We start from the raw sequence: 56,778 nt of genomic DNA, 5'->3' as shown, positions 1-56,778 counted from the left end.
GTTTCCCGGGTTGGGGGACATCCCGGTACTGGGGGCCTTTTTCCGCGACTCGACGATCAATCGCGAAGAGCGCGAGCTGCTGATGGTGGTCACTCCGCATTTGGTCCAGCCCCTGGCCGCCGATGCCAAGCTGCCGGCCTTGCCCGGTGAACGCCTGCGCAGCTACGACCCGAACTTCTATCGCATGTTCTTCCTCGAGAACGGCAACTTCGACAAGCGCAGCGGGCTATCGCAATGAGCCAGAACATGAGCCAGACGTTCCTGGCCATCACCCGCAACAGCACCGATCTTGAGTGGCTGCAAGGCGCCCTGGCGCCCCTGGGCCAGGTGGTAGGGGCCGATGGCAGCCTCGACGAGTTGCTGGCGCTGGTGGACGTGACTTTCGCCAACCTGGTATTCGTCGGCCTCGACCGCGAGCATGTGGTGGCCCAGGCCGCACTGATCGAAGGGGCCCTGGAAGCCAAGCCGATGCTGGCGATCGTCGCCCTCGGCGATGGCATGGACAACCAGTTGGTCCTCAACGCCATGCGTGCCGGCGCCCGGGACTTCGTCGCGTACGGCTCGCGTTCCAGCGAAGTTGCTGGTCTGGTCAGACGTTTGAGCAAACGCCTGCCGGCAGTGACGCCCAACACCCAGATGGGCGGCCTGACCGTGCTCTACGGCGTGCAAGCCGATAGCGACGGCGCACTCCTGTCCGGGCACCTGGCCCTGGTGGTGCAAAAGAGTGGCCAGCAAACCCTGCTGCTGGACCTCGGCCTGCCCCGTGGCGACAGCCTGGCACTATTGGGGCTGGAAAGTTCGTTCCACTTCGGCGATGCCCTGCGCCACCTGCGGCGCCTGGATACCACCCTGATCGACAGCGCCTTCACCAGCACTGAAGCCGGCTTGCGCATCCTCGCCTACGCCAGTCACGACGAGCCCCTGGAACACACCAGCGCAGCCGAGCTGTACATGTTGCTCAGCGCCTTGCGCCAGCACTTCCAGCACATCGTGGTGAACCTCGTTGGCCAGCCCGACAGCGAGGCTCTGCGGACCTTCGTCAGTCATTGCGACAAGCTGATCTGGTGCACCGACCAGAATGTCCTCGACTGCCGGCGCAACCTGGCGGTCCTCAATCACTGGCGCGAAAAGGGCATGAAACTGGAGCACGCCCGCTTGCTGGTGGACCGCTACCTGCGCGCCGTCACTCCGGATTCCGAAACCCTGGGCAAGACTTTCGGCCTGGACGTGATCGCGGTGCTGGCCTACAGCCCGGAGGTGCGCCTGAACGCCAAGAACCAGGGAGTCACCCTGTTTGAAATGGCCCCCCGGGAGAGCCTGACCCAAAGCATTCGCACCTTGGGCGAACGCCTGGCCAAGCGCTCCGAAGGCCTGCCCAAGCCCAAGGCCGGCTGGCTCAACAGAATCATGGGGGGCAGATGAGCGGCGAAAAACTCTTTGGCGCCCCGGCTCGTCCGGCACCGGGCAATAGCGATCACGAAGGCCTGAAGCTGGTACTGCATCGCTACATCATCGATGCCATCGAAGACTCGGGGAAAAACCTGCTGGAAAGCTCACGGCAGAACCTCTCGCAGTTCGTCACCGACAAAGTGGCGGAGTACATCGCGCGCATGCACCTGGCGATTTCCCGCTATGAAATGGAACGGCTGGCGGAGGAAATCGTCGATGAGCTGACCGGCTTCGGCCCCCTGGAAGTGCTGCTGCGCGATCCGGCGGTGACCGAGATCCTGGTCAACGGCCCGCACCGGGTATTCGTCGAGCGCGACGGCGTGCTGCACCAGAGCGACCTGCGTTTTATCGACGCCCACCACGTTGAGCGGGTCATGCAACGGATCCTTGCCCCCTTGGGTCGACGCCTCGACGAGTCCTCGCCGATGGTCGATGCTCGCCTGCCGGACGGCAGCCGGGTCAACGCCATCATTCCTCCCATCGCCCTGGACGGCCCCTGCCTGTCGATTCGTAAATTTCGCAAGGACATGCTCAAGAGCAGCGACCTGATCGCCATGCAGACCATCGACCTGGCGATCTTCGAGTTTCTCCAGGAGGCCGTGGGCAAACGCTGCAACATCCTCATCAGCGGCGGCACCGGTACCGGCAAGACCACCCTGCTGAACATCCTCAGCCAGTTGATCAATCCCCACGAACGGCTGGTGACCATCGAAGACGTGGCCGAACTGCAACTGGGGCACCCCCATGTGGTGCGCCTGGAAACCCGCCCGCCCAATGCCGAGGGCCATGGCGAGGTCAAGGCCAGCGACCTGATCCGCAACGCCCTGCGGATGCGCCCGGATCGGATCATCCTCGGTGAGATCCGCGGCGTGGAAGTACTGGATGTACTGACCGCGATGAACACCGGCCACGATGGTTCCATGAGTACGGTACACGCCAACAACGCTCAGGATGCCCTGTTGCGCCTGGAGACCCTGGTGGGCCTGACCGGTCGCCAGATCGCCGAACGCACCTTGCGGCAGATGATCTGCGCGGCCCTGGATGTGGTGATCCAGTTGACCCGCCTGCCCGATGGCCGGCGCTGCGTCAGCGAAGTGGTGGAGGTGGTGGGCATTCGCGATGACATCTATGTCACCAACACCCTGTTCCGCCTGGATCGCCGCAGCGGCTTTGGCTTCGGTTTCCTGCGCGAGGCGCTGCACCCGGCGGGTGACAAACTGCGCCGCGAGAGCGGGCTGAGCGTCAATTGAACCGGCGAGGTAGCCCATGATCGGCCTGCTGCTTACCTTGATCTGCCTGATTCTGCTGGGGCTTTCCGGCTGGCTGTTCTACCACGGTGTGCGCAAGACCGAGCGTGAGCGAGTGCTCAACCGGCTGGCCGAAGGGCAACCCGAGCTGAGCCCGCAACGCAGTCCATGGATCGGCCTGGAGCGCGCCTTTGCCCGCGCCGGCCTGGGCCAGCCCAGTGAGCGCCTGGGCCTGTGGCTGGTGGTGTGGGCAGTGCTGATGTTGTTGGGCTACCTGCTGGGGGACTGGCTCGGACTGCTGGGCTGCCTCTTCGGCCCACCGCTGCTGTTGCGGCTGTATATCGCCTGGCTGTACCAGCGCCGGCTCAAACGCATGATCGAACAACTGCCGCCCTTGCTGGATCACAGCGTGCGCAGCCTGAAGTCCGGACGCACCCTGGCAGACGCCGTGCTGGGAGCCATCGAGGCCAGTAACGATCCGCTGAAACAAGCCATGGGGCGTATCCAGCGCAACGTGCAACTGGGGGTCAATCTGCCGGACGCGGTCAACGATTTCGCCGAGTTCTACGAGCAGGACGAGTTACGCATGTTCGCCCTGGGCCTTAAGGTCAATCACCGATATGGCGGCAACGCCAGCGAGCTGCTGGAGAACCTGATCAAGCTGATTCGCGAGCGGGAACAAGGGGCCCGACAACTGAGCGCGATGACCGGCGAAACCCGCATGACCGCCTGGGTCCTGGGAACCCTGCCGCTGCTGCTGGTGGGCTACTTCATGCTCACCAACCCGGGCTACATGCTGGGCATGTGGCACGACCCTTCCGGACAGAAAATGCTGATCACTGCCGTGTGCTTGCAGATCTTCGGCTGCCTGGCCCTGTGGCGCATGTTGAGGAGTATCTGAAATGCTTCTGCTGGCCGCTGCGATGCTGTTTTTAGGTGCCTTGCTGCTGCTTGGCAACGGCGTGCTGGAGCAACGCCGGCGCGAGCGCCAGGTTGCCCAGCGCCTGCAAGGCAACCTGACCCGTGACAACCGCCTGGGCAGTTGGCTGCGACAGTTGGGCGACAGCCGCTTCGGCCAGCGCGCCGTCAGCATGGACAGCGAGACCCAGACCCTGCTCAACCGTCTGGGCTGGCGTCGCGCCAGCCAGCGCTCGCTGTTCGCCGCCAGCCAGATCGCGACCCCGGTGCTGGCGGTGTGCCTGGTGATCTTTGTCCAGGAAGTGGCATTCCCCAACGCACAAAGCAAATGGCTGGTACCGATGCTGGCGGCCGGGGCCGGTTATCTGCTGCCCAAGCGCGCCCTGGCCTACGCCGCTCACCGCCGGCAGAAGCAGATCGCCCTGGAGATTTCGACCTTCATTCCCTTGCTGCGCATTCTGTTCGAGTCGGGCATGGCCGTGGAACAGGCCCTGCGGGTCCTGAGCAACGAAGCCGGGAAGCTGCTGCCGGAACTGACCCACGAGTTGCGCCTGATCCTGGCACGGGTCGATTCGGGCCTGGAGCTGGGCCAGGAGCTCAGCCAGACCGCGACCCTGCTGGCGGTGGACGAATTCACCGACACCTGTGTGATTCTCCAGCAACTGGTACTGCAAGGCGGCGGGGCGATGAAATCCCTGCAGGCCCTCAAGCAGTTGCTCGACGACCGGCGCCTGACTCGCCTGCAGGAATACATATCGAAAATGTCGGCCAAAATGTCGGTGGTGATGATGCTGTTTCTCTTCCCCGCCTTGTTGATCGTGCTGGCCGGGCCGGGCTTCACCGCCATCGCCCGGGCCTTTGCTGCCTAGAGGGAATCGGATGAAAGCCATGATTGTCGCCACCAGTTTGTTGCTGCTCGGCGGATGCGCCAGCAACGGCCAGGTGCCGTGGGCAGCCCTGACCCACTCCGCCAGTTGCGCCAAGCTCAGCTCCGAGCAGGAACTGGCGGTGAACCTCGCCGATGAGATGGCCAACGACGGCAAGCTGCACGCCAGCCTGGCCAACCTGCAGAACCTGCCGGACAACCTCGCCGAAGTGCGGGTGCGCAAGGCCCGGGTCTACCGCCTGCTGGGCCGTAATGAGGCCGAGCCACTGTACCGCAGCCTGCTGGGCTCCTGCCTGGCCGCCGAGGGCGAGCATGGCCTGGGCCAATTGGCGGCGGCCCGGGGGGACAACGGCCAGGCTCAGGCTCACCTGCAAAGGGCGGCGCGACTGGCACCGACCAATGAAAAAATCCGCAACGACCTGGGGGTCGTCTACCTCAACCAGTTGCGCATCGAAGATGCACGCTTCGAATTCCTCACCGCCATCGAGCTCAAGCAGTCCGAGCCGCTGGCGGCCATCAACCTGGTGACCCTGTTGCTTTATCAGGACAACTGGAAGCAGGCCGCCGAAGTGGTCAGCCAGGCCAACCTGAATCCCCAGCAATTTTCCCAGGCCCAGGCCCGCGCCGAGGCGCTGGGGAAACCCGCGACAACCACGGCCTCCGTGCCCCAGGTGGCGAAGGGTTCCACGACCCTGCAGCCCGAGGCCACGCCGTCCAAGGAGCGCTGAAATGAAACTGCCCATGCTCTGCTGCACCGCCCTGCTGACCATGCCTCTGGCTGTCCAAGCCATCGATGCAGGCCCCGCCTCGCCCCAGCAGCAAGAGACCGAAGGCTGGCTGCTGTTGCAAAGCCGCAACCTGGCCGCCTCGCCGCAGCCACAGTCGGCGACCCCCACGGAACGTGAGCTGGCGTTGCAACGCTGGTTGAAAAAATACCACTACGAAATTCCGGACCTGTACGACCCGGATGCCGGTGGCAAGGTGGAAACCAAGTAGCCAGGAGGCAATCAAGCGGCGGCAAGCTCATCACCGCCGCCATGCACTGCTCGTTATCAGTGGGCGGTGACCCGCTGGCGCAGCCCCGAATTGCTCGGTGACAAGGCCAGGGCCAGTTGCGTGCGGTTGTGCATGTGGGTCAGCCGCAGGACCTGGGAAACGTAGAGTTTTACGGTGTTTTCGGTGATCCCCAGTTCACAGGCGATCTGGTAGTTGGTCTGCCCCTTGCCCACCAGTCGCGCCACGTCCAGTTGTCGTGGCGACAGCTGGTTGAAGATGGCCGGAATCTCGATGGCATCCCCGTCTGCGCTGTCGCCCTGAGACTCCTCGCTGCGACTGGCGGCGGGGGTACGCCGTACCTTGTCCAGGTCCTGGTAGAGATCGTCTATGGACTCCGAAAGAAACTGCAGCTTCTGGTTCAGGTGCCCCAGGTGCAGGTTCTTCTGCCGCTCCTGCAAGGCGACTTCCTGACGCTGCAGGCCTTCGAGGAGTTCGTCCAGGTCGATGGGTTTCTGGTAGTAATCGGCAATGCCGGCGCGCAGGGCCTTGATCACGTCCTGTTTGTCCGCCTGCCCGGTGAGCATGATGGCTTCGAACACCCGATGCTTGCCGGCCAGGCGCTGCAGTTCCTGCACCAGCTGGATACCGTCCATATCGGGCATGTGCAGATCGCAGAGCACCAGGGAGATTTCCGGGTCCTTGTTGAAGCACTCCATCGCCTGGAGGCTGGACTCGCAAGGAACACAACGGTAACCACTGCTTTCAAGAAACTCGCAAAGTTCTTCGACAATCAGTGGCTGATCATCGACCACGAGCACTTTCATCTGTGAGGTGAGCTTGTTCACGTGCTACTCCGTGCGGGCCATTCGTCGACTGGCCACTCCTGTCCTGCCTCGCATGATCCAGGCAGCTACACATAAAAACCTAGACCCACTTTCCGACTATGTACATCGCATTAATCAGTCCGGCGACTAATGGATCACGCTCACAGTTAAGACCATTCCAGCCAGTACAAAGGGAGCAAATGGGTATTTTTTTGACAAGCGCCTGCCGGTCCCTCCCTCTTGGGGCTCAAGCCCTTGTTTCTGCTGAAACCAGAGCCTGGGCGCGATCAGCAACCACACCAGGCTGCACAGCCCAGCGCCGATAAAGGCCCCCAGTAAGTGCTCCGGATCGCAGAGCAGCCCCAGGGCCGCCATCAACTTGACGTCCCCCGCCCCCATCCGCCCCATGGCATACCCGGGCAAAGTGAACAGCAGGGCCAGCAACAATGCCCAACCACCCTGTGCGGCACTGGCCCCCAGCCAGGTACTGCCGGTCCACAACAGGTATAGGCCGGCCAGCAGCGCGACGCCCAGAGTCAAGCTGTTGGCGATCTGCCGCTGACGCAGATCCTGCAGCGCACAGATTGCCAACCAGATCCACAAAACCCAGAAATGCATCGCCTAAGAGGGTTCCTTTTGCCGGATTGATCCTATGCTCAATGGACATAGTGGTTGTCAGGGTAGACGCACTCATGAAACCGGGCCTCCCTAGAAAGCAGAAAGGTGCTGTGGCGATCGAGTTCGCCGCCGTGTTCGTGATCTTCTTCGCAGTGTTTTACGGCCTGGTCAGCTACAGCCTGCCGCTGCTGATGATGCAATCCTTCAACCAGGCGACCGCTGAAGCGGTGCGCCGGGCCGTGGCGGTCGACCCCAATACTGACGACTACGCCACCACAGTGCAGGACCTGGCCAACACGGTGGTGCAGAACCAGACCAACTGGATTCCGCCGGCCTTCAACTTCGCCGCCACCGACCACAGCGCGGTGTACGCCAACGGCGTACTCACAGTACGGATCGACTACCCCACCCAGAAACTCACCCAGGTACTGCCGCGCCTGGTATTACCGGTGGTCGGCCCGGTGCCCAACCTGCCCACCAACCTGAGCGCCATCTCGAGTGTGCAATTTTGACCTCTGGTGACAAGCTGCTTGGACGCTTGCTGGGGCGTCAGCCACTCCCCGCCGACGAGTCCCGGGTCCCGCCCCAGGCTGTTGGCCTGCAACTGGTACTCGACCCCCAGGGCCGGGTCCTCACCAGCAGCGGGCCATTGCGTCATGGGCTGGCCCAGTTGCCCCCCAGCGCCGAACCATCGCACCTGCTGGACTACATCCTGCCCGGCAGCACCCTGGCCCTCGAAGGCCGTCCCGCCGACTGGAGCGGACAAGTGCTGGACCTGGACCTGCGCGGGCTGGGTGGCAAGACCTTGCACCTGCGCGGCTGGCTCCAGCCCTGGGGCTCGCAATGGTTGCTGCATCTGCTGGACATCGGCGACCTGATCCAGCAACGCCAACAGGCCCTGAGCCGTGAGCAATGCCAGATCTTCGCCGCGCAGATCAGCGAACAGATCCGCCTGTGCAACCTGACCCGCCTGCCGGACGTGCTGCACGACCAACTCGCCGACCTGGCCCGCTACTGGCACATCCCCTGCCTGGGCCTGGCCTTGCTCGACGAACAGGAACAAAGCTGGGTCATCCACAGTTGCTACAGTGCCCATGACTCGCCCCGGTTGTGGCATGACGACCAGGACCTGGGGACTGGCCTGGATAGCCTGAGCGGCAATACACCGCTGCATCTGAATCAAATCCAGGGCCTGAATGAACACCCGCGATTGCAGGGCATCTTCGGTCATCGCGAAGGTTTTCTGGTGCCCTACCGGGACGACCATGGCGTCGCGGCCTGGCTGCTGTGCGGCTGTTACGCCGTACAGCAACACGCGCCCAACCTGCTGGACCGCGACTGGCTGATGCTCACTGCGGCCCTGGCCGGACCACTGCTCAGCCGCCTGCGGGAACAGCGTCATCACCTGCACCTGGAGCGCCTGGAAGCCCTGCAAGGGCTGCTGGGCACCGGTTGGTGGGAACTGCGCGCCGACACGGCCGAAGTGTTGCTGGCCAAGCCTCTGGCCGCCAGCCTGCAACTGCCCGCCGACAGCAACAGACTCAGCGTCCAGGAGTGGCTGGAACTGATTCATCCCGCCGACCGCGCCGAACTCAACAGCCGCCTGCAGGCCCTGAAGCTGGGCAAGCCGCTGCTGCTGTGCGTACGCCTGCACGAAGCTGACCCGAGCGCGGCGACGCGCTGGTACCGTTTGCAGGGCCAGGCCCTGGGACGAGGGGAACAGCAACGACTGGTGGGGTTCATGCTGGATATCAGCGATATCAAGAACCAACAGCAACAAGCCGCTGCCGCCCATGCCCGCCTGGACAACCTGATCGCCAGCTCGCCGGCGGTGATCTATGTCCAGCGCTACCTGGAAGGCGCTCTGCAACCGAGTTTTTTCAGCGCCAGCCTGCAACCGCTGCTGGGCTGGAGCCTGGAAGACTGCAACGAAGGCGCCGTGGCGGACTGGGTCCATCCCGAGGACCGCGACCTGTACTTCCAGCGCTGTCGCCAACTGCTGCGTGAGGGCAACGTCCATGCCCGCTACCGACTCCGGGATCGCCAGGGGAACTTTCACTGGGTACTGGACGAAGCCCGGCTGCTGCGCGATGACCTGGGCCTGCCGGTGGAAGCTGTTGGCCTGTGGCTGGACGTCACCGAAGCCACCCTGGCTGCCGAGCACGTGCGCCAGAGCGAAGAGCGCTACCGGATTCTGGTGGAAGACTCACCGGCGATGATCTGCCGCTACCGCCCGGACCTGACCCTGACCTTCGGCAACCGGCCGCTGGCGGCCTACCTGGAGTGCGCCGCCGAAGACCTGCCGGGGAGCAATCTCGGACAGTGGCTGTCCGCCGAACAGCGCGAGGGTTTTGAACGGCGGCTCACGTTGCTGAGCCCGGAGTTTCCGGTCAGCACCGCCGAGATCAACCTGCAACTGCCAGGGCGTGAACACGCCTGGTGGGTCTGGTCGGATCGTGGGGTATTCGATGAACAGGGGCAGTTGCTGGAAATCCAGGCCGTGGGCCGCGACAACACCGAAGTGCGGCGTTCCCAACAGCAACTGACGCAAAGCGCGAAAATGGCCACCCTGGGGGAAATGGCCACCGGCCTGGCCCATGAAATCAACCAGCCGCTCAACGTGATGCGCATGGCCATCGTCAATGTGCTCAAGCGCCTGAACAGTGGCGATATCCAGGTCGACTACCTGACCGAAAAACTCCATCGCATCGACGCTCAGGTCCAGCGGGCCGCTCGAGTGGTGGATCACATGCGGGTATTCGGCCGGCGCTCGGAGGTGGAGCAACAGCCCTTCAATCCGGCCCAGGCCATCGAGGGGACCCTGTCGCTGCTGGCCGAGGGCATGCGTGGCAAGGGGCTGGAACTGCGTATCAGCGAGCTGGGTTTCGAGGTTCAGGTGCTGGGCTTTGTCGACCAGTTGGAACAGGTGCTGATCAACCTTTTGGTGAATGCCCGAGACGCCCTGCTGGGCAAGCAGGGGCAGCAGAAGGATTTCAAACCCTGGATTGCCGTACACGGCCAGCGCGACGAACAGTGGGTGCGCCTGTGGGTCGAGGACAACGCCGGCGGCATCGACCCGCGGCTGCTGGAACGGATTTTCGAACCCTTCTTCACCACCAAGCCGGTGGGCGTCGGCACCGGGCTCGGTCTGTCGGTGAGCTACGGCATAGTCCAGAACATGGGCGGTCGCCTGAGTGTCAGCAACGGTCAGGACGGCGCACGCTTTTGCATCGAACTGCCAATTGTCCAGGCGGATCAGATCACCAGATAGGCCCTGCCCGTCTGCCCGCAGGTGAGGTTGGCACCGACCTCGACGTCCATCAGGCTGACCCCCAATGCCGCCAGCAGGTTGTTCAACAGCGGATCGAGCAAGGGGCTCAGCAGATTGCTGATCAACGGCATGATCAGGCTGGTGACACCATTGATCAGCCCTCCCGCGCCCGCCACCACCGAACCCAGGAGGTTGGCGCTGACCGGCTGGTAAACCTGCAGGCTGATCCCGGAGATAGTGCCCGACAGGCTGTTGACGAGGTTGTTGGTCGGGGCAGCGTTCTGGTAGCTCGGCGCCTGGTTGACGTTCGGGGGGACGGAAAAATCCGGCGCACCGCTTGAGTAAGTCAGGTCCCGCCCCAGGTTCGGCCCGGTCTGGCTGCGCCCCAGCGAAGCGTCGACCTTGATGCCGATGCCCCCGGCGGCGAAGGCTGTGCGTGCTGGCCCGCAACTGCCGATCCCGAGAATCTTGCGACAGGTCCAGATGCCCAGGTCGATGATCGGCAGCGGCGTCACCACAGGTTGCGTCGAGGAAGAGAACGTCGTGTTGGGATCAATCTGCCCGACCTTGATGTCGGCCAGGGACGATTCGCTGTGCGCCGTGAGGCTTTTGCTTCCGGTGTTGCCCGTCGGACAGCTGTAGTTGGTGACGTAGGCCTTGGCGCCCCCCAACTCCAGGTTGATGTCGATTCGCGGAGAAGGCAGCACTTGCGGGTCGACTTGCTGGCAGCCGGCGCCCAGCAGGCAGCCCACGGAGTTGATGGTGGCCGCCAGGTTCAGGCTCAGGACACTGTTGAGGGTCGGTGTCAGCGAACCCACCAGCCCCAGCACGGCATTGGCCAGGCCGGTCACCCCGGACAGGCCCGTGAGGTTGACCGAAACCAGCGTCCGTACCTGGGCTGTGCTCACATAGATGCGATTGGCTCCCAACGGATCGAGGATGGCCAGCCGAGGGTCACCGACCGCCGAGAACTGCGGTGGCTCGATGACCTTGACCCTGACCGTCACACTGGCCAGGCCCAGCAGGTTGGCCGGTATTACCGCCGCCACCGCGCTCTTGCTGTTGGCCAGTTGAACCATCGCTTGCAGCAGTTGGAACAGCTGCACGTTGGCATCCAGCGCGGTGGACACGGCACCGGTCTGCAGTTTCAGGATGTCCGCCAGTTCCAGCTCCGGTATCTGAGCACTCACCGCCGCCTGCAGGCTCCCCAGGGCCGCCAGTATGTCGGCGGTCGCGCCATTGGCCTGGACCACGGTGGCAGCAGTCTGGATCAGTTGAGTCAGGCTCGCCTGGGTGTTGAGCAACTGGGTGTAGTTGCCGGCGGCGACGCCCAGGTCGATGGCCAATTGGTCGAGGTAGCTCAGCAAATTGATATCGCTGTTGAGCAGGCCATTCCAGCCCACGGCACTGATGTTTAGACTGCCGCCGAGCATGTTGCCCACCAGGGCATTGAGCAACGCTGAGTTGGCGCTGTTGACGGTGGCGATGGTGCTGCGAATGCTCAGTTGCGCCAGCGGTGGCGTGGGTGCAGCCGCAACGGCTGTGGCCGTGAGCTGCGTGGTGAGGTTGATCGGACCTGGCGAGAACAGCGCAGCAACACCCGAGGCCACACTGATGGGGACGGTGTTAGTGGCGATTACCTGCACAGCCGCCGACTGCGCCGGGTTGGCATTGAAGGTACGCAAACCGTCGGCTCCGGTGCTCAGGAAGCCGCAGTTGGTGGTCAGGGTATTGCCGGCGGCGACGACGAAGCCATTGCGCACTGCACTCTGCCCGACATAGGTGGCCGCCGTCAGGCCGGCCAGGCAATTGCCGCCACGGCTGACGGCTTCCAGCGCCGCGTTGTCCGCTACCCGCTGCAACTTGCGCTGCTCCATGTAGAGCCGGCCGCTGTCCACCACCAGCAGCATCAGCAACAGCGCCAGGCCCAGGGTCGTTGCCGCCATCAGGCCAATGGCGCCACGTTGACGGGCCGGGCCGGTAAACCGCTTCAGAGGAGACATCGGGGCACTCCTTTACCGGCTCGCAGCCGAGCGCACTCTCCATCGATGCACAGCAGTGTAGTCAAAGGCCCGGGCCTGCGCTGGCAGGCTGCCAGCTCGCCTGACTGTCGGCGCAAAGGCGCGCCACAGGCTGTCTGCGGCGCTTGCCAAAGCCGGTGCTCCTGCCTGGTAAAGGCCTCAGTGCGGCGGGTAGTTCTGCAGGATTCGCATCACCGTAGTACGCACCGCAGTCGTGCGGTCGGCGGGATTGGGCGAGCTGCTGAGCATTTGTTCATCACTGCCACGCCACACCAGCCTGCCGTCCTTACCGTCCAGCAAGTCGATCTGAAGGGTCGCCACCTTGTAGGTGATGTTACGGGTCTCGTTGTACATCGGGCCGCCCCAGTAGCCATTCCATGGGCCACCCCAGCCTCCACCATAGTGGGTGGTGACCTGTTGCTGACGGTCCTCGACGATCAGATACGCCTGGACATTCAGGTCCGCCCGGCTCCCGCCCTGGGCCGGGCGCAGACCCCGCTGGTCCAATTGCTCGGCCACCGCCTGACGGATGCGCTGCTCGGTCAGGTCACTCTTGATGCGCGGATCGTCGGGGCGATATTGCAGGGCGGGTTCTTTCCAGCTCCAGCTGCGGTAGGCGCCAAAGTCCCGGCTGGCGTCAAAGTCATGATTGATCTGGTCAGCAGCGCAAGCACTGAGCAAGGCGGCACACACCAGTAACGCGATTCGATGGAACATGCTGTTTCTCCGCGTGAAGAGCAAAAACGGGCATCGTTCAACTAACTGGGAGGATAGGCGGCCATGGCCTTTTGCACTGCCTCACGCAGCGAATCGGCACGTTCACTCAGGCTGCCCCTGCTGCTGGTCTCGGCACTGGCGCTCCACACCGGCTGGCCGCTGGCGCCGTCAAACAGATTGACCCGGACCACCACGACCTCCACCTCGTAGGTGCGCACCACCGGCACGCTGCCGTACATGCCGTAACCCGGCCCGTAGCGGTTGTACCCCCCGTACCCACCATAACCATAATCGTCCCGGACCTGGCGCAGGCGCTTCTCCAGGTGCAGGTCGGCGCTGACCCACAGGTCCGCCGGACGCAGGTCTTGCACCGGTCGCAAACCCTGCTGATCCAGGGCATTGCTGACCGCCTCGGCGATCTGCGCCGAGTCGGCCCAGGCCGAGCCGTTGGGCAGGCGCCCATTGAGCCAGGCCCAGTTGCGGTAGCGCCCATAGTCCCGTTGCGGAGCCGGATAGGCGCTGCGGTCGAAGGTGTTGGCCGCTTGCGGCGGCGCCGGTGGCAGAGGCTTGCTACTGGCGACGTAGGGATTGCTGCCCTGACAGGCGGCAAGCCCGGAACACAGGAAGATCAGACCCAGGCGGCGTTTCATTGCGCACTCCGTTAGACCGGCCGGCACAGCCAATGCAGATAACGCCCAAGCCCGGCAAAACCTGGGTGTCGGCGGTGAGCCAATTCCATCTCCAGCAGATCCGTCAGCTCGGCGCGAGCCTGGAATTCCACCGGCATGTAATCGTGGAAAACCCGCACTCCGCTCTGGGTTTCGACTCGCCACAAGCCCTCAAGTTGCGCCGCCAGCTCGCGCGGATCAAGCGGTTGTTGTGGGGTCAGGCTCTGCTTCTCGCCGGCCATGTCGTTCTTGCGCAGCTTGCGGAAGTGGCCCTTGAGCAGATTGCGATAAACCAGGGCATCGCGGTTATAGAAGGCCAGGGACAGCCAGCCGTCGGCGCTGGTCAGTTGGTGCAGCACCGGCAGGATCGCGTGGGGTTCAGCCAGCCATTCCAACACCGCATGGCAGAGCACCAGGTCGTAGGGCTCGGTGAGCTGCCCCAACAACTCCTGCCAGGGCGCCTGGATGAAGGTCGCCTGCTGCCCGGCCTCGGCAAAACGCTGGCGGGCGCCTTCGAGCATCGGCGCGGCGGGCTCGGCCAGCGTCACCTGGTGCCCGTGCTGGGCCAGCCACAGTGACATGTGCCCAAGGCCGGCACCGATATCCAGCACTCGCAGCGGCCGCTCGGGCAGGCTTTCCTTGAGGTCGGCCTGGAGCACCGCAAGGCGGATCGCGCCTTTGGCGCCGCCATAGATCTTCTCGGCGAAACGAGTGGCCAGTTGGTCGAAATGCCGATCGCTCATGAGCAGAACCGCCGTTCGCTGTCCGCCAGCTTGCTGCGCACCACCTGGTCCATGTCCAGTCCCAGTTCACTGCATAGCAACAGCAGGTAGAGGACGATATCGCCTACCTCCTGTCCGGCGTGAGCCAGCTTGTCCGCGGGCAGTTGTCGCGACTGCTCCTCGGTCAGCCACTGGAAGATTTCCACCAGCTCCGCCATCTCGACACTGGCGGCCATGGCCAGGTTCTTCGGGCTGTGAAATTGCCGCCAATCGTTGTGGTCACGAATGGCGTGCAGGCGTTGGGTCAGTTGCTCTAGATTCATCGGGGTCTCCTGAAGGCGTATAGCTTCCGGGGGATAGCCGTGGGACGCAAGAGTGCTTTCGCCGGCCGGTCGGCTCCTACAGAATGAGCGGCCCCGGCAGCTTCTATGCTTAACAGGGAACTCGCTGCGGGCATTCATGGCCCAAGGTTGAGCTCGGGCACCCGCCCCCTCTTTCATCAGGACGCACACATGCAGGTAGAAAGTTTCTTCGAGTGGCTTGGCCAGGCCATAGGTTCGGTCATCCGGTTTATCGTCGACCTGCTCAGCGGGTTGTTCAATACCCTGACCCACGCCGGTGGCAACTTCGTCGACGGACTGTCCCGGGCCCTGGGAATGGACACCTCCATTGTCAGCATCATTGGCCTGATCATCGGCCTGATGTTCCTCTACTCGGCGATCCGCGCCTTCATGCGCGCCTCGATCATCCTCGGCATCATCTGGCTGGTGCTCGGTCTCTGGCTGCTGAGCTGGATCATCCACTGATTCCCTTCTGAAACCTCGGCGCCTCTCGTCGCCGAGGCTACAATGCCGGCTCTCGCAAGGAGCCCGCATGTCCCCCCTGATCACCGATTGGCATCATCGCCCCACCCATCGCCGCGTCTGGGCCCTGGCCGCGCCGATGATCCTGTCGAATATTTCCGTGCCCCTGGTGGCCCTGGTGGACAGCACCGTGATCGGTCACCTGCCACACGCCCATCAGTTGGGGGCCGTGGCAGTAGGCGCCAGCCTCTATACCTTCCTGGCCTGGGCCATGGGTTTTCTGCGCATGGGGGCCACCGGCTTTGCCGCCCAGGCCGCCGGCCGCGGCGACGGGGCTGCCCTGCGCCAGATCCTCCTCCAGGGCCTGTTGCTGGCCCTGGGCCTGGCACTGCTGCTGGGGGCCATCGGCGTGCCGCTGAGCGGCGCGGCCTTGCACCTGATGCAACCCTCGGCGGGCCTGGACCAGATGACCCGGGCATTTTTCCACACCCGATTGCTGGGCCTGCCAGCGGCCCTGGCCAGCTTCGCCCTGGTGGGCTGGTTCCTCGGCACCCAGAATGCCCGGGCACCGCTGGCCATACTGCTCAGTACCAACCTGGTGAACATCGCACTCAACCTGTGGTTCGTCCTGGGCCTGGACTGGGGCGTGGTGGGCTCGGCCCGGGCCTCGGTGATCGCCGAATGGACCGGGGCATTGATCGGCCTGGCCATGACCCGGCCGGCCCTGCGCGCCTATCCGGGACGGATCGTCTGGGCCGCGCTGCGCCGCTGGCAAAGCTGGCGCCCGCTGCTGGCAGTGAACCGCGACATCTTCATCCGCAGCCTGGCCCTGCAATCGGTGTTTTTCCTGATCACCGTACAAGGCGCCCGCCTCGGGGATGCCACGGTGGCAGCCAACGCTCTGCTGCTCAACGGCCTGTTGCTCACCGCCCATGCCCTGGACGGACTGGCCCACGCGGTGGAAGCCCTGTGCGGCCACGCCATCGGCGCCCACGATCGCCAGGCCCTGCGCCGTTCGCTGGTGGTGGCCGGTGGCTGGTCATTGCTGGCCAGCCTGGGATTCGCACTGATGTTCTTGCTAGGCGGCCACCTGTTCATCGAGATGCAGACCAACATTCCCGAGGTCCGCCAGACCGCCTTCACCTATTTGCCCTACCTTGCCGTACTGCCCCTGATCGCCGTCTGGAGCTACCTGCTGGACGGCCTGTTCATCGGTGCCACCCGAGCCCGGGAAATGCGCAACGGCATGCTCCTCACCGTGCTCCTGCTACTGCCCTTCGCCTGGGGCCTGCAAGGCTTCGGCAACCACGGCCTGTGGCTGACCTTTCTGCTGTTCATGCTCCTGCGCAGCCTGACCCTGGCAGCCTTCGCCTGGCACCTGGAACGACGCGATGGCTGGTTTGCCGGGGCTCACTGAGTCGGCGTCGACTCGACAAAGCCACTGACCCGATCCAGTACCGGCGCCAGCCCACGCAAGGGGCGAGACAGGGCGGCCACCAGCGTGGCGTGGCCAGTGCGGGAGAAATAGAACTCCTGCACCGGTACTCCAGCCGCTCGCAGCTTGCTGGCCAGGCCACCGGTATTACGCTGTGGGTTGACCAGCGAATCATCATCGGACGCTATCAGCAGCGCCGGCGGTGCGCCGCGGCTGACGTGGTTGATCGGCTGCGAGTCCGGCGGCGAATCAGGGTAGAAAAACACCGGGCGCACCTCAGGGTTGCGGATCGGCAGAAAGTCATAGGGCCCGGCCAGGCCGATCCAGCCCTTGATGATCTGCGGCGTAAGCCCGACTTGCCCCAGCAAGCGCGAGTCCAGGGCGAGCATGGCCGCGTTGTAGGCACCAGAACTGTGCCCCATCAGATACAACCGCCGCGGGTCGGCGCCAAACTCGCCGATATGTTCATGGGTCCAGGCCACGGCGCGGGCCGCGTCTTCAAGAAAGGCCGGATAGCGCACCTGTGGATACAGCCGGTAGTCCGCCAGGACCGCCACCATGCCCCGCGAGGCCAGGGCCTCGCCGACAAAGTCGTAGTCGTTGCGCGAGCCGCTGTTCCAACTGCCACCGTAAAAGAACACCACCACCGGTGCACCGGGAACCACCTGCCGGGGCTGATAGACATCCAGCTTCTGCCGTGGATCGCTGCCATAGGCAATGTCCCGGGTCTTGATAAAGGTGCTGTCGGGGGTCAGGGAATTAAGCGCCTTGAGCGGTGAACAGGCCGCCAGCAGGCTAAGCACCAGGGTGCCGAACAGCAGACGCCAGGCGCCTTTCGATGTATTGAGCATCAGCAAGCCTCGTTGCGCCCACCATGGACGCCTCTTTGCAGGCTAGCTGAAATGAAACGGTGCCCCCTCTTCCGTGGCGAACCTGGAAACCGTTCAAAAAAAAGCCGCGCCCTCCATCGCAGGGCGCGGCTTTGTGCCGGGACGGAACAGGCATCACTGGGGATGCCCGGGCCTTCAGGACGACAGGTAGGACGAGCGGGTCAGGCCCAAGCGCAAGGCGTCGAGGAACTGGGTGCGTTCGGCGGCGCTGATCTTGGCGCTGGCCACTTTATCGCGGTAATGAGTCATCAACTCCTCCGGCGACAAGTGCACGTAACGCAGCATGTCTTCGATGGTGTCGTGGGTCTCGATCCCGGCGTGGTACACGCTGCCATTGGGCCGCTGGTAGATGTTCACCGAGTCGGTGTCACCGAACAGGTTGTGCATGTCGCCGAGGATTTCCTGGTAGGCGCCCACCAGGAAGATCCCCAGCAGGTAGTCCTCGCCCTCGTTGAGACCATGAACCGGCAGGCTGGTCTCGATGCTCTGCTCATCGACGTACTGCTTGATCTTGCCGTCGGAGTCGCAGGTCAGGTCTTGCAGCACCGCGCGACGCAGCGGCTCTTCGTCCAGACGGTGCAACGGCAGGATCGGCAGCACCTGGCCGATGGCCCAGGTGTCCGGCAGGCTCTGGAACACCGAGAAGTTGCAGATGTACTTGTCCGCCAGCTTGTCATTGAGTTCGTCCAGCACCTGGCGGTGGGAACGCTGACGTGCCTTCAGCGAGTTGTGCAGGCGACGGCACACGGCGAAGTAACACTGCTCGGCCAGGGCTTTTTCGGCCAGGGTCAGCTTGCCGTCGGCATACTGGGCCGCCACGTCGCTCATGTAATGCGTGGCGCGCCAGTAGGTTTCGGTGACCATCTCGATGTCGGTCGGCCCCAGCAGGTCCACCAGCCATTGCACGGTTTCCGGCAGCTCTTCCTTGTTTTCGATCTTCGGCACGTCGTCGTTGTGTTTCTCGACGTCGGTCACCTGCACCACCAGCATGGCGTGGTGGGCGGTCAGGGAACGGCCGCTCTCGGAGAAGATGTGCGGGTGCGGCAGGTTCTGCGCATCGCAGAACTCCTTGAGCATGCCCACCACCACGCCGGCGTAGTCGTCCATGTCGTAGTTGATCGAGCTGGCGTTGCGCGAGTGGGTGCCGTCGTAGTCCACGCCCAGGCCACCGCCGACGTCGATGTGATCCACCGGCAAGCCGAGGTTGCGCAGCTCGCCGTAGTAGCGGATGGCTTCCTTGAAACCGTGCTGGTAGTCCGCCAGGTTGGCGATCTGCGAGCCCATGTGGAAGTGCAGCAGGCGGATGCCCTGGTCCAGGCCGGCGGCGCGGAAGCGCTCCACCACCGACAGCAGCTGCGCCGCCGACAGGCCAAACTTGGATTTCTCGCCGCCGGTGTCGGCCCACTTGCTCGACGCCAGGGACGACAGACGCACCCGCAGGCCCACCTGTGGCTTGACCTTGAGGGAGGCCGCTTCCTCGATCACCAGGCCCACTTCGGACTCTTTCTCGATGACGATGAACACGTTGTGGCCAAGCTTCTGGCCCATCAGCGCCAGGCGAATGAACTCACGATCCTTGTACCCGTTGCAGACGATGGTGCCGCCCTTGGGCGCCAGGGCCAGGACCGCCAGCAGTTCCGGCTTGGAGCCGGCTTCCAGGCCGATGGAGACGTTCTGGGTGGCGATGATGTTCTCGATCACCGCTTCTTGCTGGTTGACCTTGATCGGGTACAGGGCGGTGTACTTGCTCTGGTATTCCAGGCGCGCGATGTTGGCGTCGAAAGCGCCGGTCAGCTGGCGTACACGGTCCTGGAGGATGTCCGGGAAGCGCACCAGCAACGGCAGGGACAAGCCGCTCTTGCGCAGCTCCTCGACCTGCTCGAACAGATCGATGGGCAAACTGCTCGGGCCATTCGGGCGAACTTCGACGCGACCGGCGTCATTGATCGCGAAATACCCGGCCCCCCAATGGCGAATCCCGTAGACACTGCGGCTGTCCGCAACGGTCCATTGGCTGCCATCGTCTTTACGTGTGCGTCGTACGGACATCGAAGTCCCCTATAAAGAAGTCATAGAGCGCCGCCCCAATTCGGGGTCGGCGCAGTCTAAAGAATGAAAATGACGATTAGCCTGCAAGCGCAATAGACCGCGCCTGCCGTGCTGAGTTTAGAAACCGTTCATGAACAGGCTCTGTGAAAACCATGGAGACGACACCTGCGTCCTGAGCCAATCAAGACAGCGTCCAGTCAGAGGTGGTTTTCACAGAGGCTGCTAGCCGCCGGACTTCTTCGCCTTGAAACCGTGCTTGACCAGTTCCGCCAAGAGTAGCTCGACATGGTCACCCTGGATTTCAATGACGCCGTCCTTCAAGGCGCCACCGGTGCCACAGCGTTTCTTCAACGTGGTAGCAAGCTCCTTGAGGGCGTCTTCGGCCAGAGGCACGCCGGTGATGGTGGTCACCGTCTTGCCGCCACGGCCCTTGCTCTCGCGACGCACGCGGGCAATGCCGTCGCCGGCCGGAATCACGGTTTGTTTGCAGATACAGGCGGCCACCGGCTGGCTACAGTCCGGGCAATGTCGACCTGCGTCGGTGGAAAACACCAGGCCACCAAGGGCGGCGAAGGATGCGGCTTTTTTGGCCACCGGCAATCCTCTTGGGAGGACAAAGACTGGTCGAAGCACATGGCGGTGCCATCGACCGCGAAGCCCCACTCAGGCAGGGGCAGCGCTACTGAGCCGGGCGCCCTTGTTTAAGAAGCAGCATCGGTTCAGCTTGAAAAGTCGCGCAGTGTAACGGCAAAAAGCCCGGTTGCTAAGAGCCAATCAGCGTCAATTTATGCAACTTTAACGACGTCGGGCCAGATAACGTTGCAAGGCGGCCAGGGAGTCCGGGCAATAGGGCTTTTCGTGGATTTCCCGCAGCACCTGATCCAGGGGAATGAAGTGCGCTTCCAGGACTTCTTCCGGCTGCAAACGCAGCGGACCGTCCCACACGGCAGAGAACGCCGAACACCAGAGACGGTTGCCGGTGTCCTCGAAAAAGAAGTGATCATGGGCAGTCAGTTCGACGCCGCTCACCCCCAGTTCCTCTTCCAGTTCCCGGGCGGCGGATTCGGCATAGCTTTCAGTCGCCAGGACCATGCCACCGGCGGCAACATCCCAATAGCCCGGGTAGATGGCCTTGCTCAGGGTGCGCCGGTGCACGCACAGCTCACCGGCAGAATTGAACAGCATGATGTAGGTGCCACGCCCGATCAGGCCGCGCTCGCGCAGCTCCGAGCGGACCATGGCCCCCAGCAGTTGGTCTTCGCCATCGACCCAGGCTATTTCTTCAGCGTCGGAGGCGGCGCGATGGGCCGCCTCATTGGTGGTCGCAACCATGGATCAGCCTTGATTGAGCAGTTGGCGCAAGTCGATGACCGCTGCGTTGGCTCGGGAAATATAGTTGGCCATGACCAGCGAGTGGTTGGCCAGGACGCCGAAGCCGCTGCCATTGAGAATCATCGGGCTCCAGACCGGCTCCTGGGAGGCCTCCAGTTCGCGGATGATCTGACGCACGCTGACCGTAGCGTTCTTTTTCGCCAGCACGTCGGCGAAGTCCACTTCAATCGCACGCAGCAGGTGCGACAGCGCCCAGGCCTGGCCACGGGCTTCGTAGAAGACGTTATCGATCTGCATCCATGGGGTTTCCACCACTTCTTCATCCACCTGCGGGCCCTGGCCCGGGGCCGGCACTTCGGTTTTCAGTGCGGTGTTGAGCTTGACCCGGCCCACACTGGCCGACAGCCGTTGCGACAGCGAGCCCAGGCGCGTCCCTACATCACCCAGCCAGTTGTTGAGGTTGTCGGCACGGGCATAGAACTGCGCGGTCTTCTGGTTTGGATCGGAGAGGCGAGCCTGGTAGCGGCTAAGGGAATTGATGCCGTCCTGGTACTCGGACTCGCTGGACGGCAGCACCCAGCTCTTGTTGTCGAAGTTGAAGCGCGGTTCGGCCTTGGCCAGGTCGGAGTCTTCAGCGGACTGCGACTGGGAGCGGGCGAAGTCCTTGCGCAAGGCGCGGGTCAGGTCGCGGACCTGGACCAGCACGCCATATTCCCAGCTTGGCATGTTGTCCATCCACAGGCCCGGTGGAAAACGGTCGTTGGAGATATAGCCACCCGGCTTGTCCAGCAAGGTACCGACCACGGTCTTCAGGGTTTCCACGGTGGTGTAGCCCACCACCATCTGCCGGCCTTCCTTCTCGGCAGCGATCTGGGCGTTCTGCTGGACCGGGAACAGCGCAGGTTCCTGACTCCAGTACCAGCCCAGGCCGCCCGTGACCAACAGGTACAGGCCCAGCAAGGTGGCCAGGGCACGACTGAACAGCAGGCCACCGAAATAGCTGCGTGTCGCCGACTTGGGTTCGGCAGCACGATCCGGCGCGCTACCTGCGCGATTCTTCCAATCCAGCATGGCTATGTCCTTTCAATCACTTGGGTTCATCGGTTCGACCACAACCCTACTCCATCGTGCCTTGCCTTGACGGGATATATCTTCCGGCAAATGCGCGCCGCGCAATGATTGCGAATCAGGCGGTCACTATAAATGAAGCACACTCCAGAGCCTATGCGACCAGTGGGTCAGGAACTGAATAACCCCGCCTTGCACATTATTGACGTACGACACTCATGGGACACAAAAGTGGTGCTAGCATAGAGCCACCAGTCGACCTCAGCATGCACCCTACCTAGTAGTCAGGATATGACCGAGCCAGAAGACCCCAGCCGTGAGCGCCTCAAGCACCACTTTGCCCAGCGGGTAATTCATCAGGCACGTCAGATTCTTGAGATATGGCAGCGTCTGCAACGCAGCGAATGGTCCACCACCGACATGTCGGAACTGTGTGAAGCCAACCTGCGCCTGCTGCGTTTCGCTGAACGCTTCGAGCAACCCGAACATACCCAACTGGCCCGCAGCATCAGCCAATCGCTGGAGGCTGTCGATGCCAATCGCGGTCGCCTGAGCAGCAACCTGATCACCGACCTCAATCGCTTGATGCAGCGTTTGTCGCGCACCGGCCTGCGCCACGGCGACCAGTTGGAACAGACCTTCCTGCCGCCGTTGCGCAAACCCATCTACGTAATGTTGCAGGATCACGACCGGGCCGAGCGCCTGGCCAAGCAACTGGAGTTCTTTGGCCTCACAGCCCAGTCCCTGGACAGCATCGCCGCCTTTCGTTCGTCCATGGTCGAGCGTTTGCCCGCGGCCATCGTCATTGATGTGGACTTCTGCGGCCCCGGCATGGGCCTGACCCTGGCAGCCGAAGCCCAGGTCGGCCTGGAGCAGAAACTGCCGCTGCTGTTCTTCAGCCTGCATGAAACCGACACCCCGACTCGCCTGGCGGCAGTACGCGCCGGCGGCCAGGAGTTCCTGACTGGCACCCTGGAAGCTTCCAGCCTGCTGGAAAAGATCGAAGTGCTGACCTGCGTCGCCCAGTACGAGCCTTATAAAGTGCTGATCATCGACGACTCCCGGGCCCAGGCACTGCATACCGAGCGCCTGCTCAACAGCGCCGGGATCGTCACCCGCACCCTGATCGAACCGATCCAGGCCATGGCCGAGCTGGCGGACTTCCAGCCGGACCTGATCATCCTCGACATGTACATGCCGGCCTGCACCGGCACCGAGCTGGCCAAGGTGATCCGCCACAACGACCGTTATGTCAGCGTGCCGATCATCTACCTGTCCGCCGAGGACGACCTGGACAAGCAACTGGACGCCATGAGCGAAGGCGGCGATGACTTCCTCACCAAGCCCATCAAGCCGCGGCACCTGATCACCACCGTGCGCAACCGCGCCGCCCGGGCGCGCAACCTCAAGGCACGGATGGTCCGCGACAGCCTCACCGGCCTGTACAACCACACCCACATTCTGCAACTGCTGGAAGACTGCAGCTTCCGCGCCCGCCGCGAGGGCAAGCCGCTGAGCTTCGCCATGCTCGACATCGACCACTTCAAGCGGGTCAACGACAGCCACGGCCACCCCATGGGCGACCGGGTGATCAAGAGCCTGGCGCTGTTTCTCAAGCAGCGTCTGCGCAAGACCGACTTCATCGGCCGCTACGGCGGCGAAGAGTTTGCCATCGTCATGCCCGACACCGATCAGGACGCCGCCTGCAAGGTTCTGGACGAAATCCGCCAGCGCTTTGCCGAGATCCATTACCCGGCCCAGCCTCAAGACCTGTGGTGCACCTTCAGCGCCGGCGTGGTGGAGATGCAAGAAGACTCCGACAGCCTGATGATGGCCAGCCAGGCGGACGAGGCGCTGTACCGCGCCAAGCACGGCGGTCGCAACCGAGTGCAGGCCGCACGGCAATCAAGTCAAAGTGCCATCTTTTCATCCGAATCCACAGATTCGGTCATAACCTTGTAATGCAAACGCAATAAATTCAGGCGCTTACCATTTTTGCCGTTGGTAGAGCCCTGATGCGCCTGAAGCTGCTGACCAATCTCAATACTCTGCTGTTAGTTGCCGTCTGCCTGGCCCTGGGGGCCACGCTCTGGTGGTCACAACGAGCCCTGGAGCGCCCCTATCTGCTGATGGAGCGCTACCTGGGACTGTCCCAGCAGTTTCAAAATCAGGTAGCGCGCAATATCGAAGACTACCTGGCCAGCGGCGACGCCCTGCGCCTGAGTAGCGCAGCCCAGGCCATTGAGGCCGTGCAAGGCGAACTGACCGAGCTGCCGCCGCAACTCGCGCAAAGCTTGCGCCCGAGCCTGGCCAGCCTCGATGACTTCAGCAAGACCGACCTGCTGGCCGCGGGCAAGCTGGCCGGCGATCCCCAGGCCCTGCTGCTGCAGGCCGAGCGGGAGCTGGGGGCCAACCTGGAACAGCTCAGCCAGTACGCCAGCGGGACCAAGACCGCAGAAGGCGCCACTTACCTGCCCTTGCTGCTCACCGCTGCGCAGCACCTGGGCAAACTGTCCCTGGCCCGGGACAAGTTGGTGAGCAGCGGCCGCAGCGAACTGGCCGCCGATGTCGAACGCGAAGTCAACAACATCAAGGCCCAGGCCGACCGGCTCGAAACCCTGCCTTTATTAGGGGTGGCCGCCAGCAGCGAATCGGGCACCGATGACTTTGCCGCCCTGATGGGCCTGGAAAACACCCAGAAAGCCACTGCCGAAGACGCCGGCATCGGCCTCAAGCGCGAACTCCACAGCCTGCTCAACCGCTACCCGGCGGAACTGCAGCGCACCCGCGAGCAGATCCAGAAACGCGCCGACCTGAGTGCCGCGACCCTGCTGAAGATCACCGCCGTGCGCCAGGCCATCGCCGAGCTGGAACCGGCGGTGCGGGCCCAGCACGGTCAGATCCAGGGCGAGGTACGGCTGATCCAGGGGCTGATGATCGGCCTGATCCTGCTGATCGCCCTGGTCATCGACACCTTGCAGCGCAAGCTGGCCCGGGTCCTGACCAACCTGGCCCCGGCGCTGTCGACCTGGGCCGAAGGCGACTTCAGCCGACCGATCCAACTGGGCAAGACCAACCGCGAACTGCACGCCATCGAAGAATCCCTCAATCGCCTGCGGGCCTACCTGGTGGATCTGGTGGGCACCATTCGCCAGAACGCCGAGCAAGTGGCCGGCAGCAGCCGCGCCCTGGCTGACCTCAGCAGCGGCCTGCACAGCGGGGCCGAGCGCCAGGCCGGCGATACCGCGCAGATCCGCGATGCCCTGGGGGAGCTGGAAGCCACCATCCAGCAGGTTGCCGGTGACGCCAGCCAGGCCGCCGATGCCAGCCGCAGCGCTGGCCTTGCGGTGCAACAGGGGCAGAAAGTCATAGGCCTGAGCCTGACCGGGCTGCACGCCCTGGTGGGTGAGGTACAGGGCAACGCGCAGATGATCGAGCACCTGGCCCAGGAGTCCGCCACCATTGGCGGCGTGCTGACCGTGATCCGCTCCATTGCCGAACAGACCAACCTGCTGGCCCTCAACGCCGCCATCGAAGCCGCTCGCGCCGGGGAAATGGGCCGCGGCTTTGCCGTGGTCGCCGAAGAAGTGCGCTCCCTGGCCCAGCGTACCGCCGGCGCTACGGCAGAGATCCAGACCCTGATCGCTGGCCTGCAGGCCGCCGCGCAACAATCGGTGCAAGGCATGCGTGCCCAGGTGGAACACGCCGAAGCCACCGCCAGCCAGGCCCAGGCCGCCGACGGTGCCCTGGACGAAATCGTTGGGGCGATCCAGACCATTGCCGACACCGCCGTGCGCATCGCCGATGTCACCGCCCAGCAAAGCGGCGCGGTCAGCGAGATCCGCGACCACAGCGAGCGCATCCATCAGTTGGGCGGCGACAACCTGCTGCGCATCGGCGAAGGCCGGGCCCAGGGCGAGAACTTGCTGGACCTCGGGGGACAATTGCATACGGCGGTGCAAGCCTTCCGCGTCTAAGCTCTGCCTGCGCCCCGGTTTTCCCTGACAAACGCCCCATCATCGGCGAAACGGCTGGCCGGGAGTGCAGCGCTCTCACCCTGCAGGCAAATGACCGGATTTAAGTGCTTGGTCACATATTTTGCGCAAACATCGGTCATCGTGCTGGCTATTGCAGAGAACTGGACAGTCATAAAGTCTTTCCGGCATAGTCGCCGGGTTCTGACAACAGCACCCCGATAACAAGGAACAACCGATGGCCACCCTACTGGTGCTTCACGGCCCCAACCTGAACCTGCTCGGCACCCGTGAACCGGGGGTCTACGGTGCAACCACCCTGGCCCAGATCAACCAGGACCTGGAGCAGCGGGCCCGTGATGCCGGGCACCATCTGCAGTATCTGCAGAGCAATGCCGAGTACGAATTGATCGAACGTATCCATGCCGCCCGCGATGAAGGCGTGGACTTCATTTTGATCAATCCAGCAGCTTTTACACATACAAGCGTCGCATTACGTGACGCGCTGCTGGCAGTGAGCATCCCATTCATCGAAGTGCATTTGTCCAACGTGCACAAACGCGAACCTTTCCGCCATCACTCCTACTTCTCCGACGTTGCGGTGGGAGTGATCTGCGGCCTTGGCGCCAGCGGTTACCGACTGGCCCTGGAGGCCGCACTAGAGCAGCTTGAACAACAAGCTAAACGCCCCTGACCGACCCTTGGGAGTTGATGATTCATGGATATCCGTAAAGTTAAGAAACTGATCGAACTGCTGGAAGAGTCCGGCATCGACGAGTTGGAGATCAAGGAAGGCGAAGAGTCCGTGCGCATCAGCCGCCACAGCAAGACTCCAGCCCAGCAGTACTACGCACCGGCTCCGGTTGCCGCCCCCGTAGCTGCACCTGCCGCTGCCGCCCCGGCCGCCGCCGCTGCTCCTGCCGCCCCCGCCGCACCTGCGCTGAACGGCACCGTGGCCCGCTCGCCAATGGTCGGTACTTTCTACCGCAAGTCTTCGCCTACCTCGCCAGCCTTCGTTGAAGTCGGCCAGAGCGTGAAGAAGGGCGACACCCTGTGCATCGTCGAAGCGATGAAGATGATGAACCACATCGAAGCTGAAACCAGCGGTGTGATCGAATCCATTCTTGTCGAAGACGGCCAGCCGGTTGAGTACGACCAACCGCTGTTCACCATCGTTTGAACCGCGGAGAGTCTTTGATGTTGAAGCCTGCGAAGTTGGAAAAAGTCCTGATCGCCAACCGCGGCGAAATCGCCCTGCGGATCCTGCGTGCCTGCAAGGAAATGGGGATCAAGACCGTCGCCGTCTACTCCAAGGCCGACAAGGAGCTGATGCACCTGGGCCTGGCGGACGAATCCGTCTGCATCGGGCCTGCGCAAGCCGCGCAGTCCTACCTGCACATTCCGGCCATCATCGCGGCCGCTGAAGTCACTGGCGCTACGGCAATCCACCCTGGCTACGGCTTCCTGGCGGAAAACGCCGACTTCGCCGAACAGGTGGAAAACTCCGGTTTCGCCTTCATCGGCCCGAAAGCTGAAACCATCCGCCTGATGGGCGACAAGGTTTCCGCCAAGCACGCCATGATCGCGGCGGGTGTTCCTACGGTTCCAGGTTCCGACGGCCCACTGCCGGAAGACGAAGAAACCGCCCTGCGCATTGGCCGTGAAGTCGGCTACCCGGTGATCATCAAGGCCGCTGGCGGCGGCGGTGGTCGCGGCATGCGCGTGGTGCACAAGGAAGAAGACCTGATCGCCTCGGCGAAGCTGACCCGTTCCGAAGCCGGCGCGGCGTTTGGCAACCCGATGGTCTACCTGGAGAAGTTCCTGACCAACCCACGTCACGTGGAAGTCCAGGTGCTGTCCGACGGCCAGGGCAACGCCATCCACCTGGGCGACCGCGACTGCTCGCTGCAGCGTCGTCACCAGAAAGTCCTCGAAGAAGCGCCGGCACCGGGCATCGACGAGACTGCGCGCCAGGAAGTCTTCGCCCGCTGCGTCAAGGCGTGCATCGACATCGGCTACCGCGGTGCCGGTACGTTCGAGTTCCTTTACGAGAACGGCCGCTTCTACTTCATCGAGATGAACACTCGCGTGCAGGTAGAGCACCCGGTTTCGGAAATGGTCACTGGTATCGACATCGTCAAGGAGATGCTCAGCATCGCCGCCGGCAACAAGCTGTCGTTCACCCAGGATGACGTGGTCATTCGCGGTCACGCCCTGGAATGCCGGATCAACGCCGAAGACCCGAAAACCTTCATGCCAAGCCCAGGCACGGTCAAGCATTTCCATGCTCCGGGCGGCAACGGCGTGCGCGTCGACTCGCACCTGTACAGCGGTTACGCGGTTCCACCGAACTACGATTCGTTGATCGGCAAGCTGATCACCTATGGGGCGACCCGTGACGAAGCCATGGCGCGCATGCGCAATGCGCTGGACGAAATCGTCGTCGACGGAATCAAGACCAACATCCCGCTGCACCGCGATCTGACCCGTGACGAAGGCTTCTGCAAAGGGGGCGTGAACATTCACTACCTCGAGCACAAGCTGGCCGAGCAACACTGATCGGCACTCGCCACACCGACAAGGCCGCTTTCGAGCGGCCTTGTCGTATCTGTCATTTGCCCCTGCGCGCCCCTTTGCCCGCCAACCGCACAGCGGCCATTGCGTGCACTCCCCGATCAACGGCCAACGCGAGCAAGAACTAGGCGTCCCCCTCGCTCCTGCGGGTCGTCTCGCGTAAACTTGCGCGCTTCTCGCGGCCCGCTAGGCTGCACATCACATATTTTCAAAGGTGCCCGCCATGCCTTGGCTGCAAGTCCGTCTCGCCATCAGCCCAGAACAAGCCGAAACCTATGAAGACGCTTTTCTTGAAGTCGGTGCCGTCTCGGTCACCTTCATGGACGCCGAGGATCAGCCGATCTTCGAACCCGAACTCAATACCACGCCACTGTGGTCCCACACTCACTTGCTGGCTCTGTTCGAAGGCGGCACTGAAGCCGCCAGCGTGCTCGCTCATCTGGAACTGCTGACCGGCAGCCCGTTGCCCGAGCACCACAGCGAAGTCATCGAGGACCAGGACTGGGAACGCAGCTGGATGGACAACTTCCAGCCGATGCGTTTCGGCCAGCGCCTGTGGATCGTTCCAAGCTGGCACGCCGCACCGGAGCCTGACGCGGTCAACCTGCTGCTGGACCCGGGCCTGGCCTTCGGCACCGGCACCCACCCGACCACCGCGCTGTGCCTGGAGTGGCTGGACGGCCAGGACCTCAAGGACTGCAATGTGCTGGACTTTGGTTGCGGCTCGGGAATCCTCGCCATCGCTGCCCTGCTGCTGGGCGCCAAGCAAGCGGTCGGCACCGATATCGATGTCCAGGCACTGGAAGCCTCCCGCGACAACGCCGGGCGCAACGGTATTGCCGACGAACTGTTCCCGCTGTACCTGCCCGAGCAACTGCCACAAGTACAGGCCGATGTGCTGGTGGCCAATATCCTGGCCGGCCCGCTGGTCTCCCTGGCCCCGCAACTGTCCGGCCTGGTGAAGTCCGGAGGACGCCTGGCACTCTCCGGCATCCTCGCCGAACAAGGCGAAGAGGTGGCTGCGGCCTATGCCCAGGACTTCGATCTGGATCCGATCGCCACCCTCGATGGCTGGGTGCGCATCACCGGCCGTCGGCGCTAGAATGGCCGCCTGCATAATCCGGATGGCCGCATGACCGACAGTTTCGTCACCCAGTGCCCGCATTGCCAAACCAGGTTCCGTGTCAGCCATGCTCAGTTGAGCGTGGCCCGCGGGGTGGTTCGCTGTGGCTCCTGCCTGCAGGTGTTCAACGCCGCGCGGCAGTTGCTTGAGCAGCGCGCCGCCAAGGAAAACGCAACGTCCAGGCCGGCGGCGAAACCGGCACCCGCGCCCGCTGCGCCGCCTAAACCCGAGCAGCCGCCCGCCCCCGCACCAACGCCGGCGGCGGCGCCTCCCCAGCGTGCCATCAGCCAGAAACAATGGTCGGCCGCCGAGATGGACCTGGATCACCTGGACCTCGACGAGGAATTGGCCAAGCTCGAGCAACGGGAGATCCAGCCGGCCAAGGCCTTTGGCCAGGAACGCGAACACCAGGAAGACAGCCTCAGTGCCCGTCGCGACCCTCAGGGCGCCGACGAAGCCCACTGGCCCGACGGCCTGTTCGGCAGCGCCAGTGAACACGACGAGTCCGAGCCCGCCGCCCTCAAGGCCCAGACGCATCAGGACGACAGCGCCCCCGAGCCGGCCCGCCCCAGTCGCACCGAGCCTTCGCTGTCCTTCAACCTGGCGGATCTGGATGACGAGCCAAAGACGCCGAAACTGCGCCATGACGACGACCTGGAACCCTTCGAGGCCCAGGTGTCCACAGACGCCGACGAACACGACGAACCATCGCCAGCAGCCTCCCCCGGCAAGAAACGCCGCGAACGCAGCGAGCCCGGAGTCAAGGAGGATGTACTGCTGGACCTGGTGGACGATCCGATCCACCTCGATTGGCAGAAACGCCGCTCGCCCTGGGGCCGGCGCCTGCTCTGGCTGCTGCTGATCCTGCTGGCCGCCGGCGGCCTGGTCGGACAATACGTCGCGTATCACTTCGACGAGCTCGCACGCCAGGACCAGTACCGGCCGTGGTTCCAGGAGTTGTGCCCGGAGCTCGGCTGTACGGTGCCATCCCGGGTGGATATCGCCCGAATCAAGAGCAGCAACCTGGTGGTACGCAGCCACCCGGAATTCAGCGGGGCGCTGGTGGTGGACGCCATCATCTATAACCGAGCGCCCTTCTCCCAACCCTTCCCTCTGCTGGAGCTGCGCTTCGCCGACCTCAACGGCCACCTGATTGCCAGCCGCAGTTTCAAACCCGGGGAGTACCTGGGCGGCGAGATGCAGGATGTGGCGGAAATGCCACCGCAGACGCCGATTCACATCGCCCTGGATATTCTCGACCCAGGACCGAAAGCGGTGAACTACAGTCTGAGTTTCCACTCGCCCGAGTGAATCGGCTGATCAGACTAACGGACAACTCTGGATTGACGACAGATTTATGACTGTATCGCTCAGATTGATCACCGGGCGATAACGGAAGAACTGTTCAGATTTTATCCAATTCAGCCTTTATCCGGTCATCGAGAGCGGGTATCATGCCAACCCTTTTTCGAACTCTCATGATCCGGCCCCACAACAGGGAAGTCCTATGTCGGCGGTACGCATCGGCCCATATACATTGCACAACGGCTTGATTCTCGCCCCGATGGCGGGGGTCACCGACCAGCCCTTTCGTCAGCTTTGCAAGCAGTTGGGCGCGGGCCTTGTAGTCTCGGAAATGGTCACCAGCGACATGAGCTTGTGGAACAGCCGCAAATCGCGGTTGCGCATGATCCACGAAGGCGATCCCGAGCCACGCTCGGTACAGATTGCCGGTGGCGATGCACAGATGCTGGCAGACGCCGCCCGCGCCAACGTCGAGTTGGGCGCACAGATTATTGATATCAACATGGGTTGTCCGGCGAAGAAGGTCTGCAACAAGGCTGCCGGTTCCGCGTTGCTGAAAGACGAAGCCCTGGTCAACGAGATTCTCCAGGCGGTGGTGGCCGCAGTGGATGTACCGGTCACCCTGAAGATCCGCACCGGCTGGGATCGGCAGAACAAGAACGGCCTGACGGTGGCGAAGATCGCCGAGCAGGCGGGCATCACGGCACTGGCGGTCCACGGTCGGACCCGGGCCGACCTGTACACCGGTGAAGCCGAGTACGACACCATTGCCGCGATCAAGCAGGCGGTGTCGATTCCGGTCTTTGCCAACGGCGATATCGACTCGCCCGAGAAGGCCCGGCAGGTATTGCACGCCACCGGGGCCGACGGGTTGTTGATCGGCCGGGCCGCCCAGGGGCGGCCATGGATTTTTCGTGAAATCGAACACTTCCTGCGTACCGGTGAAACCCTCCCGGCACCGGAGCTGTTCGAGGTGGAACGTATTCTGCTAGAGCACCTGGCCGCGCTGCATGCCTTCTATGGGGAGGTCATGGGCGTCCGCATTGCGCGCAAGCATGTGGGCTGGTATCTCGCAACCCTGCCGGGCGCCAGGGAGTTTCGCGCCCACTTCAATCGTTTGGAAGATACGGAAGCACAATGCGCCAACGTTCGTGAGTTCTTTGCCGGACGTTACAAGAGCCTGGAAACAGGGGACGGAGAGGGGGTGGCCGCATGACGATGATGACCGAGACTTTAGTGAGTGGAACTGCACCCGTGAGCGACAACGTGAATTTGAAACAGCACCTCAATACCCCCAGCGAAGAAGGCCAGACCCTTCGCGGGAGTGTCGAGAAGGCGCTGCACAATTATTTCGCCCACCTTGAGGGCGCTGCCGTCACGGACGTGTACAACCTGGTGCTCTCCGAAGTCGAGGCTCCGTTGCTCGAAAGCGTGATGAACTACGTCAAGGGCAACCAGACCAAGGCCAGCGAACTCCTGGGTCTGAACCGCGGCACCCTGCGCAAGAAACTCAAGCAGTACGATTTGTTGTAAGCATTCAATCAAACCAGAAAGGCGCCCGCGTAAAAAACGGTCGCCTTTTTTGCTGACTCCTTTGCTTTTGATGGAAATTGAGATGACCGACCAGACTACCCGCCTGCCGATCCGCCGCGCCTTGATCAGTGTTTCCGACAAGACCGGGATCCTCGAATTCGCCAAGGAGCTGGAAGCCCTCGGTGTGGAGATCCTCTCCACCGGCGGGACCTTCAAACTGCTGCAGGACAACGGCGTGGCCGCAGTAGAAGTCGCGGATTACACCGGTTTCGCGGAAATGATGGACGGCCGGGTCAAGACCCTGCACCCGAAAATCCACGGCGGTATCCTCGGTCGTCGCGGTATCGACGACGCCATCATGAACGAGCACGGGATCAAGCCCATCGATCTGGTGGCGGTCAACCTCTACCCCTTCGAAGCCACCATTTCCAAGCCCGGCTGCGACCTGCCGACCGCCATCGAGAACATCGACATCGGCGGCCCGACCATGGTCCGCTCGGCGGCCAAGAACCATAAGGACGTGGCCATCGTGGTCAATGCCAGCGACTACGCCGGCGTCCTGGAAAGCCTCAAGGCCGGTGGCCTGACCTACGCCCAGCGTTTCGACCTGATGCTCAAGGCCTTCGAACACACCGCCGCCTACGACGGCATGATCGCCAACTACATGGGCACCGTGAACCAGGCCGCCGAGACCCTCTCGACATCCGGCCGCAGCGAATTCCCGCGGACCTTCAACAGCCAGTTCATCAAGGCCCAGGAAATGCGCTACGGCGAGAACCCGCACCAGAGCGCGGCGTTCTACGTGGAAGCCAAGCCTGCCGAAGTCGGCATCGCCACCGCCACCCAGCTGCAAGGCAAGGAGCTGTCCTACAACAACGTAGCCGACACCGACGCCGCCCTGGAATGCGTGAAGAGCTTCGTCAAGCCGGCCTGCGTCATCGTCAAGCACGCCAACCCGTGCGGCGTGGCGGTCAGCCCGGACGCTGAAGGCGGCATCCGCCAGGCCTACGAACTGGCCTACGCCACCGACACCGAATCGGCCTTCGGCGGCATCATCGCCTTCAACCGCGAACTGGATGCCGAAACCGCCAAGGCCATCGTCGAGCGTCAGTTCGTCGAAGTGATCATCGCCCCGAGCGTCAGCGAAGAAGCCCGCGCCATTGTCGCCGCCAAAGCCAACGTGCGCCTGCTGGCCTGTGGCCAGTGGTCGGCAGACCGCGTACCGGCCTGGGACTACAAGCGCGTCAACGGTGGCCTGCTGGTGCAGAGCCGCGATATCGGCATGATCAGCGCCGATGATCTGAAAGTCGTGACCAAACGCGCCCCGACCGAGCAAGAGATCCACGACCTGATCTTCGCTTGGAAAGTCGCCAAATACGTCAAATCCAACGCCATCGTCTACGCCAAGAACCGCCAGACCATCGGTGTCGGCGCTGGCCAGATGAGCCGCGTGAACTCGGCGCGGATCGCTGCGATCAAAGCCGAACACGCCGGCCTGCAAGTGCAGGGCGCAGTGATGGCTTCCGACGCCTTCTTCCCGTTCCGTGACGGCATCGACAACGCGGCCAAGGTCGGCATCACTGCAGTGATCCAGCCAGGCGGCTCGATGCGTGACAACGAAGTGATTGCCGCAGCTGACGAGGCTGGCATTGCGATGGTGTTCACCGGCATGCGCCACTTCCGTCACTGATACGACAACGGTCGCACTGACACCGGCATCTGCTGCGTTGGAGCCCACCCCGATGACGCTCATTGCCAACAGGCAACTGCGCTCATCGAGGTGGGCTCCGCCTTGCATCTACCTCTGTCATTGCAACCTCCTGAGGCGTGCAGCGCTTCAGGTTCCAAAACAGAATTAGCGTCATCCGAGGTTTTTGAAATGAATGTACTGATCATTGGTAGCGGCGGTCGCGAACACGCCCTGGCCTGGAAAGTCGCTCAGGACCCACGGGTCGAAAAAGTATTCGTTGCCCCCGGCAACGCCGGTACCGCCATCGAAGCCAAGTGCGAGAACGTCGCCATCGACGTCCTGGCCCTGGAGCAGTTGGCGGATTTCGCTGAGAAGAACGTCTCTCTGACCATCGTCGGTCCGGAAGTGCCGCTGGTGGCGGGCGTGGTCGACCTGTTCCGCTCCCGCGGCCTGGACTGCTTCGGTCCGACTGCCGGTGCCGCGCAGCTGGAAGGCTCGAAAGCCTTCACCAAGGACTTCCTCGCGCGCCACAAGATCCCGACCGCCGACTACCAGAACTTCACCGAGATTGAGCCGGCCCTGGCCTACCTGCGGGAAAAAGGCGCGCCGATCGTGATCAAGGCCGACGGCCTGGCCGCCGGTAAAGGCGTGATCGTCGCCATGACCCTGGCCGAAGCCGAGGAAGCCGTGCGTGACATGCTGGCCGGCAATGCCTTCGGTGATGCCGGTTCCCGCGTGGTCATCGAGGAGTTCCTCGACGGCGAGGAAGCCAGCTTCATCGTCATGGTCGACGGCAAGAACGTGCTGCCCATGGCCACCAGCCAGGACCACAAACGCGTCGGCGACGGCGACACTGGCCCCAATACCGGTGGCATGGGCGCTTACTCGCCAGCACCGGTGGTCACTTCAGAAGTGCACCAGCGGGTGATGGATCTGGTGATCTGGCCCACCGTTCGCGGCATGGCCGAGGAAGGCAACGTCTACACCGGCTTCCTCTATGCCGGTCTGATGATCGACAAAGCCGGCAACCCGAAAGTCATCGAGTTCAACTGCCGCTTCGGCGACCCGGAGACCCAACCGGTGATGCTGCGCCTGCAATCGAGCCTGGTACTGCTGGTGGAAGCCGCCCTGGCCCAGGCCCTGGACAAGGTCGAAGCCCAGTGGGACCCACGTCCAAGCCTGGGCATCGTCCTCGCCGCCGGCGGCTATCCTGGCGACTATGCCAAGGGCGCGGCCATCACTGGCCTGGACGCCGCCGCTGCACTGGAAGGCAAAGTGTTCCACGCTGGCACCGCACTCAAGGACGGTCAGGTCGTGACCTCCGGCGGCCGGGTGCTCTGCGCCACCGCCATGGGTGACAGCGTCGATGCCGCTCAGCAACAAGCCTACCGCCTGGCGGCCAAGATCGACTGGCAGGGCTGCTTCTACCGCAACGACATCGGCTACCGTGCCATTGCTCGTGAGCGCGGCCAGGAGTAAAGCTGCCAGCGCCCCCCGGCAAGGGCCTCGCGCCCTTGCCGTGCGGTGATCACGCCGCGCATAGTTATAATCAGGCATCAACCAATGAAGGGATTTCGCCGTGCGCTGGCTCAGGACCGCCCTAGGCTTCACCGTCACATTGCTGACCTTGCTCTGCTTGAATCCGGCCCTGGCCGCTCAAGGCAGTGGCTGGGCGGTTTTGCTCGACGAACAGGCCGACCTGCAGCTCAGTGATATCCGCTCCCCGCGCTACACCAACCAATTCAGCCCCATCGAACTGGACAAACTGACCGCAGCCGAACCCGACGGCGCCCTGTGGTTGCGCTTCAAGCTCCAACCGGGAACCCACGAGCAGATCCTGCGGATCTTCGCCCCCGACCTGTCCCACCTGAATCTCTACGTGCTCGACGGCGACAAGCTGATCGAACAAGTGAACACCGGCGCCAGCCAGTCGCAAGCCCAAAAGCCTTTGCCCAGCAGCGACTTCATGCTGCCACTGCCGCAAAGTGCCAAGCCGCTGGACGTCTATCTGCGCCTGGTGTCCGAACATGAACTGCGTCCCTACATCACCCTGCAATCGGCAGTGATGAGCGCCGCCGACCAGAGCCAGACACTGATCTACGGCCTGTTGTTCGGCTGCCTGGCGATGCTGATCCTGCACAACCTCACCCGCTTCGCCTACACCCGCTCACGCAGCAGCCTGTGGCTGGCAGCCTGTGAAGGCCTGCTGACCCTCAGCCTGTTGATGCTGCTGAACCTGCTCGGTCCCTGGTTACCGGACTGGCAAGCGTTGCAGACACCGGGCGCCTACGTGGCCCTGCTGCTGACCGCGCCCTGCGGGATGATGTTCGCCTACCGCTTCTTCGCTCCACTGGGCCCGCACCCGCTGAACCGCTTGCTGCTGGGCAATATTCTGCTGATCGGCCTGTTCGGTCTGTTGCTGCTGTTCGTCAACACCCTGCCGCTGAACATCATCACCTACGGCCTGGTGGCCCTGGCCGGCCTGAGCATGCTGTTCGTTGGCGCCTACCACTGGCACCAGGGCTATCGTCCGGCCCGGCTGTTCGTCACCGCCATGGTGATTTTCAACCTCGGCACCCTGGTGATTCTCCCGGCGCTGCTGGGCCTGACCCTGGTAGCGCCGCAAGGGTTGATCGTCACCCTGCTGAGCGTGGTGTGCATCGCCGGGTTGCTGATGAGCATTGCCTTGGGCGAGCGCCAGCGCAACATCACCGAGAACCGCTTCAGTGTCAGTCGCGACCTGGCCGCCAGCACCGCCGAGATCAATGCCAAGGCCGAGTTCCTGGCCAAGATCAGCCACGAGATCCGTACGCCGATGAACGGCGTGCTGGGCATGACCGAGTTACTGCTGGGCACCCCACTGTCGGTCAAGCAGCGTGATTACGTGCAGACCATTCACAGTGCCGGCAACGAGCTGCTGACCCTGATCAACGAGATCCTCGACATCTCCAAGCTGGAGTCCGGGCAGATCGAACTGGACGACGTGCAGTTCGACCTCAACGCCCTGATCGAGGATTGCCTGAGTATCTTCCGGGCCAAGGCCGAACAGCAGAACGTCGAGCTGATCAGTTTCATCCAGCCCCAGGTGCCGCGGGTCATCAGCGGCGATCCGACGCGCCTGCGCCAGGCCCTGCTGAGCCTGTTGGAAAACGCCCTGAAGAAGACCGACGAAGGCGAAGTGCTGATCGTCGTCGCCCTCGACGAGCGCAGCAGCAAACCGCGCCTGCGCATTGCCGTACAAGACAGCGGCCAGCCCATGGATACCGAGGAGCGCGAAGCGCTGCTGCACACCGAACTGCACAGCAAGAACTTCCTCGCCACCACCCGCCTGGGGGGCAACCTGGGGCTGGTGATCGCCCGCCAGTTGATCCTGCTGATGCACGGCGAATTCGGCATCAAGAGCGGCACCAACCAGGGCAGCACCCTGTGGCTGACCCTGCCCCTGGACGCCGAGCGCCTGGAACATCCCACCGCCGACCTCGACGGCCCCTTGCAGGGCGCTCGGGTGCTGGTGGTGGACGATAACGACACCTGCCGCAAGGTGCTGGTGCAGCAATGCAGCGCCTGGGGCCTGAACGTCAGCGCCGTGCCTTCGGGCAAGGAAGCCCTGGCCCTGCTGCGGACCAAGGCGCACCTGCGGGACTATTTCGATGTGGTGCTGCTGGACCAGAACATGCCCGGCATGACCGGCATGCAGCTGGCAGCGAAGATCAAGGAAGACCCGAGCCTGAACCACGACATCCTGCTGATCATGCTCACCGGCATCAGCAACGCGCCGAGCAAGGTGATTGCGCGCAATGCCGGGATCAAGCGCATCCTCGCCAAGCCGGTGGCCGGCTACACCCTCAAGACCACTCTGGCCGACGAGCTCAGCCAACGCGACAAGGCCCCCACCGCGCCCTACAACATGCCCCTGAACCCGGCACCGGGTCCGGCGCCGATCACCGTTCCCAGCGACTTCAGCATCCTGGTGGCCGAAGACAACAGCATCTCCACCAAGGTCATCCGCGGCATGCTGGGCAAGCTCAATCTGCAGCCCGACACCGCCAGCAACGGCGAAGAGGCCTTGCAGGCCATGAAGGCCAAGCGCTACGACCTGGTGCTCATGGACTGCGAAATGCCGGTGCTCGACGGTTTCTCCGCCACCCAGCAGTTGCGGGCCTGGGAAGTCGGCAACCAACGGGTGCGCACCCCGGTGGTGGCGCTGACCGCGCACATCCTCGCCGAGCACAAGGAGCGCGCGCGCCAGGCCGGCATGGACGGGCACATGGCCAAGCCGGTGGAGTTGTCGCAACTGCGCGAGCTGGTGGAGCACTGGGTCACCCAGCGCGACCTGCGCGAGCGCAGCACCGCGCACACCAGTTGAGCCGACAGCCTGCGCGGCGCCTGTTAAACTCTGGCTCGCCCTCCCTAGTCGTGAGCTCCCGCCATGCTCCACGTGCTGTTCAGCGTTTACCTGAAGATGCTGGTGCTCTATAGCCCGTTCTTCGTCCTCTCATGCTTCATCAGCCTGACCCGCGGCTACTCCTCCAAGGAGCGCCGACGCCTGGCCTGGAAAGTCGCCCTGGCTACCCTGATCTCCAGCGTCTTGCTGTACCTGTTCGGGCGGGTGATCTTCAGCGTGTTCGGCATCACCGTGGACGCCTTCCGCATCGGTGCCGGCAGCGTGCTGTTCATCTCGGCCCTGGGCATGGCCCAGGGCAAGTCGGCGGTACAGACCGACAACGTGCAACAGGACGTGACCATCGTGCCGCTGACCATTCCCCTGACCGTGGGCCCGGGCACCATCGGCGCCCTGCTGGTGATGGGGGTCAGCCAGCCCCACTGGGACGACAAGCTCACCGCCATTCTCAGCATCGCCCTGGCCAGCCTCACCGTGGGCGTGGTGCTGTACCTGTCCAACCGCATCGAGCGCATCCTTGGCGACCAGGGCCTGCAGATCGTCAGCCGGCTGATGGGACTGTTCGTCTGCGCCCTGGCGGCGCAGATCATCTTCACCGGGGTCAAAGGCTATCTGGTGCCCTAACAGCGGCACGACCCAGCGGACAAGGAATGTCACATGCCCGGCCATGAAGATCGCCAGCTCATCCAGCAACGATGGCAGGACGAACGCTACCCCAGGGATAACTCACTCGCCCTGGGCTCGGGCTTCTACTGCCTGTTCGAGCTGCCCCATGAGCATCCCCGACTGATCAACAAGGTGTGGCTGCCGGCCTCGGACTGCGACGCTCATCAGGACGGCGAGGGCCTTGCGACCCTGGCGCTGTGCGTCGCCGGCAACGGCGCCTTGCAGGCCCGGGCCGGCGAGTGTGCCGCGCATGGCGGGGATGGTTTCCTGGCATTGCAGGAGAAAGATTCTGAGGCCCTGATCTGGCTGCTGGTCCTGAGGGACACCAATCCCTTCAACCGGGTCGAGATCCAGGACCGACACCTCTATGCCGAGTCGACCTCCGGTGTCAGCGTGCAGATCCCTCTGGAGCGCCCCGATCAGTTGACCCTGGCCTGGCCATGACCCTTGCACTACCACCGAGCCCGATGAAAAAACTGACCGCCACCGCCGCCATCGACCTCCTCAGCCGCCAGCGGTTGCCCGGCCTCGACGCCGCCGCCCGCGCCTCCCACCTCCTGAACTGGTGGGGAATAGACAGCGACGACCTTGAGTTCGCCGCACTCCCACCCAGCCTGCAACAACAGCTCAGGGCGCAGCCGGAGCCCCCGGAAGACCCGCAGGCCCCGCGCTACGACGCCCTGCTGCTGATCGCCCTGCGCGCCGAATACCGCGGCGTGACCCACCACTACCTGATGCGCTGCCTGCGTGAAGCCGGGCTGGGCGACTACGCCGTCAGCGCGGACATCGAGTACCTGGAGGCCTGCCCCTGCTGCGGTTATCGAACCCTCTCGGCGCGGGGCGACTACCAGATCTGCGACCTCTGCCATTGGGAGGACGACGGCAGCCAGGCGCTGGATGTGCTGAGCGGACCCAACCACAAAACCCTGGGCCAGGCCCGGGAACACTTTGCCCGGCAGCAGGGCCACCTGCCCTTGGACAAGTGGCCACACATCAGCAAGGACACCCCATGATTCCCCAGCAGTTGGTCAGCCTGATCGAAGCCCAGCCCCGCTTCCGCCCGCGCCCCGACACCGCCGAGGTCACCCGAGCGTTGGCAACATTGGGGATTGCCCTGGACAGCGAGTTCGCCCAGATCTATCTGGCCTGTCACCCCGCCGACTTCGAAAGCCGGGCGAGCTACGAAGTGCTGATGGATATCGACGGGCCCAGTGATGAAATCCTGATGTGCACCGAGTTCATTCATGAAGTCTGGGAGTTGCCAGAGAACTTCGTCGCCTTCACCTCGTTGCAAGGTGAAGGCGGCTACCTGCTGGACAAGGACAGCGGCGGCGTCTGGGATTTCGACCTGGGCGACCGGGAGGCGTTCGTTGCCGGCCGCCTCCCCGCCCGCTGGGCCGGCTTCTTCGAATTCATCACCTGGCTGCTGACCGCCAAGGACAAGGACCAGGATGATGAGTGACCCTGCACGCTAGAAGCCGCTGCCGGCGATGGCGATCTTGTGAGCGCCTTCGCCGGCAAGCCGGCTCCTACAAGGGTTTATTGCCGTACCAGCGCGGCGTGTAGACCCACTCGCCACCCTCGGCCCGGGGGAAGACGCAGGTGGTGGAAGAGCCCACCAGCACCATGGTGCGCATGTCCACCTGCTCCGGGGTCAGCTCGCCCAGGGTGATGACCCGCAGGGTCTGCCCCGGACGACCGATATCCCGTCCCAGCACCACCGGGGTGTGCGGCGTGCGGTGCTGGCGCACGATCTCCAGGGCCCGGCCCAGTTGCCAGGGTCGGGAACGGGAGATCGGGTTGTAGAAGGCCAGGGCCAGATCGGCCTGGGAAGCAAGGTCCAGGCGCTTCTCGATGATGTCCCAGGGCTTGAGGTTGTCGGACAGCGACAGCACGCAGAAGTCATGACCCAGCGGCGCGCCGGCCTGGGCGGCGGTGGCCAGTGAGGCGGAGACGCCCGGGAGGATCTCCAGGTCGACACGATGCCAGGCCGGATCGCTGGATTCGTGCAGGGCTTCCAGGACCGCCGCGGCCATGGCAAACACCCCCGGATCACCGGACGACACCACCACCACCGAACGGCCCTGGGCCGCCAGTTCGAAGGCGTGCCGGGCGCGCTGCATCTCTTCGCGGTTGTCAGTGCAGTGCATCACCTGATCGGCGCGGAACGGGCCGGCCATGCGCACGTAGGTTTCATAACCGAGGATGTCGTTGGCCCGGGCCAGTTCGGCTTTCACCGCCGGCACCATGAGTTCGGCAGCACCAGGACCGAGGCCGATGACTGCCAGGCGCCCACGGGGCCGGCCGATCTGTTCGAGGTCCAGGGGCTGGCTGGCCACGGCGATGGCGATGTCCTCCCCCACCTTCAGCGGCGGCAGCAATTGCGGCACGGCTTGCTGTGCCAGTTCGACGACACTGCCGGCGGCCGGCAGGAAACGCAGCGGCACACCCAGTTGCGCAGCCGCCTGATGCAGGGCGCGGTCAGCCATGTCACTGTCGGCCGCCAGCAGGCAGGCGACGGACTGCACGGCGATGCGCGCCTGATGCAGGGCCTGACGGATGTGGGTAGCGAGGCTGGTATCGCTTTCGCCAGCAAGCTGGCCGCTACGGCAAGCGACCAGGACGCTGCGGGGGTAGATCAGCAGCTCATTGGCCGCAGGCTCGCGCTCGGCAGAGCCGACCCGGATGGTCAGGCGGGCCTGATCGTTCTCGGGCAGCTTGGCCGCGGCCAGCCAGGGCGCGGCGCCTTCGATGCGCACGCTTTCGCCACCCAGCAGGTCGGAGACAAAGCGCTTGCCCAGCTCCAGGTCGCCCAGGGCATAACCGCTGGGCGGGTTGAGCAGGCAGGTGCCAAAGCGCAGTTCGCCACTGGTGGTAATGGCCGCAGCCACGCCAAGGCCCGCGGCGATTTCCCGGGCCATGACGTTGACGCCGCCCAGGCCACCCAGCAGCGGCACCACGGCGCTGCCGTCTTCGGCCACTGCCAGCACCGGCGGTTCGGCGCCTTTTTCCAGCAGCAGCGGGGCCAGGGTGCGGATCACGATACCCGCCGCACACAGGGCGATGATGGGCCTGTCCTGTTGATACAGCTGGCGCAGGGTGGCGCCGAATTCGTGGTAGATCCGATCAGCGCCTTCGACCCGTTCCGCCAGACCGTAGATCAACGAATCGGGATACAGCCGCTGGATCTGCCGTGCGGTGTCGAGACTGCCTTGGCCAAGGATGACGATGGCCGGAATTGAACGGGCCATCAGCCTTGCCACCTTTCGCCGGGCACGATGATCAGCGAGAAGTACGGCGAGGACATCGGCTCCACGTCATCCAGCGGCACGATCTTCTGGTTGGCCATGGTGGCGCGCTCCACATACAGCGCACGCTGCGCCAGCCCCAGCTCTTCCAGGACCTGGCGCACCTTGGGGAAATTGCGCCCCAGCTTCATCACCACCGCCGCGTCGGCGTCCGCCAGACGCCGCTTGAGTTCGTCATGTGGCAGCACGCCCGAGAGCACCGACAGGCTCTGGTTGCGATACACCAGCGGCGCGCCCAGCACCGACGCGCCGCCCAGCATCGAGCACACCCCGGGCACCACTTCGGCCTGGTAACGCTCGGCCAGACGATCGTGCAGGTACATGTAGGAGCCGTAGAAGAACGGGTCGCCTTCGCAGATCACCGCCACATCCCGACCGGCATCCAGATGCAGCGCCAGCTCTTGGCTGGCGCTGTCGTAGAAATCGCTGATCACTTGCTCGTAGGACAGCGGCGCCGGCAGCACCTCGGTGGTCACCGGGTACACCAGCGGCAGCAGGGTCTGGGCCTGTTGCAGGTGCCCTTCGATGATGCCGAAGGCGTTGCCTTTCTTGCCCTTGGCCACGAAGTAGGCCACCACCGGCGACTCGCGCAGCAGGCGCAGGGCCTTCAGGGTAATCAGCTCCGGATCACCAGGACCCACGCCAAGGCCGATCAAACGTCCAGGTTGCTGCATCATTCGATCTCCGTGGCCAGGGCGTTGACGGCGGCGGCGGCCATGGCGCTACCGCCCAGGCGACCCTGCATGATCACAAAGGGCACGCCGCGGCTGTCGGCGGCGAGCATCGCCTTGGATTCGGCGGCGCCGACGAAGCCCACCGGGAAGCCGAGGATCAGCGCCGGTTTCGGCGCGCCGGCGTCGAGCATTTCCAGGAGGTAGAACAGGGCGGTGGGCGCATTGCCGATCACCACCACGCTGCCTTCCAGGTGCGGACGCCAGAGCTCCAGAGCCGCCGCCGAGCGGGTGTTGCCCAGCTCTCGGGCCAACTCCGGGACGCTGTCATCGCGCAGGGTGCAGATCACTTTGTTGTTGGCCGGCAAGCGTGCCCGGGTAATGCCTTCAGAGACCATCCGCGCATCGCAGAGGATCGGTGCCCCGGCGGCCAGGGCATCACGCCCGGCCTTGCCGGCGCCCGCGGAGAATTGCAGGCCGTCGATGGCCTCGACCATGCCGCAGGCGTGGATCACCCGTACCGCGAGTTTTTCCAGGTCGGCGGGAATGCGATCCAGCTTGGCTTCTTCGCGGATGATCGCGAAGGAGTTGCGATAGATCTCCTGACCGTCGCGGATGTAATCAATCATCTAGGTGGCTCCGTGGGCGGGCATCAAGCAGTGCCTCTGCCGCTTCAATAGAAAGGTTGCGTGCGTGCAGCGCGCCGAAACCCGGCTGCGCTGCATCGCGTAGATACAAGTCGTAACGCCCTGGGGCCGTCGCCAGCAGGGTGGCCGGCGCCACATGGGCGGCGGCGCAGGAACGGGAGCAGGCCGACAAATGCACCGCCTGCTGACGGCCATGGCCCTGGAGCAGGGCCGCCAACTTCAACGCATCGCCCTTGGTGTCGGCCAGGGCTTTGCCGCAGCCACTGGAGCCGGTACAGGCAATCAGGTGGGCCAGGGACTGTTCAGGGCTGCACAACAGGCCCAGTTGGCCCAGACGTGCCGTGACCCGGGGAGCATCCGCCGGGGCAATGCCGGGCAGCAGCAGGCTCTGCCAGGGTGTGAAGCGCAGGCTGGCGTCGCCGTACTGTTCGGCCAGTTGCGCAGCGCCCTTGAGCATGACGGGATCAAGGCGCCCCAGGGGCGCAACCGCACCGACATAGACCTGTCCGCGTTCACGCTGTGGATAAGTTCCCAGGTGCAGCCCAGCGACCGAGGCCGGACGCTGCCAGCCGTCGATACTCAACAAGGGCCGGCTCAGGCGCAGGTTCAGTTGGGCAAGAAAATCCGCCACCGGCACCTGCGCCAACAGGTGGCGCATCCGCGTCTGCTCGGGCGTGGCCAGTTCGAGAAACAGCTCCAGCACCGCCACCAGCAGTTCATGACCCAGTTCCTGGGGCACTGCCGCCAAGGGTTTATCCACAGGGCTGCCCGCCAGGCCAAAGGCCAACAGCAACTGCCCCTCCCGCACCAAGGCGGCCAGCCACAGATCGTGATGATGTTCGAGCATGGCCAGGGCTTCGCCGCCATCGAGCTGCACGGCGAACTTGGCCGACAGTTCATGGAAGCGCGAGTGGCTCTGCAAGGTCTCGAGGATCTGCCCGGCCAGGGGCCGGGTGTCCATCAGCAACTGCCGGTCGATGCCGGCACTGGGGCTGAGCATCAGGTTGCGCACATCGTCGCCGGCGGCGGTGGTCGGTCCCAGGCCGGCCGCCAGCAGTTTGTCGATCAGTGCCTGGTGCTCGGCGCCGATCCCGCGAATCTGCAGGTTGGCGCGGTTGGTGGCCTCGATCACACCGCCGGCATAAGCCTGCGCCGCCTCGGCCACCGCCGCTGCCTGAGCGGCACTGATGACGCCGCCCGCCAGCTTGATCCGGCAGATGCCGCCGTCCAGCGCAGGGACAATGCGCAGCAACCCCGGGCAGGCCGAGGGGCGGATGGCGGTGGACATAGGACGTTCGTTCAAAGGGGCGACCGGCAGTGTGGGAAAAGCGCTTCGTCAGCGAAGGCGCGGTATTATGCCTGCTTTGTCCGAAGGCATGAAAAGCCTGCCGGTCGGAACCTTAGGTTTGAGGAATATAGATGTCGCCCTGGCTGACAGTAGTGGGAATCGGTGAAGACGGCTTCAAGGGCCTGGGCAGGAATGCCCGCCATGCCCTGCTGGGCGCTTCGCGGATCGTCGGCGGCCAGCGCCAGCTGGATCTGCTGCCGGCGTGCATCCGTGGCGAACGCCAGTTGTGGCCCAGTCCGTTCTCCCTGGAGCCGGTGCTGAGCCAACGCGACACGCCCGTCTGCGTGCTGGCCAGCGGCGATCCGATGCTGTTCGGCGTAGGGGCCAGCCTGGCCCGGCAACTGCCGGCCGATGAGCTGCAGGTACTGCCCTTTCCTTCCTCCTATTCCCTGGCCGCCGCCCGCCTGGGCTGGGCCCTGCAGGAGGTGGTCACGCTGTCGGTGGTGGCACGGCCGATTGCCGCGCTCAACGCCCAACTGTTCAGCGGCGTGCGCCTGCTGGTGCTGAGCAATGACCGCCACAGCCCGGCAGCCATCGCCGGACTGCTGCGCGAGCGCGGCTTCGGCCCGAGCCGGATCACGGTACTGGAGCACTTGGGCGGGCCCTTGGAGCGACGCCTGGACAGCACTGCCAATCAATGGAGCGATCCATCGATCGCCGACCTCAACCTGCTGGCCATCGAATGCCGGGCGGCGGCCGATACGCCGCCACTGTCCCGTCTGGCCGGCCTGCCGGACTCGGCCTTCCGTCATGACGGCCAGTTGACCAAGCGGGACGTGCGCGCCATCACCCTGGCCCGTCTGGCCCCGGTACCCGGTGAACTGCTCTGGGATGTGGGGGCCGGCAGCGGTTCCATCGGTATTGAATGGATGCGGGCCCACCCCAGTTGTAGGGCCCTGGCCATCGAAGCCGATGACGGCCGCCAGCAGTTGATCGAACACAACCGCGACGTGCTCGGGGTGCCCGGGCTGCAACTGATTCGCGGCAGCGCGCCCCAAGCCCTGGCCGGACTGGAGCGTCCGGATGCGGTGTTCATCGGTGGTGGGGTGACCCGCGAAGGCGTATTGCAGACTTGCTGGGAGCAGCTCAAGCCCGGTGGGCGCCTGGTGGCCAACGCGGTGACCCTGCAAAGTGAAATGACCCTGATGCACTGGCGCGAGCAGTACGGCGGGGAACTGACCCGCATCCATATCGCCCAGGCCCAGCCCCTGGGGGAGTTCGATACCTGGCGCCAGGCCCTGCCGATCACCCTGCTGGACCTGCACAAACCCCGGGACCTGCCATGAACCTTGCAGGAATGGGCTTGCCCGCAAAAGCGTCCAGCAAAGAGACCGCAGCGCGCCCTTCGCGAGCAAGCTCGCTCCTACGGGAGCAAGGGCATGCGTGAGGAAACAGCGGAACAGCCCGCGCCCCTGCGCAGCGGCCTGACCACCGGCAGCTGCGCCACCGCCACCAGCCTGGCCGCCGCTCGCCTGCTCTTGGGGGGCGTCAATGCGGACGCGGTGGATATCGTCCTGCCCAAGGGAAAACAGGTACAGATGCGCCTGGAGTTCTGTCGCCGCACCCACGACGGCGCCGAGGCCGGAACCCTCAAGGATGCCGGCGACGACCCGGACGTGACCCACGGCGCCCTGCTCTACTCCCAGGTGCGCCTGACTCCCGAGCCGGGAATCCGCTTTATCGCCGGCCAGGGTGTGGGCACCGTGACCCGCCCCGGGCTGGTTCTGGCAGTGGGCGAGCCGGCGATCAATCCCGTGCCGCGCCGGATGATCAGCGAACACCTGCAACGGCTCGCCGAGGAACAGGCCTACCCCGGCGGGTTCGAAGTCACGGTGAACGTCGAGGGCGGAGCGGAACTGGCCCTGAAAACCATGAACCCGCGCCTGGGGATTCTCGGCGGGCTGTCGATCCTGGGCACCAGCGGCATTGTCCGGCCCTTCTCCTGCGCGGCCTATATCGCCTCGATCCACCAGGGCATCGACGTGGCCAAGACCAATGGCTACCTGCACATCGCCGCCTGCACCGGCAACGCCAGCGAAGACACCATGCGCCGGGTCTACGAACTGCCGGAAATCGCCCTGATCGAAATGGGCGACTTCGTCGGCGCAGTGCTCAAGCACCTGCGCAAAGTGCCTGTGGATAAACTCAGCCTGTGCGGCGGCTTCGGCAAGATCAGCAAACTGGCCGCCGGGCACATGGACCTGCACAGCCGCCATTCCAGCATCGACCTGCCACAACTGGCGCGCTGGGCCGCCGCGGTGGGTGCCGACCCGGCGCTGCAACAGGCCATCCGCGAGGCCAATACCAGCCAGCAGGCCCTGGCCATGGCCAGCGCCGCCGGGATCGCCCTGGGCGACGCGGTGTGCCAGCACGCCCTGGACTTCGCCCGCAGCGTGGTGCCGGCCCAGGTACAGGTGGAAGTCTTCGCCATCGATCGCCAGGGCGGCATCGTTGGCCATGCCGGAGTCTTGTCATGACCCGTATTCTGCTGCTGGGCGGGGTCACCGAAGCCCTGGCCATCGCCCGCACCCTGGGCCCTGAACATATCTACAGCCTGGCCGGGGTCGGTCGGGTGCCCACCGACCTGAACTGCCAGGTACGGGTCGGCGGCTATGGCGGTGCCGAGGGCCTGGCGCGCTTTATCCGCGAACAACGCATTGGCCTCCTGCTGGATGCCACCCACCCCTACGCGGCGCAGATCAGCGCCAATGCCGTGGCTGCGGCACAGCACGCAGCCGTGCCTTGCTGGGCCTTGCGGCGCCCGGCCTGGCAGCCGCAACCGGGCGATGACTGGCGCGAGATCGCCGGCTGGGAGGCATTGGTCGAGGCCCTGCGGCCCTTCAAGCGGCCGCTGTTCACCCTCGGCCGCGAGCCGTTGCAGCATCTGAACGAGATTCCTGCGGGGCAGTTCTGGACCCTGCGCGCCCTGGAAACCTGCCCCGGCAACGAGCGTTGCGAAGTCATCGGTGCCCGTGGGCCTTTCCTGATCGAAGACGAGCGCCAACTGTTCGCACGTCGGGACATCGATGTGCTGATCAGCAAGAACAGCGGCAGCAGCGCCACCGAGCCCAAGTTGGAGGTGGCACGTGAGCGGGGCATACCGGTGCTGGTGCTCAAGCGCCCAAAGCTGCCCGAGGCCGACCGCCACTTTGCCAGCGTGGCCGAGTTGCTGCAGGCCCTGCACTCGCCGGACAAAACCTGACAGGCAAAACCGCCGCGCCCCACAAACACTTGGGAAGCCCCTGGCAGCGCGCTACCAACCCCATGCTTTAGCCTCCTTGGACCGTCTCAATGGCGCCGGCTCCGCTCGTCGCCCAGTTGAGCTCTAGGCGGGCAAATGGGTTGCCACGCTGTATCCCAAGGAATACATTCGTCATGTACGTCTTCGAGCAGACCCTGGAGTTCAGCCGCTGGCTCCTGCACCTGAAGGATCCGCAAGGCAAAACCCGTGTACTGGCCAGGATCCGCGCCGCCCAACTGGGCCGATTCGGCGACTGCGAACCGGTGGGCGAAGGTGTCTATGAAATGCGCATCCATCGCGGCCCCGGCTATCGGGTGTACTTCTCGCGCCGGGGCACGGTGATCTACCTGTTGTTGATCGGCGGTGACAAGAACACCCAGAGACGCGATATCCAACGCGCCAGGCAACTGGCCCACGACCTCAAGAGCGAGGGTTGAAACATGCACACCCCAGTCACCCGCTTCGACGCGGCGGAGTACCTCAAGACCCCTGAAGACATGGTGGCCTACCTCGACGCCTGCTTCGAGGAAGATGCCGGCGACGGCAAGCTGATCCGCGCCGCCCTAAACGACATCGCCCGCGCCCGGGGCATGACCCAGGTGGCCCGCGACACCGGCCTGGGTCGCGAGAGCCTGTACAAGGCCCTGGGCAGCCAGGGCAATCCCGAGTTCGCAACTATCATCAAGGTCATGAAGGCACTGGGACTCAAGCTCCACGTCAGCCCGGCCTGAACTGGCACTGCGACACCACACCGCATACGCTGCTTTTTTACTTATCCACAGCGATCAGGCTAAATACCCGCCTGATCGCTCAACCGACGGATCGTCCCCATGTCCCGACAACGGCTCGCATTTGCCTGGATCGCCTGCTTCGCAGTGCTGTTCAACATGCTTGCCATGCCGCTTTCCGGGGCCATGCAACGCAACGATTCGGGGCTGGACGAACAACTGCTGTGGGGCAGCTTCTGCTCTTCCAGCGGCACCAAAATGGTGGCCATTTCCCTGGGCAAGCTTGAACAGAAAGCCCCGCAGAACGACGAGCACTCGAACATGCAGCACTGCTGGTGCTGCTCAGCCTCGGCGCCGCTGGTGGCCCTGCCCGGTCATGTACCCCAGCTGAATTTCATTCGTTTCGCCGTCCAGCCGGGCGCGCCGCAACCGAAGATCGCAATGCTCACCCTGCGCCAGCAATGGCCCAGCCTGAACCCCGGTGCCCCGCCTCTGGCATGATTCCCTTTCGCAAGTGATCTGCGTTTTTGAATCGTTCTGGAGAACCGTCATGTCCAAACCGTCCCTGATCAAGCAATCCCTGCTCGTTGTCGCACTGCTGCTGCCTGCCTGTTTCGCCACCGCTCACGACTACAAGGCCGGTGAGTTGCAGATCGCCCATCCCTGGTCGCAGGAGCTGCCGCCGAACGCGCCGACCGTCGCGGCTTACTTCGTGGTGCACAACCCAGGCAAGAACGCCGACACCCTGCTCAGTGTCGACTCGCCGATCTCTGGCCGGGCCGAACTGCATGAACACGTCATGCAAGGCGACATGATGAAAATGCAGCAAGTGGCCAAGGTTGCGGTGCCCGCCGGCGGTGAGGTGACCTTCGCCCCCATGGGCTACCACGTGATGCTGATGGAGCTCAAAGACCGCAGCCTGCTCAGCGACGGCAAGCGCTTCCCGCTGACCCTGCACTTTGAAAAGGCCGGCGACGTCACCGTCGAAGTGGCCGTACAGAAGCAGCCACCGGCCGCCATGCACGAGTCCAAGCACGCTCACTAAGCTGACCGGCTCGTTACCGTGAACACCCCGCACGCGCCTGGCCGCAGGCGGTCCGCGCCGCGTCGCAACTCCCCGGGAGTGCGCCGCGGCAGCTGGATCAGCCTGTTCGCCATGCTGATGATCTTTATCGGCCCGCTGATTTCTCAGTCGATGCCGATGGATCACGCGATGCCGATGAACATGTCCGTCTCCATGGACATGGGCGACGGCGCGCCCGGCTGTCACGGTGAAAGCCCGCATCACGCCCAACAGGGCAAGTCCCAGGGCGAACAACACGTACTCTGGGAAAAATGCGGCTATTGCAGCCTGCTGTTCAATTGCCCGGCGCTGCCTTCGGGGCTGTCGTTCGCCGCCCTGTCCGCGCCGCCCACACAGCATTTCCTGATCCCCGCCACGCGCCTGGGCCACGCCCGGCAGACCGTGTTCCCCGGCGCCCTGACCCGCGCCCCACCGATCCTCGTCTGAGTCCCCTGCTCATCTCACACGGCCGACTGTCATTGCGACAGCCGCGTAGTTGCGGCCGTGTCATTCAAGACCGATCGATGGAACATCTATGTTTTCTGCTGACACTCGCCTGGGCGCTGCCCAGCCATCCAAGCCCTTTGCCCTGAACCCGTCGCGCCTGCGTTTCAACCATGCCCTGGCGGTGCTTTGCGGCGTGCTGCTGAGCCCCCTGGCCCTGGCCGACGAGGCCCCGACGGATCACTCCCGACACGGCACGCAATTGAGCCCGACGGTGATCACCGCCATCGCCCCCAGCTCGCCGCTGACCGTGGTCACCAATCCCAAGGACCCGCGCCAACCGGTCCCGGCCAGTGACGGCGGCGACTACCTGAAGACCATTCCCGGCTTCGCCCTGGTACGCAATGGCGGCACCAACGGTGACCCGGTACTGCGGGGCATGTTCGGCTCGCGCCTGAACATCCTCACCAACGGCGGCATGATGCTCGGCGCCTGCCCCGGCCGCATGGATGCACCGACCTCCTACATCTCCCCGGAAACCTATGATCGCCTGACCGTGATCAAGGGCCCGCAAACCGTGCTCTGGGGCCCGGGCGCCTCGGCCGGCACGGTGCTGTTCGAGCGTGAGCCGGAACACTTCGGCGAACTCGGCACGCGGGTCAACGCCAGCCTGCTGGCGGGCTCCAACGGCCGCTTCGACAAGACCCTGGATGCTGCCGCCGGCGGCCCCCTGGGGTATGTGCGGGTGATCGGCAACACCGCCCACGCCGACGACTACAAGGATGGCAACAACGACACCGTGGCCTCGCGCTACGACAAGTGGAACGGTGACGTGGCCCTGGGCTGGACCCCGGACGCCGACACCCTGCTGGAGCTCACCGCCGGCAAGGGCGACGGCGAAGCCCGCTACGCCGGCCGCGGCATGGACGGTTCGCAGTTCAAGCGCGAAAGCCTGGGCCTGCGTTTCGAAAAATCCAACATCGGCGAGGTCCTGGACAAGGTCGAGGCCCAGGTCTACTACAACTACGCCGACCACGTGATGGACAACTACAGCCTGCGCACCCCGTCCGGCACCGGCATGATGGCCGGCCCCATGGCCTCCAATGTCGACCGTCGCACCCTCGGTGCGCGGATCAAGGCCACCTGGCGCTGGGCCGACCTGCAGTTGATCGGCGGCCTGGATGCCCAGACCAACGAACACCGCAATCGGGCCAGCAACGGCGTGGATACCTACAAGCAACTGCCCCGTACCAAGGACGCCGACTTCCACAACTATGGCGCCTTCGGCGAACTGACCTGGTACGCCGCCGAGCGCGACCGCCTGATCACCGGGGCCCGCCTCGACCGTGCTTCGGCCAAGGACTACCGGCAGAGCATCGGCTCGGGAATGATGAGCCGGCCCAACCCCACTGCCGGCGATACTCGGGCCGATACCCTGCCCAGCGGCTTCGTGCGCTACGAGCATGACCTGGCCGACAGCCCGACCACGCTGTACGTCGGCCTTGGCCACACTCAGCGCTTCCCCGACTACTGGGAGCTGTTCTCGCCGAAAATGGGCCCGGCGGGCTCAGTGAACGCCTTCGATTCGATCAAGCCGGAAAAGACCACCCAACTGGACTTCGGCCTGCAATACCAGAGCGAGGATCTGGAAGCCTGGGCCTCGGGCTATATCGGCCAGGTGCGCGACTACATCCTCTTCGACTACAACTCGAAAATGATGGGCATGAGCACCTCTCGGGCCGAGAACATCGACGCCCGGATCATGGGCGGCGAACTGGGTGCGGCCTACAAGCTGACCTCCAACTGGAAAGCCGATGCGACCCTGGCCTACGCCTGGGGCAAGAACAGCAGCGACGGCAAGGCCCTGCCGCAGATGCCGCCGCTGGACGCGCGCTTCGGCCTGACCTACAGCGAGGACGACTGGAGCGCCGGGGCCTTGTGGCGAGTGGTGGCGGCGCAAAACCGCGTCGACCTGAACAAGGGCAACGTGGTCGGCAAGGACTTCGGCAAGAGCGGTGGCTTCGGCGTGTTCTCCCTCAACGGCGCCTACCGGGTGACCAAGAACCTCAAGCTCAGCACCGGGGTCGACAACCTGTTCGGCAAGGCCTACGCCGAACACCTGAACCTGGCGGGCAACGCCGGCTTCGGCTACCCGGCCAGTGATCCCCAGGCGATCAAGGAGCCGGGGCGCACCCTCTGGACCAAGGTCGACCTGAGCTTCTGATCCGCCTTCGCCGGCACGCCGGCTCCTCACCGCAGGAGCTGGGGTGCCAGCGAACAGCCCCTATAAGAAAAGATTCACTGCCCTGCGGAGCGTTCCCCGATGAACCGACCCAAAGTGTCTTTCTACAACCTGGCCTGGCGCTGGCATTTCTACGCCGGGCTGTTCGTGGCCCCTTTCATGGTGATGCTGGCCCTGACCGGCATCATCTACCTGTTCAAGCCACAACTGGACCCGTTGATGTACCCCAGACTGCTCAAGGTGCCCGCCGGTCATCACCTGCTGAGTGCCGACGACTTGCTGCAAAGGGTGCAATCGGCCTACCCCCAGGGCCATATCAAGCAGTACCTGCCACCGATTGATGCCGAGCGCAGCGCGCAGTTCGTGGTGCAGGACAAGGGTCAGGAGCTGAATGTCTTCATCGACCCCTACCACGGCGATGTGCTCGGCGAGCAGGATGCCAAGGCCAACCTGCAGGCCGTGGCCCGGGCCATTCACGGTGAGCTGATGATCGGCACCGTCGGTGACCGGCTGGTGGAACTGGCCGCTGGCTGGGGCATCGTCCTGGTGGTGTCCGGCCTGTACCTGTGGTGGCCACGGGGCAAGTCGTCGGCGGGCGTGCTGTGGCCGCGTTTCAGCGTCCGCGGTAGGCCATTCTGGCGCGACCTGCACAGTGTGCTGGGCTTCTGGGGCGCGGCATTCCTGCTGCTGATGCTACTCAGCGGCATGACCTGGACCGGCTTCTGGGGCAAGCAGTACGCCGACCTGTGGAACCGCTTTCCGGCGGCCATGTGGAACGACGTGCCGACCTCCGACCAGCAGGCCCGGGAGCTCAACAGCGCCACGCGCCAGACCGTGCCCTGGGCGGTGGAAAACACCCCGATGCCGATGTCCGGCGACCACGCCGAGCACATGGCCCACAACGCCGCGGACACGGCGCCGGCAGCCCCGTCCATCAGCCTGCAAGCGGTGCAGGACATCGCCCGCCAGCGCCAGGTCGAACCGGGCTACAGCATCACCTTGCCGAAGACCGCCACCGGCGTGTTCACCATCGCCGTGTTCGCCGACGATCCGCGTAACGATGCCACCCTGCATGTCGACCAATACAGCGGCAAGGTCCTGGCCGACGTGCGCTGGCAGCAGTACAGCAACGTGGCCCGGGCCACGGAGGTTGGGGTGATGCTGCATGAAGGCAAGATGTTCGGCCGCGTCAACCAGATCCTGGTGCTGGTGGTGTGCCTGATGATCCTGCTCAGCGCCGTGAGCGGCATGGTCATGTGGTGGCAGCGTCGTCCCCAGGGCCGACTCGGCGTGCCCCCGCTGCGCCACGACCTGCCGAAATGGAAAACCGCGATGCTGATCATGGCGCTGCTGGCCTTGGCATTTCCTTTGGTTGGAGCCTCGCTGATTGGGGTGTGGCTGCTCGATCGCCTGCTGCTTTCACGCTTCAATCGCGGGCCTGAATCTGCTTCATCTTCAACATGAATCAGCTGAGATGCGCGTTCCAGAGGGCTCTGTAGAATCTCGGCGCTTTAGCCATGCACAGTTATAATGTTACTTTATAACACTAAAGTGTAAGATCCCTGCCCGCAGTTCCCCACTGCGGGCAACCCCCTCGAAGAAGTGATTCACCGTCCCGATGAACAAGTACTTGCTGCCCAGCCTTTGCCTGATGGCCTTGCCTTCCCTGGCTCAGGCGGATGATTCCGCCGCCTCCCTGACCCTGCCCACCGGCACCATTTCGGCTCCGGCCAGCGCGGCCGACGACAACGTCAGCCTGAAGACCCCCACCAGCGCCGGCTCGCGCCTGGGCCTCAGCGCACTGGAAACCCCGGCCAGCACTGACAGCCTGAGCGGCGAACGGATTCGCGCCCGGGGTGACCGCAGCATTCAGGACGCGGTCTCCCGCAGCGCCGGCATCAGCCGCACCGGCACCCCAGGCGACGGTGGCACTTCCTTGTCGGCACGGGGTTTCACCGGGCAGAGTTCGGTGATGCAGCTGTATGACGGCAACCGCATGTACACCGGCATGGGCACCGTGACCTTCCCGGTGGACAGCTGGGCGGTGGAGCGGGTCGACGTGCTGCGCGGCCCGGCCTCGGTGCTGTATGGCGAAGGTGCCACCGGCGCGGTGATCAACACCCTCCCGAAAAAGCCCTTCAGCGGCGCAATCGAAAACCACCTGCGCCTGGGCTACGGCTCCTTCGATCGCCAGCAGCAGGCCCTGGACAGCGGTGGCTCCCTGAGCGACACCTTGAGCTATCGGCTCAACCTCAACCGCGAGCGCAGCAACGGCTGGATCGACCGTGGCGACTCCTCCGGCGATTTCGTCAGTGCCGCCCTGCGCTGGCAGGCTCGCGACGACCTGGCCTTTACCCTGGCCCACGACTACGGCGACCAGAACCCGATGAACGACTTCGGCACGCCGCTGATCAACGGGCGCTTCCACAAAAGCCTGCGAAACAAGAACTACAACGTCCGCAATGACCAGCAGCACTACAACGACCAGTGGACCCGCCTGACCAGCGAATGGCAGATTTCCGACCAGGTCAGTGCCAGCAACGAGCTGTATTACCTCAAGGCCCAGCGTCGTTGGCAGAACGCCGAGAACTACAACTTCAACCCGACCACCGGCCAACTGAGCCGCAGCGGTTACTACGCTATCGGCCACCAGCAGGAACAGGTCGGCGACCGCCAGACCTTTACCTTCAAGCACTCGCTGCTGGGCCTCGACAGCCAGACCCTGACCGGCGTCGACTACAACCGCATTCGCTTTCACCTGAAGAGCAATTCGCCCTTCACCGACAGTTTTACCAACGGTCAACCGCTGGACCTGTATCACCCGGCCGCGGGCGACTTCGCCAGCAACAGCCCCTACCGCGATCAATTCAAGACCACCACCAAACAGCTGTCGGTGTTCGCCGAAAACCGCCTGCAACTCAGCGAGCGCTGGTCCCTGGTGACCGGTGTGCGCCGCGACTATGCGCACATTGATCGGGATGACTTGAAGGACGACAGCCGCAGCGACAAGACCCTGACCGGCAACAACTGGAAGGCCGGGCTGGTGTTTGCCGTAACCCCGGACACCTCCCTTTACGGGCAGTACTCCACCAGCACCGACGGCGTTGGCGGGCTGATTTCCCTGAGCAAGAGCCAGCAGCAATTCGACCTGTCCAGCGCCCGGCAGAGCGAGATCGGCCTCAAGCAGGCGTTCTGGGACCAGCGTGGCGAATGGACCCTGGCGGCCTACCACATCGTCAAGAAGAAGCTGCTGACCGATGTGCCCGGCGAGCCGAACCGCAAACAGCAAGTGGGCCAGCAATCCTCCAACGGCCTGGAAGCCAGCCTGGAGCTGCAACTGCCCGACGCCTGGCAATTGCAGGCCAACGCCGCCATCGTTCGTGCCCAGTACGACGACTTCCAGCAGGACGTCAACGGCGTGCAAGTCTCCCGCGACGGCAAGCGCCCGGTGGACGTGCCGCGCCGCACCGCCAACCTGTGGCTGAGCAAGGCCCTCAACGATGACCTGCGGGCCGGCGCCGGAGTGCGCTACGTGGATGCGCGCTACGCCGATATGGCCAACCGCAACGAACTGCCCAGCTACACCGTGGTCGATGCCAACCTGTCGTGGAAAGCCCTGCCCAATACCACCCTGGGCCTGCAATTGAACAACCTGTTTGACCGCCAGTACGCACAAAGCCAATACAATGACGGCCAGCAATGGATACTCGGCGAGCCACGCTCGTTCTTCGTCACCGCTGACTACACCTTTTAACCCCACCTGGCGCTACGGCACGGGGATCACACGGACACCGCATGACCTCGCTGAACCTCACCAACCTGGCCTGGACACCCCTGGGCCAGGGCCACTGCCATCACCAGTTCCAACTGCGTGAGGCCAGCCTGCAAGTGGCGGCCGGCGAGTT

At 64.1% G+C, this 56,778-nt stretch carries 55 protein-coding genes (2 of these 55 cut by a window edge); 39 read left to right on the top strand and 16 right to left on the bottom strand.

The window, feature by feature from the left end:
* The 7 genes in view from J5M73_RS15355 to J5M73_RS15325 are tightly spaced (at most 16 nt apart) and all read left to right on the top strand, a layout consistent with a single transcriptional unit that may run on beyond the window.
* A protein-coding gene (locus tag J5M73_RS15355) for a type II and III secretion system protein family protein (RefSeq protein ID WP_102863016.1) crosses the window boundary here: on the top strand, positions 1-238 show its end. It extends 1,016 nt beyond the left edge of the window; only the last 238 of its 1,254 coding nucleotides appear in the window; its start codon lies off the left edge, out of view; it ends in the stop codon at positions 236-238.
* Entirely contained in the window at positions 235-1,422 is a 1,188-nt protein-coding gene (locus tag J5M73_RS15350; protein ID WP_207815842.1) for a pilus assembly protein, read from the top strand. Before J5M73_RS15355 ends, J5M73_RS15350 begins: the two co-directional genes overlap by 4 nt.
* Positions 1,419-2,699, top strand: coding sequence for a CpaF family protein (locus J5M73_RS15345; protein WP_102863014.1), 1,281 nt, complete (start codon positions 1,419-1,421; stop codon positions 2,697-2,699). The genes J5M73_RS15350 and J5M73_RS15345 overlap by 4 nt, the downstream gene beginning before the upstream one ends.
* Positions 2,700-2,715: 16 nt before the next feature.
* Positions 2,716-3,597 (top strand): type II secretion system F family protein, encoded by an 882-nt coding sequence (locus J5M73_RS15340; RefSeq protein WP_102863013.1) that lies wholly within the window; start codon positions 2,716-2,718, stop codon positions 3,595-3,597.
* A 1-nt stretch (position 3,598) separates the two neighbouring features.
* A complete protein-coding gene (locus J5M73_RS15335; RefSeq protein WP_102863012.1) occupies positions 3,599-4,483 on the top strand; it encodes a type II secretion system F family protein in 885 nt (294 codons plus the stop codon).
* Between the two features lie 10 nt (positions 4,484-4,493).
* Positions 4,494-5,228, top strand: coding sequence for a tetratricopeptide repeat protein (locus J5M73_RS15330; RefSeq protein WP_102863011.1), 735 nt, complete (start codon positions 4,494-4,496; stop codon positions 5,226-5,228).
* A gap of 1 nt (position 5,229) precedes the next feature.
* Positions 5,230-5,496, top strand: a complete 267-nt coding sequence (locus tag J5M73_RS15325; RefSeq protein ID WP_102863010.1) for a DUF3613 domain-containing protein — start codon at positions 5,230-5,232, stop codon at positions 5,494-5,496.
* Between the two features lie 56 nt (positions 5,497-5,552).
* Here the strand turns inward: J5M73_RS15325 and J5M73_RS15320 are convergent, their stop codons facing one another.
* Both J5M73_RS15320 and J5M73_RS15315 read right to left on the bottom strand, forming a co-directional pair.
* Positions 5,553-6,341 carry a response regulator transcription factor gene (locus J5M73_RS15320; protein ID WP_102863009.1) on the bottom strand — a complete coding sequence of 263 codons (789 nt, stop codon included), beginning with the start codon at positions 6,339-6,341 and terminating at the stop codon, positions 5,553-5,555.
* A gap of 126 nt (positions 6,342-6,467) precedes the next feature.
* Positions 6,468-6,938: a prepilin peptidase gene (locus J5M73_RS15315; RefSeq protein WP_102863008.1), complete on the bottom strand. Its 471-nt coding sequence runs from the start codon at positions 6,936-6,938 to the stop codon at positions 6,468-6,470.
* 74 nt (positions 6,939-7,012) lie between these two features.
* Between J5M73_RS15315 and J5M73_RS15310 the strand changes: the two genes are divergently transcribed.
* The gene (locus J5M73_RS15310) at positions 7,013-7,450 is read left to right on the top strand and encodes a TadE/TadG family type IV pilus assembly protein (protein ID WP_115581522.1); all 438 of its coding nucleotides are present in this window, start codon (positions 7,013-7,015) and stop codon (positions 7,448-7,450) included.
* Entirely contained in the window at positions 7,447-10,209 is a 2,763-nt protein-coding gene (locus tag J5M73_RS15305; protein ID WP_207815841.1) for an ATP-binding protein, read from the top strand. The genes J5M73_RS15310 and J5M73_RS15305 overlap by 4 nt, the downstream gene beginning before the upstream one ends.
* Here J5M73_RS15305 and J5M73_RS15300 read toward each other — a convergent pair.
* The 5 genes from J5M73_RS15300 to J5M73_RS15280 form a co-directional block, all read right to left on the bottom strand.
* Entirely contained in the window at positions 10,194-12,212 is a 2,019-nt protein-coding gene (locus J5M73_RS15300; RefSeq protein WP_207167013.1) for a pilus assembly protein TadG-related protein, read from the bottom strand. The two genes, J5M73_RS15305 and J5M73_RS15300, sit on opposite strands and share 16 nt — an antisense overlap.
* Before the next feature lie 177 nt (positions 12,213-12,389).
* On the bottom strand, positions 12,390-12,947 hold the full coding sequence (locus J5M73_RS15295; protein ID WP_102881942.1) for a DUF4136 domain-containing protein: 558 nt from the start codon (positions 12,945-12,947) through the stop codon (positions 12,390-12,392).
* 41 nt (positions 12,948-12,988) lie between these two features.
* Positions 12,989-13,597: a DUF4136 domain-containing protein gene (locus tag J5M73_RS15290; protein WP_102863003.1), complete on the bottom strand. Its 609-nt coding sequence runs from the start codon at positions 13,595-13,597 to the stop codon at positions 12,989-12,991.
* Positions 13,598-13,608: 11 nt separating this feature from the next.
* The gene (locus tag J5M73_RS15285; RefSeq protein ID WP_102863002.1) at positions 13,609-14,358 is read right to left on the bottom strand and encodes a methyltransferase; all 750 of its coding nucleotides are present in this window, start codon (positions 14,356-14,358) and stop codon (positions 13,609-13,611) included.
* Positions 14,355-14,660, bottom strand: coding sequence for a MazG-like family protein (locus J5M73_RS15280; RefSeq protein ID WP_102863001.1), 306 nt, complete (start codon positions 14,658-14,660; stop codon positions 14,355-14,357). Before J5M73_RS15280 ends, J5M73_RS15285 begins: the two co-directional genes overlap by 4 nt.
* Positions 14,661-14,849: 189 nt before the next feature.
* Between J5M73_RS15280 and J5M73_RS15275 the strand changes: the two genes are divergently transcribed.
* Positions 14,850-15,143: a hypothetical protein gene (locus J5M73_RS15275; RefSeq protein WP_102863000.1), complete on the top strand. Its 294-nt coding sequence runs from the start codon at positions 14,850-14,852 to the stop codon at positions 15,141-15,143.
* 67 nt (positions 15,144-15,210) lie between these two features.
* A complete protein-coding gene (locus J5M73_RS15270; protein WP_110650868.1) occupies positions 15,211-16,557 on the top strand; it encodes an MATE family efflux transporter in 1,347 nt (448 codons plus the stop codon).
* On the opposite strand, the gene J5M73_RS15265 is transcribed toward J5M73_RS15270, so the two are convergent.
* From J5M73_RS15265 to J5M73_RS15245, 5 genes are all read right to left on the bottom strand, one after another.
* Positions 16,551-17,426 (bottom strand): alpha/beta hydrolase, encoded by an 876-nt coding sequence (locus J5M73_RS15265; protein ID WP_102862998.1) that lies wholly within the window; start codon positions 17,424-17,426, stop codon positions 16,551-16,553. The two genes, J5M73_RS15270 and J5M73_RS15265, sit on opposite strands and share 7 nt — an antisense overlap.
* 174 nt (positions 17,427-17,600) lie before the next feature.
* Positions 17,601-19,514: an arginine decarboxylase gene (gene speA / locus J5M73_RS15260; protein WP_102862997.1), complete on the bottom strand. Its 1,914-nt coding sequence runs from the start codon at positions 19,512-19,514 to the stop codon at positions 17,601-17,603.
* A 222-nt stretch (positions 19,515-19,736) separates the two neighbouring features.
* Positions 19,737-20,108: a translation initiation factor Sui1 gene (locus tag J5M73_RS15255; RefSeq protein ID WP_015634001.1), complete on the bottom strand. Its 372-nt coding sequence runs from the start codon at positions 20,106-20,108 to the stop codon at positions 19,737-19,739.
* Between the two features lie 201 nt (positions 20,109-20,309).
* Complete coding sequence (locus tag J5M73_RS15250) at positions 20,310-20,846, bottom strand: NUDIX hydrolase (protein WP_092319250.1); 537 nt, start codon at positions 20,844-20,846, stop codon at positions 20,310-20,312.
* A gap of 3 nt (positions 20,847-20,849) precedes the next feature.
* Positions 20,850-21,917 carry a DUF2333 family protein gene (locus J5M73_RS15245; RefSeq protein ID WP_102862996.1) on the bottom strand — a complete coding sequence of 356 codons (1,068 nt, stop codon included), beginning with the start codon at positions 21,915-21,917 and terminating at the stop codon, positions 20,850-20,852.
* Positions 21,918-22,205: 288 nt separating this feature from the next.
* On the opposite strand from J5M73_RS15245, the gene J5M73_RS15240 reads away from it, so the two are divergent.
* From J5M73_RS15240 to J5M73_RS15165, 16 genes are all read left to right on the top strand, one after another.
* Positions 22,206-23,876, top strand: a complete 1,671-nt coding sequence (locus J5M73_RS15240; protein WP_102862995.1) for a PleD family two-component system response regulator — start codon at positions 22,206-22,208, stop codon at positions 23,874-23,876.
* A gap of 53 nt (positions 23,877-23,929) precedes the next feature.
* Positions 23,930-25,891: a methyl-accepting chemotaxis protein gene (locus J5M73_RS15235; RefSeq protein ID WP_102862994.1), complete on the top strand. Its 1,962-nt coding sequence runs from the start codon at positions 23,930-23,932 to the stop codon at positions 25,889-25,891.
* 235 nt (positions 25,892-26,126) lie between these two features.
* Positions 26,127-26,582, top strand: coding sequence for a type II 3-dehydroquinate dehydratase (gene aroQ, locus J5M73_RS15230; protein WP_025130565.1), 456 nt, complete (start codon positions 26,127-26,129; stop codon positions 26,580-26,582).
* Positions 26,583-26,606: 24 nt separating this feature from the next.
* Positions 26,607-27,068 (top strand): acetyl-CoA carboxylase biotin carboxyl carrier protein, encoded by a 462-nt coding sequence (gene accB, locus J5M73_RS15225; protein ID WP_015633997.1) that lies wholly within the window; start codon positions 26,607-26,609, stop codon positions 27,066-27,068.
* Between the two features lie 17 nt (positions 27,069-27,085).
* Complete coding sequence (accC, locus tag J5M73_RS15220) at positions 27,086-28,447, top strand: acetyl-CoA carboxylase biotin carboxylase subunit (RefSeq protein ID WP_015633996.1); 1,362 nt, start codon at positions 27,086-27,088, stop codon at positions 28,445-28,447.
* Between the two features lie 238 nt (positions 28,448-28,685).
* Positions 28,686-29,564 carry a 50S ribosomal protein L11 methyltransferase gene (gene prmA, locus J5M73_RS15215; RefSeq protein ID WP_102862993.1) on the top strand — a complete coding sequence of 293 codons (879 nt, stop codon included), beginning with the start codon at positions 28,686-28,688 and terminating at the stop codon, positions 29,562-29,564.
* A gap of 30 nt (positions 29,565-29,594) precedes the next feature.
* A complete protein-coding gene (locus J5M73_RS15210; protein WP_102862992.1) occupies positions 29,595-30,896 on the top strand; it encodes a DUF3426 domain-containing protein in 1,302 nt (433 codons plus the stop codon).
* Positions 30,897-31,092: 196 nt separating this feature from the next.
* The gene (dusB, locus tag J5M73_RS15205) at positions 31,093-32,106 is read left to right on the top strand and encodes a tRNA dihydrouridine synthase DusB (RefSeq protein ID WP_016968220.1); all 1,014 of its coding nucleotides are present in this window, start codon (positions 31,093-31,095) and stop codon (positions 32,104-32,106) included.
* Positions 32,103-32,423: a DNA-binding transcriptional regulator Fis gene (fis, locus tag J5M73_RS15200; protein WP_007921650.1), complete on the top strand. Its 321-nt coding sequence runs from the start codon at positions 32,103-32,105 to the stop codon at positions 32,421-32,423. The genes dusB and fis overlap by 4 nt, the downstream gene beginning before the upstream one ends.
* An 82-nt stretch (positions 32,424-32,505) precedes the next feature.
* Positions 32,506-34,113, top strand: a complete 1,608-nt coding sequence (gene purH / locus J5M73_RS15195; RefSeq protein WP_102862991.1) for a bifunctional phosphoribosylaminoimidazolecarboxamide formyltransferase/IMP cyclohydrolase — start codon at positions 32,506-32,508, stop codon at positions 34,111-34,113.
* Positions 34,114-34,302: 189 nt separating this feature from the next.
* Positions 34,303-35,592, top strand: a complete 1,290-nt coding sequence (gene purD / locus J5M73_RS15190; protein WP_102862990.1) for a phosphoribosylamine--glycine ligase — start codon at positions 34,303-34,305, stop codon at positions 35,590-35,592.
* 100 nt (positions 35,593-35,692) lie between these two features.
* Positions 35,693-38,479, top strand: a complete 2,787-nt coding sequence (locus tag J5M73_RS15185; protein WP_102862989.1) for a hybrid sensor histidine kinase/response regulator — start codon at positions 35,693-35,695, stop codon at positions 38,477-38,479.
* A 63-nt stretch (positions 38,480-38,542) separates the two neighbouring features.
* Complete coding sequence (locus J5M73_RS15180; RefSeq protein WP_102862988.1) at positions 38,543-39,139, top strand: MarC family protein; 597 nt, start codon at positions 38,543-38,545, stop codon at positions 39,137-39,139.
* 33 nt (positions 39,140-39,172) lie between these two features.
* Positions 39,173-39,625 carry a hypothetical protein gene (locus tag J5M73_RS15175; protein ID WP_060837336.1) on the top strand — a complete coding sequence of 151 codons (453 nt, stop codon included), beginning with the start codon at positions 39,173-39,175 and terminating at the stop codon, positions 39,623-39,625.
* A 23-nt stretch (positions 39,626-39,648) separates the two neighbouring features.
* Positions 39,649-40,194, top strand: coding sequence for a CPCC family cysteine-rich protein (locus tag J5M73_RS15170; protein ID WP_102862987.1), 546 nt, complete (start codon positions 39,649-39,651; stop codon positions 40,192-40,194).
* Positions 40,191-40,643 carry an SMI1/KNR4 family protein gene (locus tag J5M73_RS15165; protein WP_102862986.1) on the top strand — a complete coding sequence of 151 codons (453 nt, stop codon included), beginning with the start codon at positions 40,191-40,193 and terminating at the stop codon, positions 40,641-40,643. The genes J5M73_RS15170 and J5M73_RS15165 overlap by 4 nt, the downstream gene beginning before the upstream one ends.
* Before the next feature lie 67 nt (positions 40,644-40,710).
* On the opposite strand, the gene cobJ is transcribed toward J5M73_RS15165, so the two are convergent.
* Genes cobJ through cobG form a run of 4 tightly spaced genes read right to left on the bottom strand, consistent with a single transcriptional unit; the run spans position 40,711 to position 45,095 of the window.
* Complete coding sequence (gene cobJ / locus J5M73_RS15160; protein WP_102862985.1) at positions 40,711-42,432, bottom strand: precorrin-3B C(17)-methyltransferase; 1,722 nt, start codon at positions 42,430-42,432, stop codon at positions 40,711-40,713.
* The gene (locus J5M73_RS15155; protein ID WP_102862984.1) at positions 42,432-43,163 is read right to left on the bottom strand and encodes a precorrin-2 C(20)-methyltransferase; all 732 of its coding nucleotides are present in this window, start codon (positions 43,161-43,163) and stop codon (positions 42,432-42,434) included. The genes cobJ and J5M73_RS15155 overlap by 1 nt, the downstream gene beginning before the upstream one ends.
* The gene (locus tag J5M73_RS15150; protein WP_102862983.1) at positions 43,163-43,789 is read right to left on the bottom strand and encodes a precorrin-8X methylmutase; all 627 of its coding nucleotides are present in this window, start codon (positions 43,787-43,789) and stop codon (positions 43,163-43,165) included. The genes J5M73_RS15155 and J5M73_RS15150 overlap by 1 nt, the downstream gene beginning before the upstream one ends.
* A complete protein-coding gene (gene cobG / locus J5M73_RS15145; RefSeq protein WP_102862982.1) occupies positions 43,782-45,095 on the bottom strand; it encodes a precorrin-3B synthase in 1,314 nt (437 codons plus the stop codon). The genes J5M73_RS15150 and cobG overlap by 8 nt, the downstream gene beginning before the upstream one ends.
* A gap of 131 nt (positions 45,096-45,226) precedes the next feature.
* Here cobG and cbiE point away from each other — a divergent pair, with 131 nt between their 5' ends.
* The 12 genes from cbiE to J5M73_RS15085 all read left to right on the top strand — a co-directional run.
* A complete protein-coding gene (cbiE, locus tag J5M73_RS15140) occupies positions 45,227-46,441 on the top strand; it encodes a precorrin-6y C5,15-methyltransferase (decarboxylating) subunit CbiE (protein ID WP_102862981.1) in 1,215 nt (404 codons plus the stop codon).
* Between the two features lie 93 nt (positions 46,442-46,534).
* The gene (locus J5M73_RS15135) at positions 46,535-47,632 is read left to right on the top strand and encodes a cobalt-precorrin-5B (C(1))-methyltransferase (protein WP_102862980.1); all 1,098 of its coding nucleotides are present in this window, start codon (positions 46,535-46,537) and stop codon (positions 47,630-47,632) included.
* Positions 47,629-48,357: a cobalt-precorrin-6A reductase gene (locus tag J5M73_RS15130; protein ID WP_102862979.1), complete on the top strand. Its 729-nt coding sequence runs from the start codon at positions 47,629-47,631 to the stop codon at positions 48,355-48,357. Before J5M73_RS15135 ends, J5M73_RS15130 begins: the two co-directional genes overlap by 4 nt.
* Positions 48,358-48,530: 173 nt before the next feature.
* Positions 48,531-48,833 (top strand): type II toxin-antitoxin system RelE/ParE family toxin, encoded by a 303-nt coding sequence (locus tag J5M73_RS15125; RefSeq protein ID WP_102862978.1) that lies wholly within the window; start codon positions 48,531-48,533, stop codon positions 48,831-48,833.
* 3 nt (positions 48,834-48,836) lie between these two features.
* Complete coding sequence (locus J5M73_RS15120) at positions 48,837-49,127, top strand: addiction module antidote protein (RefSeq protein WP_016968235.1); 291 nt, start codon at positions 48,837-48,839, stop codon at positions 49,125-49,127.
* Positions 49,128-49,226: 99 nt separating this feature from the next.
* Positions 49,227-49,625: a DUF2946 domain-containing protein gene (locus J5M73_RS15115; RefSeq protein ID WP_102862977.1), complete on the top strand. Its 399-nt coding sequence runs from the start codon at positions 49,227-49,229 to the stop codon at positions 49,623-49,625.
* A gap of 64 nt (positions 49,626-49,689) precedes the next feature.
* Positions 49,690-50,169 carry a copper chaperone PCu(A)C gene (locus J5M73_RS15110; RefSeq protein ID WP_180988560.1) on the top strand — a complete coding sequence of 160 codons (480 nt, stop codon included), beginning with the start codon at positions 49,690-49,692 and terminating at the stop codon, positions 50,167-50,169.
* 18 nt (positions 50,170-50,187) lie between these two features.
* Positions 50,188-50,634 carry a DUF2946 domain-containing protein gene (locus J5M73_RS15105; protein ID WP_102862975.1) on the top strand — a complete coding sequence of 149 codons (447 nt, stop codon included), beginning with the start codon at positions 50,188-50,190 and terminating at the stop codon, positions 50,632-50,634.
* 88 nt (positions 50,635-50,722) lie between these two features.
* Positions 50,723-52,855, top strand: a complete 2,133-nt coding sequence (locus J5M73_RS15100; protein ID WP_102862974.1) for a TonB-dependent copper receptor — start codon at positions 50,723-50,725, stop codon at positions 52,853-52,855.
* A gap of 99 nt (positions 52,856-52,954) precedes the next feature.
* The gene (locus J5M73_RS15095) at positions 52,955-54,337 is read left to right on the top strand and encodes a PepSY domain-containing protein (protein WP_207815838.1); all 1,383 of its coding nucleotides are present in this window, start codon (positions 52,955-52,957) and stop codon (positions 54,335-54,337) included.
* Between the two features lie 154 nt (positions 54,338-54,491).
* Positions 54,492-56,627 (top strand): TonB-dependent receptor, encoded by a 2,136-nt coding sequence (locus J5M73_RS15090; protein ID WP_102862972.1) that lies wholly within the window; start codon positions 54,492-54,494, stop codon positions 56,625-56,627.
* Positions 56,628-56,668: 41 nt separating this feature from the next.
* Positions 56,669-56,778, top strand: the beginning of a protein-coding gene (locus tag J5M73_RS15085; RefSeq protein ID WP_102862971.1) for an ABC transporter ATP-binding protein. 679 nt of this gene lie beyond the right edge of the window; only the first 110 of its 789 coding nucleotides appear in the window; the start codon lies at positions 56,669-56,671; its stop codon lies beyond the right edge, outside the window.

Origin of the sequence: Pseudomonas sp. 50_B (assembly GCF_017491625.1) — a bacterium.
In the GTDB taxonomy this organism is placed as follows: Bacteria; Pseudomonadota; Gammaproteobacteria; order Pseudomonadales; family Pseudomonadaceae; genus Aquipseudomonas; species Aquipseudomonas danubii.
Note: the sequence above shows the minus strand (reverse complement) of the source record. Positions and strands in the feature narration are given on the sequence as shown.

Bases quoted from the DNA above. Each gene is read 5' to 3' on its own strand.
- J5M73_RS15350 (WP_207815842.1), top strand. From the start codon at position 235: ATGAGCCAGAACATGAGCCAGACGTTCCTGGCCATCACCCGCAACAGC.
- J5M73_RS15345 (WP_102863014.1), top strand. From the start codon at position 1,419: ATGAGCGGCGAAAAACTCTTTGGCGCCCCGGCTCGTCCGGCACCGGGC.
- J5M73_RS15340 (WP_102863013.1), top strand. From the start codon at position 2,716: ATGATCGGCCTGCTGCTTACCTTGATCTGCCTGATTCTGCTGGGGCTT.
- J5M73_RS15335 (WP_102863012.1), top strand. From the start codon at position 3,599: ATGCTTCTGCTGGCCGCTGCGATGCTGTTTTTAGGTGCCTTGCTGCTG.
- J5M73_RS15330 (WP_102863011.1), top strand. From the start codon at position 4,494: ATGAAAGCCATGATTGTCGCCACCAGTTTGTTGCTGCTCGGCGGATGC.
- J5M73_RS15325 (WP_102863010.1), top strand. From the start codon at position 5,230: ATGAAACTGCCCATGCTCTGCTGCACCGCCCTGCTGACCATGCCTCTG.
- J5M73_RS15315 (WP_102863008.1), bottom strand. From the start codon at position 6,938: ATGCATTTCTGGGTTTTGTGGATCTGGTTGGCAATCTGTGCGCTGCAG.
- J5M73_RS15310 (WP_115581522.1), top strand. From the start codon at position 7,013: ATGAAACCGGGCCTCCCTAGAAAGCAGAAAGGTGCTGTGGCGATCGAG.
- J5M73_RS15300 (WP_207167013.1), bottom strand. From the start codon at position 12,212: ATGTCTCCTCTGAAGCGGTTTACCGGCCCGGCCCGTCAACGTGGCGCC.
- J5M73_RS15295 (WP_102881942.1), bottom strand. From the start codon at position 12,947: ATGTTCCATCGAATCGCGTTACTGGTGTGTGCCGCCTTGCTCAGTGCT.
- J5M73_RS15290 (WP_102863003.1), bottom strand. From the start codon at position 13,597: ATGAAACGCCGCCTGGGTCTGATCTTCCTGTGTTCCGGGCTTGCCGCC.
- J5M73_RS15285 (WP_102863002.1), bottom strand. From the start codon at position 14,358: ATGAGCGATCGGCATTTCGACCAACTGGCCACTCGTTTCGCCGAGAAG.
- J5M73_RS15280 (WP_102863001.1), bottom strand. From the start codon at position 14,660: ATGAATCTAGAGCAACTGACCCAACGCCTGCACGCCATTCGTGACCAC.
- J5M73_RS15275 (WP_102863000.1), top strand. From the start codon at position 14,850: ATGCAGGTAGAAAGTTTCTTCGAGTGGCTTGGCCAGGCCATAGGTTCG.
- J5M73_RS15270 (WP_110650868.1), top strand. From the start codon at position 15,211: ATGTCCCCCCTGATCACCGATTGGCATCATCGCCCCACCCATCGCCGC.
- J5M73_RS15265 (WP_102862998.1), bottom strand. From the start codon at position 17,426: ATGCTCAATACATCGAAAGGCGCCTGGCGTCTGCTGTTCGGCACCCTG.
- speA (WP_102862997.1), bottom strand. From the start codon at position 19,514: ATGTCCGTACGACGCACACGTAAAGACGATGGCAGCCAATGGACCGTT.
- J5M73_RS15250 (WP_092319250.1), bottom strand. From the start codon at position 20,846: ATGGTTGCGACCACCAATGAGGCGGCCCATCGCGCCGCCTCCGACGCT.
- J5M73_RS15245 (WP_102862996.1), bottom strand. From the start codon at position 21,917: ATGCTGGATTGGAAGAATCGCGCAGGTAGCGCGCCGGATCGTGCTGCC.
- J5M73_RS15240 (WP_102862995.1), top strand. From the start codon at position 22,206: ATGACCGAGCCAGAAGACCCCAGCCGTGAGCGCCTCAAGCACCACTTT.
- J5M73_RS15235 (WP_102862994.1), top strand. From the start codon at position 23,930: ATGCGCCTGAAGCTGCTGACCAATCTCAATACTCTGCTGTTAGTTGCC.
- aroQ (WP_025130565.1), top strand. From the start codon at position 26,127: ATGGCCACCCTACTGGTGCTTCACGGCCCCAACCTGAACCTGCTCGGC.
- accB (WP_015633997.1), top strand. From the start codon at position 26,607: ATGGATATCCGTAAAGTTAAGAAACTGATCGAACTGCTGGAAGAGTCC.
- accC (WP_015633996.1), top strand. From the start codon at position 27,086: ATGTTGAAGCCTGCGAAGTTGGAAAAAGTCCTGATCGCCAACCGCGGC.
- prmA (WP_102862993.1), top strand. From the start codon at position 28,686: ATGCCTTGGCTGCAAGTCCGTCTCGCCATCAGCCCAGAACAAGCCGAA.
- J5M73_RS15210 (WP_102862992.1), top strand. From the start codon at position 29,595: ATGACCGACAGTTTCGTCACCCAGTGCCCGCATTGCCAAACCAGGTTC.
- dusB (WP_016968220.1), top strand. From the start codon at position 31,093: ATGTCGGCGGTACGCATCGGCCCATATACATTGCACAACGGCTTGATT.
- fis (WP_007921650.1), top strand. From the start codon at position 32,103: ATGACGATGATGACCGAGACTTTAGTGAGTGGAACTGCACCCGTGAGC.
- purH (WP_102862991.1), top strand. From the start codon at position 32,506: ATGACCGACCAGACTACCCGCCTGCCGATCCGCCGCGCCTTGATCAGT.
- purD (WP_102862990.1), top strand. From the start codon at position 34,303: ATGAATGTACTGATCATTGGTAGCGGCGGTCGCGAACACGCCCTGGCC.
- J5M73_RS15180 (WP_102862988.1), top strand. From the start codon at position 38,543: ATGCTCCACGTGCTGTTCAGCGTTTACCTGAAGATGCTGGTGCTCTAT.
- J5M73_RS15175 (WP_060837336.1), top strand. From the start codon at position 39,173: ATGCCCGGCCATGAAGATCGCCAGCTCATCCAGCAACGATGGCAGGAC.
- J5M73_RS15170 (WP_102862987.1), top strand. From the start codon at position 39,649: ATGAAAAAACTGACCGCCACCGCCGCCATCGACCTCCTCAGCCGCCAG.
- J5M73_RS15165 (WP_102862986.1), top strand. From the start codon at position 40,191: ATGATTCCCCAGCAGTTGGTCAGCCTGATCGAAGCCCAGCCCCGCTTC.
- cobJ (WP_102862985.1), bottom strand. From the start codon at position 42,432: ATGGCCCGTTCAATTCCGGCCATCGTCATCCTTGGCCAAGGCAGTCTC.
- J5M73_RS15155 (WP_102862984.1), bottom strand. From the start codon at position 43,163: ATGCAGCAACCTGGACGTTTGATCGGCCTTGGCGTGGGTCCTGGTGAT.
- J5M73_RS15150 (WP_102862983.1), bottom strand. From the start codon at position 43,789: ATGATTGATTACATCCGCGACGGTCAGGAGATCTATCGCAACTCCTTC.
- cobG (WP_102862982.1), bottom strand. From the start codon at position 45,095: ATGTCCACCGCCATCCGCCCCTCGGCCTGCCCGGGGTTGCTGCGCATT.
- cbiE (WP_102862981.1), top strand. From the start codon at position 45,227: ATGTCGCCCTGGCTGACAGTAGTGGGAATCGGTGAAGACGGCTTCAAG.
- J5M73_RS15135 (WP_102862980.1), top strand. From the start codon at position 46,535: ATGCGTGAGGAAACAGCGGAACAGCCCGCGCCCCTGCGCAGCGGCCTG.
- J5M73_RS15130 (WP_102862979.1), top strand. From the start codon at position 47,629: ATGACCCGTATTCTGCTGCTGGGCGGGGTCACCGAAGCCCTGGCCATC.
- J5M73_RS15125 (WP_102862978.1), top strand. From the start codon at position 48,531: ATGTACGTCTTCGAGCAGACCCTGGAGTTCAGCCGCTGGCTCCTGCAC.
- J5M73_RS15120 (WP_016968235.1), top strand. From the start codon at position 48,837: ATGCACACCCCAGTCACCCGCTTCGACGCGGCGGAGTACCTCAAGACC.
- J5M73_RS15115 (WP_102862977.1), top strand. From the start codon at position 49,227: ATGTCCCGACAACGGCTCGCATTTGCCTGGATCGCCTGCTTCGCAGTG.
- J5M73_RS15100 (WP_102862974.1), top strand. From the start codon at position 50,723: ATGTTTTCTGCTGACACTCGCCTGGGCGCTGCCCAGCCATCCAAGCCC.
- J5M73_RS15095 (WP_207815838.1), top strand. From the start codon at position 52,955: ATGAACCGACCCAAAGTGTCTTTCTACAACCTGGCCTGGCGCTGGCAT.
- J5M73_RS15090 (WP_102862972.1), top strand. From the start codon at position 54,492: ATGAACAAGTACTTGCTGCCCAGCCTTTGCCTGATGGCCTTGCCTTCC.